This window comes from Arthrobacter sp. NPDC093125 (genome assembly GCF_044754225.1).
In the GTDB taxonomy this organism is placed as follows: domain Bacteria; phylum Actinomycetota; class Actinomycetes; order Actinomycetales; family Micrococcaceae; genus Arthrobacter.
In genome coordinates this window covers 57,672-115,342 of sequence record NZ_JBIVOQ010000011.1, presented here as the reverse complement: position 1 = coordinate 115,342, position 57,671 = coordinate 57,672, and the positions used below count along the sequence as shown (strand labels likewise).

Here is a 57,671-nt window from a genome sequence, read left to right as displayed (position 1 = left end):
TCTTCGATGATTACCCGGAGAGCCAGGGTCTCCAGCTGCAGATGCAGATTCTTAGGGAGCTCGGCAGTGGGAAATAGGTACGCGACGGCAGTGGAAACCCGGACACCATCGTCCTCATTTAGGGATACCCACGAAATCCCCTCACGGTAGTCGCCCTTGGTGTTGTCGATGGTCTCGAGGCCAGCTTCATTGGCAGCGGCCAGGAATGCCTGGGAGAGTTCCGCCTCTTGGGTGACACCATGGACGCGCATGTCCTTGAACACCTGATCAAAGTACGGCGCAACCCCCTCGGCGTTCCAGCCATCCGCACCCAAGGCGCTCCACCTGTTCATATCTGCATCAGGTGCCCGCAGTGCCCACGCGTCATTGTGGGCGCTGCAACCTCCGAGCATCTTGGCTCGGCTCATGTGCATGCGCGAATTTCCGCGCTCTTGGGGCACGATCGGGTAGTCATAGTCATATTTGAGGTCTCCAACTAGTCCCAAGGACTCCTTGAGCAGGAGCACCTTCGGATCATCCTCATACGCGGGCCCGCCCTCGATCAGGCACACATTTACTGAAGGATCATCAGCAAGCCTCCGCGCGATAACGGCGCCGGCTGATCCGGCACCCACAATGATGTAATCAAAAACGGGGATGTTGGCGTTCAAAGGAATACTGCCTTCCAATACATAAGTGATCCCACGTCACATGGCGGGCTCACAACAAGTGGCCGGCCAGACGCAGCCAGGGTCAGGCCACTGGTTTCTTGAATACTGCCTGCTACCGGATCCGGCCCCTTCCGATCACCCTGCACCAATGCAGGGTGGTTGCTCAAAGTGCCGGTAGCGCACACTGGAACTTAACTTACTGGGACCGGACCTGATGGGGAATTACTTACCGGTAATTTCCAAGTGCTATTGGATAGAACGATATGGCCGGAAACACACTCCTCCAATCATGAACTGAACAAAAGAACCTTGGGAGCTTCAGAGGGATTCGGCCTGCCGGTCCGGGTGAAACGAAGGCCTCCCCGCCGCTACGGCCACTGCACAAGCACTCGTCCTGACTCGCCCAGCACCGAGCGGAGGGCTGCCAACAGTTCGTAGGCCTTCAGCAGCCCTCCAACCATCGCCGTGTGCCACCTTAAGGGAAACCCGAGTCAGAACGAGAGTCGTTCGTAGACCGGACTATTGGCGTCCGATTCGCGCGTACACCTGGGGCTTGGTCCGCTTATAGACAGCGGCAAGCAGAATACCTCCGAAGAATACGACGCCGAGGAAGACCATAAGCGCCGTAGAAAGTGCCTGCGATCCACCAGTCAGGGCGTTAAAGTTCGTGATGGCGAGGTAGGCGCAGATTCCGAGTCCGACTGCCGCCAGGCTGGGAGCAATCACGCGCGGGAAGAATGAGAAGCGCCGGCCGTTCCGATTTAGGTAGACGAGAATCGCGCCGTCACATATGAAGAGAATCACAATCAGCACCAGACTGGTCATGCCCAACATCGCCGCGTAGAACGCAACCGGATCCACGTTTGCAAGGATCGCCGCAATGTTGACCGCCAAGCACGCGAGGCTTGCCACAAGCGAAGCACGATAGGGCGACCCCTGCTTCGCGTGGACCATGCTCAGTTGCTTCGGCAAAATGCCATCGGCGCCGAGATTGAAGAGATAGCGGGAGACGATGTTGTGCCCCGCGAGAATCACGGCGAATGTGCTCGTGAACACCAGTACCGAAGAGATGTCGGATAGCAGTTTCCCGCCGAAGGCCAGGAAGGTCGCGTGCATTGTTCCAGTGGGATCCCCTGCGGCCTGCTCAATAACGTTATCCATTCCGGCCGCGTTGACAAATGCCCAAGAGGTGACTGCGTACATGATCGTGGCGGCGATAACGACCATGTACGTCGCAACTGGTACCGTCCGGGACGGGTTCCGAACCTCCGAGCGGAACAGCGCTGTGATCTCGAAACCCCCGAACATGCCGATAGCGAACAGCATCGCCATTGCCACGGAGCCGTTGACCCAGTTCTCTGGAATCAGCGGGTCGGCAGAGATGACGCCGGTGGCCCCGCCCTGCACAAACACGGCGATGTCGTAAATGACGATGACGAGTAACTCTAGCCCGAGGAACACTGTGAGAAGAGTCGCCGATAGTGAGAACTTCAAGAGACCCAGTACGGCTACGACGAGCCAAAGGATGATTCCCCAGACATACCAAGGTAGTTCGGGCAGTCCAAGGGTGTCATGGAACAACTGATTCGACACGACACCGCCGAAGGCGAACGTTCCGGAATAGGCTGCAAAGTAGCCGATGAGAGTCAGCAGTCCGGAGCCTAAGCCAAGCTTTTTTCCCAACCCTGCTGTGATGTACGCGTAGAACGCCCCCGGCGTCGGCAGGATCTTCGTCATCCGGGTGAACCCTAAGGCGAACAACCCGATTGTCACGCCGGCCACGATAAAGGCACCAGCCGCACCGATCCCGTTTCCGTATCCCACGACAATTGGAATGGCCGCAAACACGATCACAAGCGGAGCATTCCAGGCCATTACGGTGAAGAACAGGTGAAATAGGCCAAGATTGCCTCTAAGTTCCGGCTGAGCGCTTGTAGCCTCTTGCGTCATTGTGGCCATGAGGTCGTCCTCTCTGGTGGATGTCAATTTGGTCCTTGTGGGTTTGCAAGACGGTTCCAGCACAAGCCCTTCTTGATCCACACAATGCCAAGCTATGCAATCCGTGGCGTGCGTCACATAGGCACTTTTACGAAGCAAGGCTTCGACGCCCGTGAATCTCATAAACGTGCCGTCCCGCTTCCGGTGGCGGGCGAGGCAGCCGAACGGTCCCTGACCTTGCTCGGCGTCGCACCTGGGGAGACTTTGCTCGTTCATGGAGCAGCAGGATCGGTCGGGACCACCGTGGTCCAACTTGCCGCGTCTTGCGGTGTGCGTGTCATCGGCACACCGCCGGCCCTGAAAACCAGGACTATGTCGCCTCACTCGGCGCTGTCGCGACCTAATACGGAGACGGGCTGGTCGACCGCGTGCTAGGCGCTTACGCCCAGCGGCCATCAACCTGCCCGGTGGCACCGACCGGATCGGCACTCTTGCCGATTTCCGCGCTCATCAGCTCGGGATCGCTCTTGCCAACGGCGCCACGGAACGCTCGTCCGGGCGCGCCGGCGTAGAACGCCGCTATCGGAAAGGTCGTCACCACTATCAAGCTCGTGCTCACCCTCCCCTGATTGGCTTTCCGCCCCGTGATCATTTCGCCAACGAAGGAAAACTTATGCTGAACCCCCTGCGGACGCCAGCCCGTCGGCGGCACTTCTCTCCCCCATCGCCTTGTCATGGCCCCTATGACTCGCGGTCGCTCCACCCCTGAGGGGTGCCAACGGAGCTGAACGCCGAGGCTACGTTCGGATGCGCCATTAAACACCCCTGACCCAGCGACGTTCTATGGAGGTGGCGCTGTAGGCTACACCGACTACCCGACACACAGCGGCTGAATGGACTGACAAATGCCGACTCCAAACCCGCCCGTCCCCACAACCTTTGACCAGGGCATAGTCAGCTACGCAATCTTCCAACTTGCCCGCGCCCACCGGGGCTACGCATCCAGCCTGCTCCGACAGTTGGAGCTCCATCCAGGACAAGAATTGGTGCTCATGCACCTCTTCGACCGGGACGGCCAGACCAGTCCGAGCTGCTCGCCAGCGTCGGACTCGACCACTCAACCGTGTCCAAAACCCTGCGCCTGCTGCAGGACGCCGGCCCTTTTGTCCGCCAGCCCCCAGACCACGACCGCCGCGTGATGGTCGTCCATCTCGCGGAGAAGGGCCGACCATGCGAGAACCAATCGCTTCCATGTGGCAGACCTTGGAAGAGATCACAACACGAAACCTGTCAGCACAGCAGGCGGAGTCCGTGATGAACGCCGCTGACACCATCATTAAGGCAATCAACGCTTGACCAAACCGGCCGCATGGCAAGTGGGGCGATATAACCGAGCCCCTTCGCCCATCTGGAGAATGCGACCAATACGCGGGGTGAGTCATTGGGACTGCGCTCGCGTAGATGGGCGTTCGATGAGTTGTGTATCGAACTCGTATCGCTTCAGATCTGGTCGCTCAGCGGACAACGACTGAAGAAGCAGTTCGACAGCTGCCCGACCCATTTCAGCGTAGGGCTGCCTTGCGGTAGTAAGTTGCGGACTCACGAGCAGGGCGGCCCGTTCATCGTCGAAGCCAGCGACTGCGACGTCCTCGGGAACTCGCAAGCCCCGTGTCGCCAATTCGCGCATGGCTGGAGCCGCCAGTCCATCGAAGGCGCAGAAGATCGCATCGAAGGTCCGGCTCGTTTCCAAAAGCTGACCAAGCTCACGACAGCGTGGTGCGGTCTCGTCGTAAGCGGTTTCAACGATGAGGCTTTCATCTATCGCGATGCCCGCCCCGGCCAGGACATCACGGTAGGCCTGCTCGCGCTGACGAATGAAGAGCTCCTGACCACCCAAAGCGTCCGCTTCTCCAGCGGGCGTACGGAGGAAGACGACCCGGGATCGGCCCAGCGAAAGAAGGTGGCGGGTGATTTGGACAGCCCCTGAATAGTTGGCAGCGGATATGGATGGGAAATGAATATCCTGGCTTAAGTCGTCGATTGCGACGCCGGGAATACCGATGCTGTCACAGGCTTCCCGAACAGATTTCTGGTCGGGCACGCTGATAACAATGACACCTTCAGTAGGTATGTTTTCAAGGCCTTCGATTACCGCCGCCAGCCCGCCTGGCGCCCCCGCCACTGGATGGACGAGCATCTGGTAGCCGGCCTCGGAAGCCGTTTCGAAGGCGCTGCGTACTACCGGCTCCCACCAGCCCCAGGCGTCGTCGGGGACAATCGCGCTGATGACATGGAATCCTCCTCGCCGCAGAGCGCGTGCTGCGACAGAGGGGCGGTAACCAAGTTGCCGCGCGACCGCCTTAATGCGGTCGCGAGTAGCGGGGCTTACATCTTTATGGTCGCCCATTGCACGCGACACCGTCGCGATGCCGACACCTGCCTCGCGCGATATATCGGCCAGGGTAACCTTTTGCGCCATCGTTTCTCTTCTCCACCAACGCTCTCTTGACCAAGACATGATCGATGACCTAACTTTATCGGAAGCGTTACCGGAAACGTTACCGGTGCGCGCCACAATCTGTACTCAATGACGAGGAACCCTCATGTCCATAACCACGCCGGCCACAGTTGGCCGCACCCCGACACGAGTCGGTCCCATATTCATCGCGGTGTACGCCTTCGCTATGTTTGGCATCTGGATGGCGATCAATCTCCCGGCCTCCGTTACCCTGGCGCTGCGGATCTCCGAGATCGACCCCGCAGGGAAGACGACGAGTTATTCAATTGCTGCAGGTGTCGGCACACTCACCGCGGTGCTCGCGAACCCATTCTTCGGGCGGCTGAGTGACCGGACGCGCAGCCGGTTCGGGCGTCGCCGTCCATGGATCGTCGTCGGGCTTGTTGGAACCAGCCTTGGCGCAGCCGTGATCGCCTTCTCCAACACATTCCCGATGCTTCTACTCGGCTGGGTACTCATGCAAGCGTTCGTCAACGCGGCAATTGCAGCCACGCTCGCGATCGTTGCCGACCGTGTCCCCGACTCCCAGCAAGGTCTGGTTGGCTCACTTTCCGGTGCTGCGGCGTCGGCGTCGATGGTCATCGGCGTCTTCTTCATTCAGGCTTTCCCGACGAGCATCCTCGCGCAGATCGGTCTTCCCGTTGCGATGGCCCTCGTCTTTGCCAGCGCGTTGCTCGTCCTATTCAAAGATGACGCCCCGGCTGCGGAGCCGCTCCCGCCCTTCAGCGTTCGGCAATTTTTCGGATCGTTCTTCGTCAACCCCCGACAGGAGCGGGATTTTTCCTGGCTCATCCTGGCGTTGTTCCTCCTGTCCTGCGGGTTTGGGGTGGTCGCGACCTACACCGTGTATCTCCTCCAAGACCAAATCGGCGTGCCGGAGGCGGATCTGGCAAATGCCATCACGACGGCTTATGTCATTCCTGGTTTGGTTGCCTTTGTGATCGGTCCCATTGCTGGCTGGGTCGGCGACCGACTTGGCCGCCGGAAACCCCTTCTCCTCATGAGTGCCCTCTCAGGCGTCGCGGGAATGGTCGTGATCGCAACCTCCGCGTCGGTGGGTCAGTTCCTGATAGGCGTCACTCTTGTCACCGGGGTCTCGGCCGGCATCATGATGGGTACATACATCGCGTTCGGCATCGCCACTATGCGCGACAAGCTCGCATCGGCGCGAAACCTTGGCGTCGTCAACATCGCGCTCACCCTCCCGTTCTCCGTCGTCCCGTTCATCACCCCGGCCCTGCTCGCCGTCGGCGGCGGGACCGCGAACTATGTCGCGCTGGTCCTGTTCGGCGCCGTGCTGACTCTCCTCGGAGCATTACCGCTCCTCGGCATCCGTTCCACGCGCTGATAATGCCCAGCTTCAGCCCGCCAGTCCGCCGGCGACAACCGACGTACCCCTATAGAAGGAACCTAGTGAACGACTATCTTGACCCCTCACTGCCCATTGACCGCCGTGTTAACGACCTCCTGGGCCGTATGAGTGTCGCCGAAAAGGCTGCGCTCATGTTTCACCCGTCAACAGAGCCCGGCGGCGACGCCCTCACTCATACCCAGGCGGCGTCCGCTGCTGAACTCAACGTCGTCGAGCGTGGCATCACACACTTCAATGTGCTCGGTGGGGAGGACAGCGCCGCCGTCGCGGCATGGCACAACAGGTTGCAGGAACTCGCGGAGAGCACCCGGCTGGGCATCCCCGTCACGCTATCGTCCGACCCACGGCATGGGTTTCGAAGCAGTCCGTTCACAGGACAGGCCCTTGACAGCCTGTCCCGCTGGCCGGAGGCGACGGGTATTGCCGCGATCAGCGGGGTGGACGCCGCCAGGGAGTACGGGGACGTCATCCGGCAGGAGTTCCTGGCGATGGGCATTCGCGTCTACCTCGGCCCCATGGCGGATATCTTTAGTGAGCCGAGATGGTCACGCGGTTTTGGAACGTTCGGCGAGGACCCGGGAAGGGTCGCAGAGCTGACGGTGGCGTTCATCGAAGGGCTCCGCGGCGGCGCCGATCTCGGCCCCGAGGCAGTAGCGGCCGTCGTAAAACACTTCCCGGGCGGCGGGCCGCAATTGAACGGCGACGATGCGCACGACCCGCGATACCCCGAGCAGGTCTACCCCGGCGGGATGCAGTCGCTTCATATCCGCCCGTTCGAGCAGGCATTCGCGGCCGGGGCTACCCAGGTAATGACCTATTACGGCAAGCCTGTCGGCACTGACTGGGAGGAAGTCGGCTTCGGATTCAACGCTCCCGTCGTCCGCGACATCCTCCGACGTCGTTTGGCTTTCAAAGGCATTGTGGTAACGGACTGGAACCTGCTGGAAAGCGAGCAATTCGGTGATTTGACGTTCGGTCCTAACGGGTGGGGCCTTGAGGACCTCACCCCGGTGGAACGGGCCCGCATTGCCATCGACGTCGGCGTGGACCAGTTCGGCGGCGACCGCAACCCCGCGCTTATCGAGGAACTCGTCAACAGCGGCGTAATCCCCGAGTCACGCATCGACGAGTCCGCACGCCGCCTGCTGGGCGAGAAGTTCCGTCTCGGTTTGTTCGAGAACCGGCGGGTGGAGGTCGAACAAGCACGGAAGCTGTGCGGTTCGACGAGCTACTCCGAAAAGGGCATGGCAGCGCAGCGGGCGTCCCTCGTCCTTCTCTCCGACGGCGCGGCACCAATCCGCGACAACGCCCGTCTGTTCGTCGAGGGCATGGAAGACACCGATGTGTACGAGACGGTCACTGACCCGGCAACTGCCGACGCCATCCTTGTTCGCCTGGAAGCACCATTCGAGAAGGGCCGGGGGTCGGTCATCGGCGAGTACTTCCACGGCGGCACTCTCGCGTTTCCTCAGGACACCCTCGACCGCCTCGCCGCGTACGCAGCGCAGGCACCTTTATATATCTCGGTATTCCTGGAACGTCCCGCGATCGTCGGACCGTTGGTTGACCTCGGCGCAACCGTCATCGGCGAGTTCGGGGCAAGCGATCGCGTGGTTCTCGAGGCGTTCTGTGGTCGTACGCCGATTACGGGACGACTGCCCTTCGACATCCCCTCGTCTATGGAAGCTGTCGAGGCGTCGCGTGAGGACGTCCCATTCGACACCGTGCTCCCCCGATTCCGGGCTGGGTTCGGCCTCAGGCGCGACATCCGCATCGCTGATTCACAATTGCGTGTCTAATCCTGTGGGCCGGAACGTGGCTGCCGTGCGGATGGAAGGAGGAGAGCCCGGCGCGGCAACTTTTCACGTACGTTTGCCGGGTCTTAGGTAATTCCCTAGCTTCGGAGACAGTGCCCGTAAGTTCTCCATAACGAATGCGCACCTGCGAGTTTTATGTTTGTACAACCGGTCACCGCATGGTAAACGTACAGGAGCGCTTTATGACCGACAGGTTTGGATGCACGTTTCGTAACGAGGCATCGGTCCGTCCACAGCAACGCATAGCCCACCTCTCCGGCCATCATGCCCCAGTGAAGCTCTGATGGGCGTTCCAATGATCTCCGAAACCATGCAGGCCTACCGGCTCCGCAATACCGGACCTAGTGACGTCCTGAAACTGGAGACCGTCCCGACGCCAATCCCGGGCCCCTGCCAAGTCCTGGTCAAAGTTGCGGCTTCCGGCGTCTGCGGACAGGACGTAATGCATCGCTCCGGAAGCGTATATAAACCGAACGGGCGTATTTTGGGGCACGAAATAGCCGGCACTGTCGCTGCAATAGGCCCTGGGGTTACAACACTCTCACTTGGAATCCGGGTTGCATCGACCCAACGGCAGTCATGCCACCGCTGCAGGGAGTGTTTGGGCGGGAACGAAGTTCTGTGTGCCGATGGCAAGCTCCTCGGAGAAGGTCTCGACGGGGGTTACGCCCAGTATGCCGTCATTGACGAGCTAGGTCTGGCAAGGGTCCCGGACGATGTGGATGATGAGGCGGCCGCCATCGCAGCATGCGCAATCGGCACCGGGTACCACGCTTTAAGGTTGGCTGGTGTCTCTGCAGGACAGCGCGTTCTGGTCACTGGTGCCAGCGGCGGGGTAGGCATACACGCATTGCAGCTTGCACGCTCCATGGGTGCAGAGGTTATTGCCGTTACGTCAAATGCCCGAAAACGGGAACGCCTGGAGCCCTATGCCGACCACGTGGTACTTGCCAGCCGTGGGAAGTTTGACCATCAGGTACGCGCCCGGAACATCCAGCCAACTGTGATTATTGACCTGACTGCGCATTTCACCTTGGGCAATAGCCTCCGTGCTGTTGCCCGCGGGGGGACTGTGGTGATTGTGGGCAACTTGAGAAACGGAACGGTAGAAATACTGCCGGGCGCTTTCATCATGAGGGAGATTCGCCTCATCGGCTCGAAGGCGTGTACACGTTCAGAACTCCAGGATGTACTTCAACTTCTGAGCCGCGGACTGGTCCACCCCAAGATTCAGGCTGCAGTGCCACTGGCACAGGCTGCGAAGGCTCACGACATGGTGGAAAGCGGAACGGCTGAAGGGCGGGTAGTGCTGCTACCCCACGCTTGACGACCTTGGCGAGGATCCCTGAGGGGCACTGAACGCCTTAGACTGTCGGTACTTTTCTCAATGAGGACTTCTGTATTCATCGAATGGACAGTATGAGGAGCTTTAGGACTTTGCGAGCCTTGTCTGGCATAGCAGGCGAAGTACAGACAAAGGAGAACGCATTGTCGGCAACCAGCGCACGGGAGGTCTCGAGCAACGGAATTGTGTTCCGGAAACGTGCTCTCACGAAGCAGGATATACGCATCGTCCACCCGGAAGGTCTTGGCAGGGCGCTGAAGGGTGCCGTGGTCGGGAACATCATAGAGTGGTACGAGTTTGGCGTATTCGGCTTCCTCATTACTGTGATGGGGCCGGTGTTCCTTCCCCAAGCCGATCCTGTAGCCCAGTCTCTGTACCTCTTCGGTACCTTTGCAGTGACCTTTGTCGCCCGGCCCGTCGGTGGCATCTTCTTCGGCTGGCTCGGTGACCGGATAGGGCGCCGCAAGGTGCTCACGATCACCCTTCTACTCATGTCGCTCGCAACCCTCAGTACAGGGTTCCTTCCTGGATATGCGGTTATTGGCGTGTGGGCCCCGATCCTGCTTGTTCTGATCCGCTTGATTCAAGGGTTCTCGGCGAGCGGCGAGTACACGGGGGCTGCAACCTTCCTCAGCGAGTACTCACCGGACCGTCGGCGTGGGTTTTTCGTTGGGATTATGGCGTCCACAACTTACATTGGTTTTGCGCTCGGCGCCGGAGTCGTTGGTGTGCTGCAGCTGATCACCAGCCCGTCGTTTATGCAGGAATGGGGATGGAGGATTCCCTTCCTCGTAGCCTTGCCGATGACAGCTATCGCCCTCTACTTCCGCTACCGGGTGCGGGAATCGCCAGCATTCGCAGCTGTGCTGAAGGAGCGACAGGTTGCCGAGGCCCGCCGAGGCGAGGTCCAAAAGAACATGAACGTCGCGAAGGTCATCAGGACGCAGTGGCACGCAATCCTGCCCGTGATTGGAATCGCAGCGGCCGGTAACGTGATCGCCTATACAATGCTGTCGTTCGCGCCAACGTACCTGAACCAGACGCTGGGTTTTCAGGGGGCACAAGGCAACCTGGTGCTTTTCCCGCTCTACATCGCCGCCGCCTTGATTACTGCGGCCGGTGGTGCACTGTCCGACCGTATCGGTCGGAAAAGAATGCTATTCATCGGCGCGGGGATGGGGGTCATTCTTGCCATTCCGGCCTTCCTGATGATGGGTTCCGGATCCCTCCTGATCGCGGCGTTTGGTGCGCTGTTGGTGATGATCTCATCAGCGGTCTTCTCCCAGAGCTACGCCTCGACATTGCCTGAGCAATTCCCCACCGAAGCACGCGCCAGCGCTCTCGGACTTGCATACAATCTGGGTAACGCCGTTTTCGGCGGTACAGCTCCGCTCGTTGTGGGCGCCTTGGTGGCCGCCACCGGAAACAAGATTGCGCCGGCGTTTTACTTGGTCGGTGCCGCCTTGCTCGGCCTGTGGGCAACGTTCGGTCTGCGGGAGACAAGCGCGCGCCCGCTCAACGGTTCTTTGCCAAACGTCGATACTGAACGGGAAGCCGAGGAGTTGGTTGCAACCCAATCGGAAAACCGGCGACTCGACTTCAATCTCATCCCGCTTCCTTACCAGGCGTTCGCAGACACCGCCGACCAGGAGATCCCGCTTTCACCGAATGACCCGGAAGTTCAGAAGGCCGCGGCGGCCGCCCGTCTGCGGCTCGAAAATCAGCCAGCCCTGTAGGAGGCCAGACAGCATTCGAAGGGACCGTCCGCTCCCCCGGCTCCTCCCGCTCTAACCCGAGCGGGAGGAACCGGGGCTGTCATTGCCGGGAACCGTGTGTAACCATGAGCGCCTCTTCCCTAGGCGTTGCTTACACAACTGGGTTCGAACAGAGATCCTTCTCGTACAAATCCGCCCAGACCGAAACCACATAATATCCCTCGGATTTCTCGTACAGGCTTCGGTGCTCGGCGCCTTCCTGACCTATCCATAGGATGTCAGCGGATGCGGAAACTGCATCCACATACCCCGTCCGGACTATGCGGCCGTCTTTTTTTACGTGTACTCGCAGTCCAATCAGGTCTGACCAATCGGGTGAATTTCCCACGTTGCCCCCCTTTCTTAAGCAGGATTTATTCGAGAGCTTGTTCCAAGTCCGCGGCATGGTCAAAGTGTTATCCGGACAGGGCCATCCGGACAAAGATCATTCGGCACCCCCCTGATAGCACTCAGCGGTCGCTTAGGGCGAGGGCCATCTCCCTTTCCTGGTCCATAAAGGCAGACAAGCTGAGTCGTCGGCCAACACGGGCGCCCCAGCGACGGTGACGATGTTCAACTTCAATGGGATGCCTGAAAGCGGTAGAGATGTTCTCGGTCGTGATGGTTTCTGTGGCCGGACCTGCTGCGACCTCAACGCCGTCTGCAATCAGCAGGGCGTGACTGGTAGTTGTTGGCAGTTCTTCGAGGTGGTGCGTAACCAGAATGGATGCCATCTGCGGGTGCGTGCAGGTAAGAGCGTCAACGGTTTCGAGGAGTTGTTCGCGGGCAGCGACGTCCAATCCTGTGCAGGGCTCATCCAGCAGCAGCAGCTTGGGTGACGAGATGAGTGCTCGGGCTATCAGCGCCCGTCCCCGTTCCCCTTGGGACAGGTTCGGCCAGCGGTAGCCAGCCTTTTGGCCCAGGCCCACATCGTGGAGCAACGCGTCGGCACGCGTTGACTGCGTGTTGGTTGGAGCCCACCTTTGAGGCAGCTCGTTGCTGCCTGTCAATCCGGTCAGCACAACTTGGCGGATCGTGAGGGGCGCAAGAACTTGATGCCGCGGGTTCACGTGACCAATAGATCGGCGCAGGGCCTGCAGGTCCACCCGTCCCAGTTGTTCGCCCAAAACCCGCACCGTCCCGGAACTGGGGTGGGCAACCGCTCCGCAGAGTTTCATGAGGGTGCTCTTCCCAGCGCCGTTGGCGCCTAGCAGCGCCCAGTGCTCTCCCGCTTGTACGGACAGAGATATTCGGCTGATGATGTCCCTGTCACCCCGACGGAAAGTCACATCTTCCAGCTCGAGCACATTTTCCCGGTTCGGCTGGTCCTTCATTCCAAGATCTCCTCAAGCATTTTTTGGCGCTCCAGGCTCGCGAGGCGGGAGCGGGAGTAAATGCCACCATACTGGCGGATCTCCTGGCCCTGGCTTGTAAGTTCATGAAGAATTGATCCTCTCCGTTGTGAGTTTCACAGTTCTGCTGAGTTGCAGTTGGCACGAAGATGGTTTTGCAAACTAACCCGGTGGGATGCTAGCCGCGGTCCTCGAAAGGGTTGCCATGCCCGAACAAACATGATGTGAGGAGTCCTTCTTGACCACGACAGTAGTTCAGAAGAATCAAGGTGGCCTCGCTGCAACCTTTGCAGCAGGACCGGATGACGTAAATGTCTCCGAAGTGATCAATCCGGCGACCGGTGATGTTGTTGCCCGGTACCGCCGTGCCACCCGGGAGGACGTGAATGCTGCGGTCAAGCGGGCTGAGGAAGCGTTCAAAGTCTGGGGATCCACTACACCCATCGAACGTGCCGAGGTTCTGCTCAAGATCGCGGACGCCATCCAGGAAGAGGCCGAGGAATTTGCGCGGCTTGAAAGCGAAGATGTAGGCAAGCCGATCACCCATGCGCTGGGCGATATGCCCTGGATGTGGGACGTTATGCGCTTTTTCGCCGGAGCTGCTCGTGTTTCCTCGGTTCCAGCTACCGGTGAATACGCAAACGGAAGTACCTCTTGGGTACGTCGCGAGCCCTTGGGAGTCGTCGGCCTGATTACTCCCTGGAATTATCCACTCCTCATGGCGGTGTGGAAAATTGCCCCGGCCCTTGCAGCTGGCAATACAGTGCTGCTCAAGCCAGCAACGCTAACGCCGGCCACGACGATCAAGCTCGTCGAGGTTGCTAACCGCTTCCTGCCCGAGGGGGTTCTCAACCTCATTATCGGGGACCGGGAGAGTGGCACGGCCATGGTTGAGCATCCGAGCATCCGCAAGATTGCACTTACCGGAGCGACTTCCACAGGCAAATTCGTAGCCGCAGCTGCGGCGAAGACGGTGAAGCGCGTCAGCCTGGAGCTTGGAGGCAAGGCGCCCGTACTGGTTTTTGCGGACAGCCCGCTCCGCGAAACAGTAAGGGACCTCGTTGAGTTCGGCTACTCGAACAGCGGCCAGGACTGTACTGCGGCCTGCCGGATCATTGTTGAGGAGTCGGTTTACGACGAGTTTGTGGAGGCGTACTGCGAAGAGGTGAGGTCATTGATCGTCGGTGACCCATCTGACCCCGCGACCACGATGGGCCCCGTTATCTCGGAGCACCACATGAACCAGGTACTTGGTTTCATTGAACGTGCCCAGGAGGCAGGTGCTACGGTGCGTGTCGGTGGAAACCGCGTCGACAGGCCGGGCTGGTTTATCGAGCCCACAGTTCTGACGAATGTGAAGCAGACGGACGAGATTGTGCAGAACGAGGTTTTCGGACCCGTCGTGACCATCCAGGCTGCCAAAGACGATGACGAAATGCTCAAGTTCGCAAACGATGTGAACTTCGGTTTGTCAGCAAGCGTCTGGACCAGCAATCTCGCAAGGACGATGCGCTTCTCAAAGGAACTGCAGTTCGGCACCGTCTGGGTGAACACGCACATATTCACCGCATCTGAGATGCCCTTCGGTGGATACGGTGAGTCCGGCCTTGGCCGCGAACTCACAGCCCACGGCATCGACGAGTACTCCCAGCTGAAGCACGTCATGGTCAAACCTGACCTGACTGCTTAGACCTGTCCGCCACCAAGGGGCCCACTTTTCCTAGTGGGCCCCTTCGGCGTCTCTTTCGGCTTCATGAAAGACTAATAGGAAGGAAGAATTCCATGATGGATAGCACCGGTGCTCGTATGTCAGTGGCCGCAGAAGTTCCGGCTCCTTACGGACCTGGTTCAACCGCGCTGAACCGCCCAACGTCGGATGCTGCCGGAAAGCCCGTGGGACGGATCCGTACCCATCATCTGCAGCAGGCAAAGGATAACGGCGAGCGTTTCGCGATGCTGACGGCCTACGACCAATACATGGCAGAAATTTTCGACGAAGCAGGGATCGACGTGCTCCTCGTCGGCGATTCGGCCTCCAATAATGTATTTGGCAATGAAACGAGTCTGCCAATTACTGTGGACGAGCTCCTCCCGCTCTGCCGCGCCGTTGCCCGCTCCGCGAAGCGTGCCCTCGTCGTCGCCGACCTGCCATTCGGCAGCTACGAAGTGTCCCCGCAGCAGGCGGTAGCCACGGGCATCCGATTCCTTAAGGAAGGGCTGGCACATGCCGTAAAGATCGAAGGCGGCAGCTTCTACGCAAACTCCGTCAGGTCCATGGTCGGAGCCGGGATCCCCGTCATTGCCCACATCGGCTTCACACCGCAGAGCGAGCATGCCCTTGGTGGCTACCGCGTTCAGGGCAGGGGCGACGACGGGCAGCGGCTGATCGACGATGCAGTGGCTCTTACAGAGGCAGGCGCCTTCTGCATACTCATGGAGATGGTATCCTCTGCCACTGCAGCGGCTGTTGACGAGGCCATACCGGTTCCCACCATAGGCATCGGGGCCGGAAACTCAACGACTGGACAGGTACTCGTCTGGCAGGACATGGCGGGGTTGCGCAAGGGAAAGATGCCAAAATTCGTTAAGCAGTACGCGGACATGCGCTCCTCGCTTTCAGACATCGCCAAAGCTTACGGCCAGGAAGTACGAGCCGGTCAGTTCCCGGGCCCAGAACATTGCTTTTAGCCACCTGTGGATTTCCCTGCTGTGCTTGACATGTTCAAGGTACCTTGAGGAGAACTGATGCGTGATCTGGTTTTTTATGACCCTTTTGCACATTGTGGAGGCTCAGCCCCGGAAGGCAGCTACCTTTCCGAAGCGCAAACGCCGGGCATCACGCCTCTCAAAGGGAGCAGTTCCCGAAAATGGCGTCGGGGTCCTCAACGAAAGCAGAATGCGAAGAACCTCGTGCTGCAAGATCTTCAACTGTTGGCGTCCCAACGCGGCTCGGCCGAATCCAGAAACCTTGCCGTAGATCGGCTACGGGAGTGCCGACACCAAATATGGCGCAGCCGAATGAGAGAATCAGAACGGAGTACGTTGCAATAGCTGGCCCTGAATGTAGGAGATGATGTGTCGGGTTCCCTTCCGCTGCTCAAGGACCCGATAGCCGAGGCGCGGCGCCAGTGGCAGGATCACGGTTGGGGCGATGCCGCAGACGGCATGGCTGCGGTCACTGCTCTGATGCGGGCCCAGCAGATCCTGCTCGGCCGTATCGAAGCCGTACTTAAACCGCATGGGTTGTCGTTTGCACGTTATGAACTGCTGGCGCTGCTCAGCTTCACCAGGACCGGGTCGTTGCCTATGGCGAAGGCCAGTGCACGTTTGCAGGTTCACCCGACGAGCGTGACAAGCGCGGTGAACCGGTTGGAACGTGCAGGGCTGGTGCGCAGGGTTGCTCATCCAACGGACGGGAGAGCCACCTTGGTGCAGATTTCCTCTGAAGGCCGGGCTGTTGTTTTGGCAGCAACCAAGGACCTGAACGCGGCGGTGTTCACTAACACCGGATTTACTGGTGAAGAGGTTGACGTCCTGATTGAAACCCTTGGCCGCTTCCGGCGCCAGGCGGGCGACTTCGACGAAAATGCCCGCCGGGACGAGTACTGACGTCCCGGCGGGCAGCTCCAGCAGAGTACCGGAACGCTTCTAAAGATCGAGCAGCCGGGAATCGCGCCCCGTCCATTTGAATTCAGGCGTCTGCTTTGCGAGGAACGCCTCGATACCGATTTCCGGCTCGCCGCTGAGTGCCATCTCACGTTGCCATTCGGCGTTGGTCTCCCCCAAGCGGTAACCTCCGGCCGAAATGACGTCCACGATGTCCTTCATGGCCTGGATGGACAGCTGGGAACGGGACGCCATTCGTCCGGCGAATTCCGTGACTTCGGTCCAGAAGCTGGTCTGGGGTACCACTCTTGCCAGCAGGCCAAGGGCCATTGCTTCGGCGGCCGGGATGAAGTCTCCGCTGAAGAGGAGGTATTTCGCCGTCGCTGGCCCGGCCAGCCTTACCAGCCGTTCAATGCCGGACAGCGGGTATACGATGCCGACCTTTGCCGGTGTGATGCCGAATGTTGACCGGTCGGAGGCGATCCGGATGTCGCAGGCACCGGCGATTTGCCAGCCGCCGCCGATGCAGTAGCCATCGATGGCGGCGATGGTGGGTTTGTGGAAGCTGGCCAGGGCGTTTTCGCCGGCGGTGACATGGCCGCCGTCGTGCCGGCCGGTACCGGGATCATGCAGGATGTCTTTGAGATCACTGATGTCTGCCCCGGCGGAGAAGTTCTCACCCGCCCCGCGCACCACCACCACCTTGACCGATGCATCGGCTGCCAGACGGTCCAGTAGTGGCTCGAACTGCTGCCACATGTCCTTCGTCATCGCATTGCGCCGACGCGCGTTGTCCAGCACGATCGTGGCAACCGGACCGTCATATTCGACCTGGAGCGAACCGATCACAGTTTCCTCCCTTGCGGTTTTCATAGCGGCACGTCCTCTGGAACAAAAGCTTCTCTCACCACACCGGACTGAAGGAGCCCGGCGATCTGCTCCTCGCTAAGCTGTAGCCCCTCCAACACCCGTCGGGTGTCCCCGCCTAACGCAGGTGGGGCTTTGCGGATAGGCGTGCCTACGCCGTTGATGGACAGCGGTCCGCGCAACAGCGGCAGGGGTGACCCGTCATCTCGTGTGACGTGCCGGACCATGTCCAAGGCCTGGACTTGCGGGTCCTGGAAAACTTCCCGGTAGTTATAGATGGGCCCGGTGGGGATTCCAGCGGCCCGGAACAGTTGCACCCATTCAGATCCCGGGCGGGCTGCGAGCAGTCCTTCGAGGCGGGCTGTCAGGGCGTCCCGATGTAGAGTGCGGTCGCGGCCGGTGACATACTCCGGCTCATCGGCCAGGCCGGGATCACCCACCAGTTCGCACAGCTGGCGCCATTGCTTGTCGTTACCGACGGCGATGATCACCGGAATGTCGGCGGTCTTGAAAACGCCGTACGGTGAAAGCACCGGGTGATTGTTGCCCTGCGGCACGGGCACTTCGCCGGTGCTGAGGTAGCGCTGCCCCTGGAAGGACGAGATGGCCAGCGCGGATTCCAGGAGCGACGTCGAAACTTCCATCCCTGCCCCGTTGCGTTCCCTGCCGGCCAGGGCTGAGGCGATGCCGAACGCGATGAACACGCCGGCGTACATGTCGATCACAGGCACCCCAACGCGGTACACGGTCTCCGAGTCCGCGCCCGTGATGGACATAAGGCCGGACATGCCCTGGGCCACCTGGTCCAGCCCCGCCGCCTGGCTGAGCGGACCGGTCGTGCCGAAGCCGCTCACGGAGGCGATAATCAGCCCGGGCTTTTCGGCGCGCAGCCCCGCCGGATCCAGTCCCATCTCGCTGAGGACACCCGGTCGGAAATTCTCCACGAGGACGTCGGCCTCCAGCGCCAGCTGACGTAACAGTCCCTGTCCCTCGGGGCTGTAGAAATCCAGGGCCAGGGATGATTTCCCCCGGTTAGTGGAGTCGAAATAGAGGCTGTGGTCATTCTCGAAGGGCGGCCAGGACCTGGTCGAGTCACCGCCCTTGATGCTCTCGACCTTGATAACTGCCGCGCCCATGTCAGTCAAGAGTGCCGTGGCGAAGGGACCGGCAAGCGCGCGGCTGAGATCCAGGACCGTGATGCCGGCCAGGGGGGCGGCTGCCGCTGTTGATTCAGTCATGGTTCAGCCCCGCAGCTTGACGTTGATTTGCTTGGTCTGGGTAAAGCCCGCCAGCATGCCCTCGAGGGACACCTCCCGGCCGATCCCGCTCTGCTTGTACCCGCCGTAGGACTGTCCCACTGCCTGGCCGCCGCCTTGGTTGATCTGGACCCAGCCTGCTTCCAAGCGGTGGGCGGTGTTGAGGGCGTTGTCCAGATTGTGGCTCCACACGTACGCGGCAAGTCCGAAGTGGGTGTCGTTGGCCATGCGGATGACGTCGTCAACGTCCTTCCAGCGGATGGCCGTCAGGACCGGGCCGAAGATTTCCTCCTGGGCGAGCCGGAATTCGTTCTTCGCGCCCCCGAAGACGGTGGGCAGGTGATAGTAGCCCTCGGTCAGAGGGCCTTCGGAGGGCACGTTGCCGCCCAGCAGCACGTCCAGATCCTTGTTGGCGCGCCCTTCCTCCAGGTATTGGCTGATCTGGGTGAACTGGCTGTTGTTGATGATGGCACCCATGTCGGTGGCCTCGTCCAGAGGGTCGCCGACCTTCAGGGCACCGAGCTTGGCCACCAGCCGACCGAGGACCTCGTCGTAGACGTCCTCGTGCAGGAACAGCCGGGAGCCTGCTGTGCAGCTTTGACCCTGGCGGGTGAACCGTGAGGCGGCGAGCAGACCGTCTATCAATTCGTCATCAACCGCATCAGGGAAGACGATGGAGGGGTTCTTGCCGCCCAGCTCCAGCGAAACGTGGGCCAGCCGCTCCCCGGCCGTGCGTGCGACACCACGCCCAACCTCAGTGGATCCGGTGAATGAAACCTTGTCCACTCCCGGGTGCCGTGCCAGCGCTGAACCGATGACACTGCCGCGCCCGGTAAGTGCGTTGACGACGCCGGCGGGCAGGTGCCGGTTGCAGATCTCCGCGAGCAGCAGGATGGTCAGCGGAGCGTCGTCGGCGGCCTTCAGGATCACCGTGTTGCCCGCGGCCAGCGCGGCGGGTACCTTGAAGCCGGCGATCATCAGCGGCGAATTCCACGGCAGGATACAGGCGACTACACCGAGGGGTTCCAGCCGGCTGTACTGCAGCTGGTTGTCGCCGGCGGGCAGCGTGGCACCCTTGACTTCCCCCGAAATTCCGGCGAAGTAGCGGAACAGGGAGACCAGGGTCGCCACCTCGGGACGGGCCTGGGTGCGTAGCGCATTGCCGGTGTCCAGGGCGGTCAGCCGGGCGAAGTCCTCGGACCGGGCCTCGATATCGTCGGCGATCCGGGACAGCGCACGGGCACGCTCGCTGAAGTGCAGTGAGCGCCACCCCGGAAAGGCCCTGCGCGATGCGGCGACGGCCCGCTCAACGTCCTGGGCACCGGCCGAGGGCACCTGGGCAATCACGGTGTCCCGGCGCGCGGGATTCTTGACCTCGCGCCACTCCCCCGTGGCAGCCTCGGTCCGCTCGCCGTCAATCCACATCAAGTGATCTCTGTCCCCCACGATAAACTCGATCGTGGGTGCAACGCTTACCTCAGTCATACTTCCTCGCATTCAAGAATTTTTTGCGGCCTCATGGAGTCCAAGTTGGCTTACGGGTGAAGACGGTGGAGCTAACGGTGACTGAAATGCGGGGAACGTTTCTCGATGAAGGCCTGCATCCCCTCTTTCTGGTCCTCGATCGCGAAGCAAGAATGGTTGAGCCGGCGTTCCAAGCGGACTCCTTCGGCCAGGGATGTCTCGAAAACGGCGTTGACGGCTTCCTTCGCGAGCATTGCTACGGGCTTGGACATGCCGGCGATAGTTTCGGCGGTGGCCAGGGCCTCGTCCATCAGGTTTGCCGCAGGAATTACCCTGGCTATGAGGCCGGCTCGTTCGGCTTCCTCGGCCCCCATGGTCCGTCCGGTGAGCACCATGTCCATGGCCTTGGCTTTGCCGATCGCGCGGGTCAGGCGCTGGGATCCGCCCATACCGGGAATGAGTCCCAGCTTGATCTCGGGCTGGCCGAACTTGGCGTTATCGGCGGCGATGATGATGTCGCAGATCATGGCGAGCTCGCAGCCGCCGCCGAGGGCGTGTCCTGCAACCGCCGCGATCATCGGTGTGCGGACCCGGGCAAGCTGGTCCCAAGCCGCGAACCAGTCCGCCAGGTACATGTCCATGTATGACTTGGAGGCCATCTCCTTGATGTCGGCGCCGGCAGCGAAGGCCCGCCCGGAGCCGGTGATGATAATGGCCCCAATACCCGGATCCTGGTCGAATTCCTTGGCTGCGGCCAAGACCTCTTTGCCGAGGGCATCGTTCAGCGCGTTCAGGGCTTCCGGACGGTTCAGGGTGATGATGCCGACGCGGCCCTGCTGTTTGACAAGGATGTTCTGATAATCGTTCATGCCATTTCCTTCGTCTTGGAATTCGCCCGGATTTCGTTGATGATGGCGGAGAAGTCCTGCTGCCCGCCTTCCCCTTCGGCGAAGCGGCGGTAGATCTCTTCGGCCATCGCGCCGAACCGGGCATCGACTCCGGTGGACTCCATGGCATGGGCCGCGAGGCCCAGGTCCTTGGCCATGAGAGCGCTGGCGAAGCCCGGCTGGTAGTCCCGGTTGGCGGGGCTGGCGGGCACCGGTCCGGGCACGGGGCAGTTGGTGGTCAGCGCCCAGCATTGGCCGGTGGCATTGGCGGCGACATCGAAGAGTGCCTGGTTGGACAGGCCGAGCCGTTCGCCGAGCACGAAGGCCTCGGACACCGCGATCATGGAGACGCCCAGGATCATGTTGTTGCAGGCCTTGGCGGCCTGCCCCGCTCCCGGTCCGCCGCAATGGACCGTGCGTTTGCCCATTGCTTTCAGGACGGGTTCTGCGTTGGCGAAGTCCCCCTCGTTGCCGCCGACCATGAAGGTCAGCGTTCCTGCTTCCGCCCCGACGACTCCACCGGAGACCGGGGCGTCCAGGCCGTGGTGACCCGCCTCCTCAATGAGTTCATGGGCGGTCCGCGCGTCCTCGACGGAAATTGTCGAGCAGTCCAGGAACAGGGCGTTTGGTCTGGCGGCAGCGAGGAGCCCGCCCTCGCCCTGGTAGACCGCGAGGACGTGCCTGCCGGCAGGCAGCATGGTGATGACGACGTCGGCGTCCTGGGCGGCCGCTGCCGCCGAAGCCGCCACGGTAACTCCGTTGTCCGTGGCATATTTCAGGGCTGCGGGCGCAAGGTCAAAACCCCTCACCGTGTAACCTGCCTTGGCGAGGTTGACGGCCATGGGCCCACCCATGTTGCCCAGTCCGATGAAGGCTATCTGTTTGGTCATGAAATTCTTCTCCTAGCTTGGCGGCATGAAGCCTGTGTCGTGACAAGTTGGGCTATTTGTTGAGATGGTGCATCGCTTCCGCGACGAGCCCGAGTTCTGCGGCACCCAGGTCGGCGAAGTACGTTTCGACCGCCTCGGTCGAGACTTCAGCCAGCGACGGCGGCGACCAGCCTGGGTTGCGGTCCTTGTCGATGACTTGCGCCCGGATACCTTCGCGGAAATCGCTGCCCGCCAGGCAACGAAGGGAAACCCGGTATTCCTGGTCCAAAGCCTCTTCGAGGAGGGGCATCTGGCGTGCCCGACGGAGCGACTCGAGCGTTACTTTCACTGCCGTTGGTGATTTGGCCAGGATGAGTTCTGCCGCCTGGCGGGCAGCCGGCGCAGAGGACTGTTGAAGGGCATCGATAATCGCCTCAACGTCGTCGAACGCGTAGCATTCATCAATCCACTCCCGCTCCGAAACCAGCGCCGACGGGGGGATCCAGTCCGGTACAAACGCCTGCACCGCCTGGCGGGCATCCGTATTGCCCAAGGCCTGTGCCAGCGCGGGCAGCGTGCCACTGCTCAAGAAGAAGTCCGCCAGCCCCAAGGCGATGGCGTCAGGCCCGGTGATGGTGGCCGCGGTCAGCGCCACGTGCGTGCCCAGCTCGCCCGGGGCACGGGAGAGAAGGTAGGTGCCGCCTACGTCGGGAACGAGACCAATAGCGGTCTCCGGCATACCGATCTTCGTGCGCTCGGTCACGACGCGGACAGATCCGTGGGCAGAAACGCCGACTCCGCCGCCGAGCACCACTCCATCCATCATTGCCACAAAGGGCTTCGAATACCCCGCAATCCGGGCGTTCAGAGGGTACTCGTCCCTCCAGAAGCGGGCTGTCTCCTGCCCGCCGTCCAGAATGTCACGGTAGATAGCTACGATGTCCCCGCCGGCACACAGACCCCGCTCGCCGGCGCCTGACAGCAGAACAGTCGAGACGTCGTCGTCCTCCTCCCATTCCGCCAGCGTCGACGCGATGGTGTTGACCATGCCGTGGGTCAGCGCGTTCATGGCACGGGGCCGGTTCAGGATGATGTGGCCCAGACGGCCGTCGCGCCTGATGAGGATCTCGTTGTCCTGTACTGCTTCGTTTTGCATTGTCTACCCCTCCGCGAGCATCCGGCCGACGATGAGACGCATGATCTCGTTGCTGCCTTCCAGGATTTGATGAACCCGCAGGTCGCGCATGATTCTTTCGAGGCCATACTCGGAGAGGTATCCATAACCCCCGTGGAGCTGGATGGCGGTGTTGGCGACGTTGAATCCAGCGTCCGTGGCAACCCGCTTGGCCATAGCGCAGAGTTTCACAGCGTCGTCGGAACCCCGGTCCAGCGCATCGGCGGCACGCCGGAGCAGGGACCGGGCACTCTCAAGCTCCGTTTCCATGTCGGCCAGTTGGAAGAGCAGCGCCTGCTGATTGATCAGCGGGCCCCCGAAGGCCGAACGCTGCTTGAGATAGGCAACGGTTTTGTCCAGGGCAGCCTGGCCACCGCCCAGCGAGCAGGCGCCCATGTTGATGCGGCCGCCGTTAAGCCCCTTCATCGCAATTCCAAAGCCACTGCCTTCCTCACCCAGCCGGTTGGCGACCGGGACACGAACGTCCTCGAAGATGACTTGGCGGGTGGGCTGCGCGTTCCAGCCCATCTTCTTCTCGTTGGCCCCGAAGGACAGCCCGGGGGTGTCCGCGGGGACCACGATCGCGGTGATGCCCCGAGCGCCGGTGTCGGCCGTCCGGGCCATAACGATGTAAAAGCTGGACGCTCCCGCACCGGAAATAAACTGCTTGACCCCATTGAGCACGTACTCATCGCCGTCGCGGACGGCTTTGGTGCTGAGCGCGGCCGCGTCCGAGCCGGCACCTGGCTCGGTGAGGCAGTAGCTGCCCAGCGCCTCCATCGAGGCCAACTGCGGCACCCACTGAGCGCGTTGCTGATCGTTGCCGAACGTATCGATCATCCAGACCACCATGTTGTGGATGGAGATGTAGGCGGCGATCGTCGTGTCGCCCTTGGCCAATTCCTCAAAGATCAGCACCGCGTCACTGCGGGTGAGTCCGGAGCCGCCGAACTGCTCTTGCACGTAGATGCCGCCCATTCCCAGTGCGCCGGCCTCCCGGAGTACGTCCACGGGGAAATGCTTCGTTTCGTCCCACTTGGCCGCGTTGGGCGCCAAGGCTTCGCCCGCGAAGTCCCGCACCATCTCGACCATCGCTTGCTGGTCCTCATTAAGTTCAAACATCTTTCGCCCTTCCGAGCCGGTTGGTAATTGTGTGGAGGCGCCCGAGGACGCATGTTGTGCTGCGAGGCGGCCTTGCCGCTAGCGTGAAACCTTGCCGGTCAGGGAGGCGATGGGGCGCAGGAACAGCGGGCGGGCCAGGAACCAGGCGGCAATCATGACCGCCAGTGAAGCGGCGAAGATCCAGAACCCGGCCCAGCCGCCGTCGTCGCGCGAAGCGTACATATGGTTGAGGTTGCGCAGGGCCCCGGTGGCGAAGACAAGGGCCACGTGGACGATGATGAACCCGACGAAGTAGAGCATCACCGGGAAATGGATAGCGCGGGCAAGCTCAATCGGATAGGCCCTGTTAAGCGTGGTCGCGGTCTTGGGCCAGGCGCCTGACATGCGCAGCCCGGTGACCAAGGCCAGCGGAGCGGCGATAAAAACGATCGTGAAGTACGCCAGCACCTGCAGAGCGTTGTAGTTAACCCAGCCGTTCTCGGTGGGCCAACTCAGTGACGCGTATTGCAGTGCGGCAGACAAGGCATTTGGAAGAATGTCCCAGCTGGTGGGTACGATGCGCATCCATTGCCCCGTGGTTAGGAGCAGCACCATGAAGACGATGCCGTTAAGTACCCAGAGCGCGTCCATGGTCAGGTGGAACCACAGGTCCAAGCTGATTTTCGAAGGCGGGTTCTTTGTCCGGATCAGTCCTTTGTTGTTCCTGGTCCAGTTCGCCTTAGGCCGGGTGGTAGTCCTGACCTGCCAGCCCGAGCGGATGATCAACAGGATGAAAAAGGCATTGAGAAAGTGCTGCCATCCGAGCCACGCCGGTAGACCTGTCGGAGCCCCAGCGGGCAACTCCGAATGTCCGGGGTAGTCGGCCAGGAAGGACTGAATCGATGGCAAGGTACGCATCCACTGGGCAACGAGCACCAACGCCAGTAGCGCCACCACCGCGAACACGATCGCTGCGACCAGCTTGGTCCGGTTGTTGCTGGACACCTTGGCTGGCTTCTTCGTCGTCGTCATGTCCCTGTTCCTTTCCGGGGATCTCCCGCCCCGGCCTCTTCCGGGCCGAGGCGGGGAAGCGCTAGTTGGTGCGGGCTTTGAGTGCGTCGATCAGCTGGGGCACAACGGTGAAGACGTCGCCGACAATGCCGAAGTCGGCGACGTCGAAGATGGGAGCGTCCTCGTCCTTGTTGATAGCCACGATGGTCTTGGCTGTCTGCATGCCGGCCAGGTGCTGGATCGCCCCGGAGATACCCAACGCCACATAAAGCTGTGGGGACACCGTAATGCCCGTCTGCCCGACCTGCGCGCTTTGCGGGATGTAGCCTGCATCAACTGCTGCACGGGAGGCACCGACGGCACCGCCGAGCGCGTCTGCAAGCTGCTCGACCAGCACGAAGTTCTCCTTCGAGCCCAGGCCGCGGCCCCCGGACACGATGGTCGACGCGCCCCGAAGCGGCGGGCGTCCCGAGTCGGCGACAGCCGGGTGGATCTGTTCGATGACGGCCGCGTTGCCGACCTCGACGTCCAGAGACACCGTGGTCACTTCCGGCGTGGCGGCCGGTGCACGCTCGTCCAGGGCGCCTTGTCGCAAGGTGATAACCGCCGGCCCCGTGGAGACAGCGCCCTGAACATGGTAGGCCCCGCCAAACACGGAGTGGGAGGCTGCGGGAGTGCCGTCGGCGGAAAAGGCGACATCGACGACGTCGGCCAGCAGCCCTGCGCCGACGCGAACGGCGAAGCGGGCCGCAGCATCCCTGCTCTCCACTGAGTTCGCGGCAATCACCGCTACCGGCGAGAACGCCTGGGCGGCGCTCGTGAGGGCCGCGACTTGGGGGGCGGCGAGCACCGTGCCGGTCTGGGTGCTTTCGGCGACATACACGTGGTGCGCGCCGAGTTCACCAAGCTGGGCGGTGATGCCGGCGCTGAGACCCGGCTTCACAGCCAGCACGGCAACCGGCGTGCCGAGTTTGGCGGCGGCCGCGATGACGGATGTTGCGCTGCCGGCGATGTCCCCGGCGGGCGATGTTTCGATAAGTGCCAGTACGTTTGACATGTAGGTTCCTCGCTCAGATCAGGCGGCCGGCGGCCAGGAAGTCGGCAAGCTCAACACCGGCGGTGCCGTCGTCGTAGACCTTCTTTCCGGCGGTGCGCGCCGGGCTTTCGGACGTCGCCAGCACTGAGGTTGCCGGGGCGGCGACGTCCAGACCCAGGTCGCCGAGGGACAACTTCACCAGCGGCTTGCGCTTGGCCGTCATAATTCCCTTGAAGTTGGGGAAGCGGGCCTCGGCGACCCGTTCAGTCACGGAAATCAGGGCCGGCAGGGATGCACGCACGTCCAAAGCCCCGTTCTCGATGCCCACTTCGCCGGCGACGGATGCCTCCTCAACTTTCACCGAGTTCAGCGAGGGCAGCAACGGCAGACCCAGATGTTCGGCAATCATGGCCGGCACCACGCCGCCGCGGCCGTCTGTGGACTCGTTACCCGCCAGCAACAGGTCAAAACCGGCCTGCTTAGCCGCAGCAGCCAACACCACCGCTGTCCGTGCGATGTCGGCGCCCTCCAGCCCGTCATCGACCACATGCAGCGCCGAGTCAGCACCCATGGACAGGGCCTTGCGCAGCGCCTGGTTGGCATCGGCAGGGCCCATCGTCAGCACCACAACCTCGGTCTTTTTATCCGCGTCTTTGCAGCGCAGCGCAACCTCAAGGGCGCGCTCGTTGATCTCGTCCGCCACACAATCCGTTGCGTCACGATCCAGGCGCCCGCTGACCGGATCGAGCCTGCGCTCCTCCGCGGTATCGGGCACCTGCTTCACCAGCACGATGATTTTCATTGAACCGCTCCTCCTCCTGTTGCGAACACGTTGGACCTCCAAACGCAAATGTCATTGGCCGCCCAAGTATTTACTAGGTCTTCCAAGTAAATACTCGTGGTTCCAAGTAAATCACAGGACATATCCGGAGAGGTGCTACAGGCGGAGCAATCTTCCGTCCGGTGTTTCGTCTAAAGTCGGTGACTCCATGGTTCTTTTCCGGGCATAGTGGAAAAGGGCTGTAGACCGCCCGCCCGTGGGCCTCTACTGGGAAGGTACGTTCCTGCCTGCCATTCCGAACTCATACCTATAGAGGAACTCCACAATGAGTCTTACCCACTTCGCACATCGCCCGCAGGGATCTCCTCGAACTGAGGACGTCGCATTGCTGCGCGACCTTCGGGAATGGGGAGGCCCCGGTTCTGTAGTGGAGTCGGAACTCGAACGTCGTGCTACCGCGCACGACGCTTCCCACTATCTTCTCCAACCCCGGGCCGTCGTCCGTCCCAGTTCCGTGGCGGACATGGGTGAGCTCTTCCGGGTCCTGGATCGCCATGGCGTCGGGCTCACGTTCCGCTCTGGCGGCACCTCACTGTCGGGACAGTCGGTTTCGGACCAAGTCCTGGTCGACACCCGTCGAAATTTCCGGAGCGTGGAAGTTCTGGACGGGGGTCACCGTGTTCGTGTCCAGCCTGGGGCGACCGTGCGACAAGTCAATCAGCGGCTTGCTCAGCACGGGCGAAAGTTGGGTCCGGATCCGGCGAGCGAGTCAGCCTGCACGATTGGCGGGGTCGTGGCGAACAACTCTTCGGGGATGCATTGTGGTACGGAGTTCAACACGTACCAGACTCTGGAGTCGATGACCTTCGTGACGCCCTCAGGGACAGTGGTGAACACAGCCGATATGGGGGCGGACAGCATTTTGCGTGAGCGTGAGCCGGAATTGCACGCGGGTTTAATCAGGCTGCGTCGTCGCGTGTTGGAGAATGCGGACTCCGTGCGGACCCTCCGCCATCAGTTCTCAATGAAGAACACTATGGGTTATGGGCTCAATGCTTTCCTCGATTTTGACGAACCGGTGCGCATTTTGGAGCACCTTCTGATCGGTTCCGAGGGCACACTCGGTTTCGTGGCGGAGGCAGTGTTTCGCACCGTCGAGGTCATGCCCAAGGTAGCTACCGGTTTGCTCGTCTTCCCGGATTTGATGAGTGCCACGAGCATTGTGCCGGACCTGGTGGACGTGCGTTCTGCCACCGTGGAACTGCTAGATGCGACATCCCTGCGTATGGCTCAGCGTACCGGTCAAGCCCCCGCGAGCATGGCGGAGATTAATGTGCGGGAGCACGCTGCGTTGCTCGTGGAGTATCAGGGACGCGACGATCAGGAACTCCGGGACCGGACCGCAGGGGCCGAACGTCTCTTCGCACGCCTGCATCTCAGTACCCCCGCAACACTAACGGACGTGCCGCGCGAGCGCGCGGCACTGTGGAAGGTCCGGAAAGGTCTGTACGCCACAGTGGCCGGGAACCGGCCCACTGGGTCCAATGCGCTATTGGAGGACATCGTCGTTCCTGTCGCCGTCCTGGGCGAAACGTGCCAGGAGCTCACCCGGCTCTTCGACAGCCACGCGTACGAGGACTCCGTGATCTTCGGTCACGCAAAGGACGGCAACGTCCACTTCATGCTTAATGAAAACTTCGAGGACCCAATGTCGCTGAAGCGGTATGAGCAGTTTACCGAGGAGATGGTTCAGCTCATTCTGGAGAACGGAGGGTCGTTGAAAGCCGAGCACGGTACGGGGCGGATCATGGCTCCGTACGTTCAGCGCCAGTACGGCGACGAGTTGTACGAGGTCATGTGCCAACTTAAGGCCCTTGTTGATCCGCGGAACGCGTTCAACCCTGGGGTGGTGCTCAGCAATGATCCGCGCTCCTACCTGGATCATCTCAAGACCGCGCCTGCCGTGGAAGCAGAGGTTGACCGGTGTGTGGAGTGCGGTTATTGCGAACCGGTATGTCCTTCCAAAGACCTCACCCTCACACCGAGACAGCGCATCGTCGGGCGCCGGGAGATCGCGGCCGCGGAAGCCAGTGGTGACGGAGAACTGGCGCGGCGACTGCGCGAGGAGTATGAGTATGAGGGCTTGCAGACCTGCGCCGTGGACGGCATGTGCGCCACAGCATGCCCGGTGAACATCAACACCGGAGATCTGGTTCGCCGCTTGCGTGAGGAGAACCATTCTGTTGTTGCCGACCGTGTCTGGGGGGCTGCCTCCTCGGCATGGGGAACGACGACACGCGTGGCCGGTCTGGGGCTCAGCCTGGCGGATGCCTTACCGCCAGCATTACCACGCGCCGTAACCAAGGTCGGCCGGGCCTTATTCGGCTCCGACCATGTCCCTCAGTACCAGGACCTGCTGCCTGGCGGTGGCCGTCCTCGGCCCTCACACCAGGACGAAGCTGCCACGGCTGTTTTCTTCCCTGCGTGCGTCTCAGGGATGTTCGGCACCCCCGATGGCACCGGCCTTTCCGTCTCTGAAGCGGTCCTTGCACTCTGCGAACGAGCCGGCGTGGCCATCACCATCCCCGAGGGGATCAACTCCGCATGCTGCGGGACGCCTTGGAAGTCCAAGGGCTTACCCTCGGGATACCGAACAATGGCACGTCGGACGCTCAGCCTGCTGTGGGAAGCGACGGATCATGGTCGGCTCCCGGTCGTCTGCGACGCATCGTCATGCACGGAAGGATTAGGGGCCATGCGTGACCTCGCCAAGGGGTCACCGGAGTACAGCAGGGTCCGGTTCGTGGATGCGGTGGAATTCGTCGCTGACAACCTCCTACCCCACCTGACCGTGTCCAAGCCGTTGAACTCCTTGGCTGTGCATCCCACGTGCTCCTCAATTCATCTGGGCATCACGGGTGCGTTAGAGAAAGTGGCGCAGGCAGTCGCCACTGAAGTCGTTCTTCCCAAAGAATGGGGCTGTTGCGCTTACGCAGGAGACCGGGGCATGCTGCATCCCGAGCTGACAGCCTCTGCCACCGCGGCAGAGGCGACCGAGATCAAATCTGGCCAGTACGACGCTTACGCCTCCCTCAACCGCACCTGCGAACAGGGCATGACAGAAGCCACGGGGCAGCCCTACTGGCACGTTCTGCAGCACTTGGAAAAGGTAACCCGTACTAACTGAATCATGCCGAACTCCGGACATTGAGAAAAATACTATGCTGCTGAACCTCGCCCGGGAGTTCCTGCTCCGCCCGAACCCTACGCCTCGGGGGTGGGACGCACCGCATGCAGTACGAATCGTACTTGCCGCTCTCAGCATCGGCCTGCTCCCCCTTGGCACCAACTTAATGACGCCTCTTTTTCCCGTGTTCCAGGAACGAATGCTGTTGGGCAACGGCGCTGTCACGGCAGCCTTTGTTGCCTATGTTTTGCCGGTCGTCATTGGATTGCCCCTCCTCGGTCATTGGTCTGAGTACATGGGCCGGCGGGTGGTGCTGGTCGCAAGCCTGGCGATTGGCATCCTCGCCGCCACGGTTCTTCTTTTTGCCTCGGGCCTCCCCGGGCTGCTGGGCGGCCGGGCGCTTCACGGGCTGGCCGTCGCTTTGTCCTTCGGTGCCGGGGCAGCGGCACTGAGGGACCTATTGCCGGGTGAGCCCAGTCTCTGCGCGCGCATCATCTTGCTTGCGTCAGTGGGAGGAGGCGCCGCCGGTCCCCTCGTTGGCGGGTGGTTATCCGAACTCGGTGATCCGGTTGGAGCGCCGTTTTCTGTGTATCTCGCGGCCATGGTGGCGGTAGTTGTCCTGCTGGCCGCGGTGCGGGCATTCCCCCCAACCCTGGCTCCCCCACCGCGTGGTTTCTTGGGAAGCTTGCGACCTCCTCGCTTATCCCTTCCTCGGCCTATCCTCAAGATATTCTCTCTCACCTCGGGTATGGGCTTTTTGTCCTTTGCCGTGTATGGCTTCTTTCTCTCCGTCGCCCCGGCCTTCTATGCCCCAATGCTGGGCGGGTCGAGAATCATGGGCGGGCTTTCGGGAGCGCTGGTACTAGCTGGCTCCGCCTGCGCCCAGCTGTTACCCGTCCGGGGACGGCACAAAGCAACGATGAGTCTGGTGGTGATGGTGATTGGTCTTGTACTGATCGTCGTGGCCCAACTTCAGCAGCTCACAGGGTTGTTGTTGATTGCTGCTACCCTCGTAGGGCTAAGCCAGGGAGTAGGCTTCCGGACGCTCTTCGCCGCCCTCAACTCGGAGTTGCCCAGCGAGACCGCGGCCCAGACTGTCAGTCTGGTGTACGTCATCACTTATCTCGGCAGTGCCATCCCGGTTCTCTGTCTTGGGTTGGCTATGGATTTCTGGGGCGCGACCGCCGCCGTCAACGCCTTCCTGATGGGCGCTGCCGGGGCTGCGCTGATCTTCGCAGCTTTATGCATGTTCATAGACCATCAACGCCAGTGCCGTACCGCGAACGGCCCGTAAGTCCCCCTTCGTCCACAAGGCTGTACAACCTGGATCGGCGCAGCCGGGTGGGCCAATGCCGGCAGAGGTTCTACCCGTCTGCAGCGCCCGTTAGAGAACAGATTCAATATCTGCGCCAGCGTCGAGAAGGGGGTCCGAAAGGAACACCCCTCGTAGTTGCCGGGGCAACAGAGCGCTATTGTGGGATAGCAATTATGCTCCAGAGACCCTGCGACTCCTCTGGCCTTGCCCTGAGGACCAAGCTCCGCACTCGCTGGTTCCCATTACAATCTCCCGCCTGCCGATCAACGCACCCGACTGCGAATAGACCCGAGTCAGCCACGACACCACCTACTGTCAGACCTCCGGAGGTTCAAGCGCGAGGTCCAGAAGGTCCTCCTCATCGTTCGGACACACCGCAAGCAGCACACAAGAACACCAACTAGTCCCTTCCAAGACGCGCTGGTCAACACCCGAGAACGCCCCGCCGAGATCAAAGACCTCGCCGGGGCGTCCGTGAAGGGATCAACGACCAGGGCCGACGACCAGTCAGAGAAGGACTATCAATCCCATAGGTAATCGTCCCTAAATCTGCATCGACTTTTCATAATCGCCTATAAGCAACCGCGCCGGGTGTCCATGCGCGGATCCAAATGAACATTCACACGCCTACGGCTGAGATTGGGTTCCCATGCTGCCGCCGTAGGGACCTTGTTGGCCGAGGCCTGCTGGCGAACGGTGCACGCTCAAGAATTGTGACTGGCCTGCGACGTAGCGGTGACTGCAGAACCGCGGTCAATGTCCGCAGCGCGGAGATTCTTGCGCAACAGGAGAACTGCGATCACGGCTACGAGCTCAAATCCTCCGACAACCCACATGGCGGCACGTGAGTCGCCCGTAGCGTCGAGCAGCCACCCGGTCAGGTAAGGGGCGACGAGGCCGGATGAGGCACCCAAAGTGTTGACCAGCGCGATGCCGGCCGCTGCCCCCGCACCTGAAAGGAAAATGGAGGGCAGGTACCAGAAGACGGGCAGCGCGCAGAAGATGCCAATGGCAGTGACGGAAATGACGGCCATCGTGGCAAAGGGCGAGTTCGTGTATAGAGCCATCGGGATGCTAACAGCCGCAAGGAGCGCAGGCAGAGCGACATGCCAGAACCGCTCCCCGGTACGGTCCGAGTGCCGACTCCAAAACACCATGGCAATCGCACCACAGGCAAAGGGAACGGCGACAATCAGGCTCGTCTCAAGGATGGAGAATTTGGTGTTGAACGTCGCGGCGAGTCCGCCAACGATTGTTGGGAGGAAGAAACTCAGTGCGAAGAGGCCATAGGCGATGCCGAAGTAAACAATGCCCAGAGTCCATACCCGAGGATCGCGGAGAGTGCGGCCAACGGAGGTGTGTCCTACCTGTGATGCTGTTTGGTGCTCTGACTCTACGGTTGCAGCGAGCCACTGGCGTTCGGCGGCAGTGAGCCATTTCGCGTGCCGAGGGTGGTCCGTCAAGTAGAACCACGCAGCGATGCCCAGCAGTACCGTTGGGATACCTTGGATCAGAAATAACATCTGCCATCCGGCCAAACCGAAGACGCCGTCCAAATATTGGAGGATCGCGCCGGATACCGGAGCCCCCAAGGCGGAGGAGATGGGCAGTGCAAGCATGAACATGCCTATAAGCCGCACCCGCACGGCGCGCGGAAACCAGAATGTGAGGTACAGCATGATGCCGGGAAAAAATCCGGCCTCAGCAATGCCTAGCAGGATCCTTGTGATGTATAGCGCAGTTGGCGTGTTAACGAATGCCATAGCTGCGGTGACAAGGCCCCAGCTGACCACAATCCGGGCGATCCAGCGACGGGCACCGAACCTGTGCAATGCCAGGTTGCTGGGAACTTCCAGGAAGACGTAACCGATAAAGAAGAGCCCGCTCGCCAGGCCATACATCGTCTCGGTGAGCCCTAGGTCCTCACTCATCGTGAGCTTGGCGAAGGAGATATTGGTTCGGTCGAGGTAGTTGAAGAAATAGGCAACTGCGAGGAAGGGAATGAGCCGCATGGCGACTTTGCGCATGACCTGCGCTTGGATGACCGGCCGGTCCTTCCCTTGGTGGATCTGATCAGTTCCGAAACTCATGAAGACAGCCTCCTTGCTGTTTGAAGAGAGGAACCGTGAAGAACGGCACCCCGGAGCAGCCCGCCGACAGTGAGCTGTCTGTTACACCAGCTTGGGCGAATTGTGCTCTGGGTCACTACTACTCAACGTTGAGACCTTGGCGCAGATTTTCCTCTCTCTGTCGAACCTGCCTTGAAGGACCGACGAAGCTGACCCCAGCAAGGAAACCCCACTCCTTGCTTTCGGAAGGCATCGGTTAGAGCCGATAAGGTAGCACAGCGCGGTGACACCAACACGGTAGGGTTCACCGCGAAGGGGACGCCCTTATCAGGTCAAGCATGGTCAGCCCGGCGTGAAGGCTGAGCCGTGTACGGCCGTCGCTCAGATCCAGTCCAGTCATCTCGGCAATGCGTCCCAGACGGTAGTAGAGGGTCGTGCGGTGGATGTGCAGCGCTTCGGAAGCCGCCGGCCCATTGCAGGCGTGGTCGAGATAGGCACGCAAAGTCTCGGTCAGATCCCCACCAGGATCGACGGCGAGAAGCCGCCGGACTTCTTCAGGCAATGCCTCGTCATTTACGTCCTCGTCGGGTATTTGTAGCAGTAGGGCGTAGGGTCCCAAATCAGCCCAGACTGTTAGCGGGGAACTTAGTCCATTTGCCGCTGCCCGCCGCGCCAGATGGGCATGCCTGGCAGTTTTGTGAGCCTGCTCAAGACCCGGGACGGAGGGGCCGATTCCGGCCACGCAGGCGAATCTCCCCGAAGACAAGTCCTTCAACTGATCGAGCATTTTTTGAACATGAACGCGGATGGCGGTCTCGCCGGAAGACCTGTCGTTGCCAAGAAGCAGTAGACCCGTCCCAGGGGCCACAGCGTGAAGCTCGGGAACGCGGCCCTGCCTGGAACCCATGGTCAAGACAGTGCGCAGCGCTGCATCGGCGTGCGACTTGGTGGCACTGTCCAAGGTTCCCTGCAGCCCGAACTCCACGGCAGTGACGTTCTCGAAACGTTCGGAGACGGGGCTTGCAGCAAGCTCTTCCAGAGCGCGCCGACGCAATGTTGCCTCCCGGCCGAGCAGGTCACGGACGGTCTCCTCCTGGACGCCGGAGTCGGATTCCTTTTGTCCTTCAACTGCCATCAGCGCCGCAATATCCGTTGCCGAATGGTTGATTTTTGACAACTCCGAAGTGGTCAGAGATCCCTCAGCGTCCATCACCATGAGCTGACCCAGCAGCTCGCCGCGCCACCTAATGGGCACGCATACGCGCGCCTTCATCCCGATCTCTTCGTTGGCCGGAATGACACCCGCCGTGGTCCACGTCGAAACGCCTTGCGCGAGTACGTGACCGATGGCCTTTGTACCAGCATCTCTTTTGAGAATTGCTTGAACCCGAGCCTGGTCCTCATCACCAAAGTGAACACTGGAATACAGCATATGAACTCCGGGGTCATTGATCACCACGGACCGTTGGAGCTGTTCCGCCAGTTGGTCCACAGCTGATTGGATCGCGTTCTCCATCACCGTTCGATTCTACAGACAGAGGAACACCGTGAGCATCTTCTCGTCGGCGGGCGGTGCCACGTTGTCTAGATCTTTGTCATCGTGAAGGGGAAGAAACAGCCCACTAATGCGGGCTTCCCTCCCAGTTCTGTTGCCGGGTCCCTGATCCATCGGATCAGGGGGTTCGGAACAAACTTTGAAACGAAGAGGTTTCGATGGTCACGTCACCCCACATCATTGGATGGGCACATACCCCATTCGGCCGCCAACCGCATGAGGACGTTGAGGCTCTCATCGCGGACGTCAGCGGCGCCGCCATCGAAGACGCAGGGCTTGAGCCAGGCGATATTGATGCAATTTTTGTCGGTGTATTCAACAACGGGTTTTCCGCACAAGGATTTGAGGCTGCACTGGTCGGCGCTGCCCTGCCAGCGCTGGCGTCAGTGCCGGCCACCCACGTGGAAAATGCCTGCGCTACCGGTTCTGCCGCAATCTTTGGGGCTCTAGACCGCATCGACGCCGGCCGGGCCCGGGCAGTCCTCGTCGTGGGCGCGGAAAAGATGACTTCGACCGCCAACGCCGAGGTCAACGATATTCTGCTCAGCGGCTCCCACCGCAGAACGGAAGGCTCTGCCGGCAGTTTCGCTGGTGTTTTCGCCGGACTGGCTGACCGTTACGCGGACCGGTACGGGGACCCGCATGACGCCATGGCCATGATCGCGGCAAAGAACCATCGCAATGGAGTCGACAACCCATGGGCCCACTTGCGCAAAGACCTTGGTTTTGAATTTTGCGCTACCGAATCCGAGCGAAACCCCAGGGTGGCCGGGCTACTGCTGCGCACCGACTGCTCGATGGTTTCTGACGGTGCGGCAGCTCTGGTCGTCACCGGGGCCGATATGGCCAGGACAGCGCGCCGCTCAGTTGCCGTCCGCGGCCGCGTGCACGTCAATGACCACTTCTCCATCGCTGCCCGCCCCGACCCCCTCGCCTTGGCTGGTGCGGCGACCGCGTTCCGTGGCGCCCTCAAGGAAGCCTCCGTCACCTTGGAAGACTTGGACCTCCTTGAGACGCACGACTGCTTCACCATCGCAGAGCTTCTGCAGTACGAAGCGTTTGGGATTGCCGAACCAGGCAAGGCCGCCCAGGTCCTGGCAAGCGGCGCTACCCACCGGGACGGAAGGCTGCCGGTTAATGTCTCCGGCGGCCTGAAGTCCAAGGGTCACCCGCTGGGAGCGACGGGCGTCTCGCAGCATGTGATGGCAGCGATGCAGCTTGTAGGCGAAGCCGGAGCCATGCAACTGCCCAAAGCCAATCGGGCGGCAGTGTTCAACATGGGCGGCACCGCAGTGGCAAACTACGCAACGGTTCTGGAGAGTGTCCGGTGAGCACCGTCAACGTCGAAATGACTAACCACCCCATCGGAAGCGCGTCAAGTGGCCCTGCCCACAGGGCAGTGAACCTGGCTCACGCTCTGACCCAAACGGCCCGGCGAATCCCGGACGCTGACGCCCTCATTCATGGGCAAACCCGCTGGAGCTGGCGCGACCTGAACGACAGGGTCACCGCCCTTGCCGCCCATATGATCGAAAGGGGGGTTAAGCCCGGACAGTGCGTACTGCTGGATGCACCGAACCACCCGGAATTCGTACAGGCAATGTACGCTACCTGGCGCATCGGTGCAGTGCTGGCCCCAGTTAACACCCGTCTGCACGATAATGACATCGTTTCAATCGCCCGGGTTTGCCAGCCGGTGTTAATGATCGCCCATTCATCCACGGCTTCCCACGTCAACGCCGTCAAGGCAGCTGTGAGCCCGGAACTGGAAACTCTGTGGCTGGATGATTCTCCCGGTCTCGACACAGTCAGCGCCTACACTTGCCCATCCAGTCCCATCCCGGACCAAAGTGTGTGGGCAGGTGACGCAGCCTGGTACTTCTTCACTTCCGGAACGAGCGGTCCACCTAAAGCCGCTGTGCTGACCCACGACCAGCTCGGGTATGTCGTTACCAATCACCTAGCAGATTTGATGCCCACCACAACGGAGACTGATCGTTCTCTCGTTGTGGCCCCGCTGTCACACGGCGCAGGCGTTCATCTCCTACCGCAGGTGGCACGAGGAGCAGCAACGGTCATCCCGGTCTCATTCAGCCTCAAACCTGCAGAGGTGTGGAAACTGGTCGAGACCGAGCGTGTTGCCAACATGTTCACAGTCCCGACCATCCTGAAACGTCTGGTCGATGACGAGTCGATCAGCCGCTATGACCACTCTTCACTTCGCTACGTCATCTACGCCGGGGCGCCCATGCCCAGCCGGGACCAGCAGGAGGCCCGCGCCGCCCTCGGCGAGGTTCTCGTGCAGTACTACGGCTTGGCCGAGGCCACAGGTAACATTACGGTCCTTCCCCCTCACCACCACGGTCATGCGTCACCTCCCGGCATCGAGTTCAGCACCTGCGGCTTCCCTCGGACCGGGATGCAGGTGAGCATCCAGGATGAGCAGGGCAATGAACTCGAGCCTCTCGAGCACGGAGAGATCTGCGTCGCCGGGCCTGCTGTTTTTCCCGGATATCTGAATAACCCGAAGGCTAATGAGGTCGCGTTCCGCGACGGCTGGCTCCGTACCGGAGATATCGGAACATTCGATAATGAGGGCTTCCTCTACATAACGGGCCGCTCCTCCGACATGTTCATTTCGGGCGGTTCCAATATCCACCCCCGCGACATAGAGGAGAAGATCCTTACGCATCCGGCCGTGCAGGAGACGCTTGTCCTGGGAATGCCTGACCCAACGTGGGGCGAGGTTGGAGTGGCCGTATGCGTGCTGCACCCGGGCAGTTCCATGACCGAAGAAGAGATGCGCCAGTACCTCTCCGAGCGCATGGCGCGATACAAGATACCCCGCCACATCGCTTTTTGGGATGAGCTGCCGCGCTCCGGAAACGGCAAAATCGTGCGCCGCACCGTACGGCAGCTCTTCCTCGAACTTGGCTGGGACCCCCAACTCGGACCCTCCGGTGGACAGAACAAGGGAGACACCCCTTGACTCTCACCCGCCGAATCCAGCCTCTCAAGCACCCTGGAGTCGTCGCTGCGGAGCGCCGGACCTCCATAGTGACCCGCAGCATCGCGCGCAGGGTGGCCCTGCCCGCCGGGGCAAAACTCCTTGATGCCATGGCAGACGCGCTAGAGACTTTGGGAGCCACGTCCGGACAGGTCGAACTCCTCGACGGTTCCCTGTCCAGGGTCAGCTACTGTTTTCCCGCTCTATGTGAGGACGGATCGACCGCAGTCACCTACAGCTCGACGCATGAGGCCGCGGTCCCGGCGCGGTTGATCACAGGGTCTGCAACCGTTGGATTCCGTGATGGAAAGCGCCTTGCCCACTGCCACGCCACCTGGTTCGACGCCAACGGCGATGTCCGTGGCGGTCACCTCTGGTGGGAAACGGTCATCGGACCCGGCCCCGTCCAGGCCATTGTTCACGCTTTGGACGAAGCGGAGCTGATCTGTGACATCGACCCCGAGAGCAGGCTCCCGGTCTTCACGCCTCATCCCTGCCCCTCCCGCAAGCTGGAAAAGGCAAACTCCGTTCGTGCAGTGATATCCCGCTTGGCTCCTGGCGTTGAAGTGGCCGCCGCCGTCCGGGAAATCATGCGTGAACAGGGTTTCCAGCAAGCTTCAATAGCCGGCAGCGTGGGCAGTTTGGTCGGCGCTGCCTTTCATCGCCGGGACAACACCGTCGCCGTGGTCGATGGTCCCGCTACAGAAGTCACCTTCACTGGCGAGTTCGATTTGCGCGATCCCAATGCCCCTGTCGCTTGGTTCAGCGGCATGGCCATCGACCGCTTCGGTGCCGTCCATACCGGAGAGCTAGTCGAGGAAGAAACCATCGTGGCCTGTGCCATGGAACTGCTCGTGGAAGAAGTTATCCAATGAACGTACGTGAACTCGACGGGAAGGTCGTCCTCGTTTTCGGTGCCGGCTCCAGTGGCGCCGGCATGAGTAATGGTGAAGCGGCCGCTATGGCTTACGCCGCGGCTGGCGCAGCGGTTGCAGCTATAGACCTCAACACCTCCGAGGCGGACCGCGTCGCCAAGGAGATTGTTGCCGCAGGCGGGACGGGCATCAGCATCACCGCTGACGTGACAAACGAAGCCGACGTAGCCCGCGCCGTCTCCGCTGTCGTGCAAGAGCTCGGGATCCCCGGAGTTCTTCACAACAATGTCGGTGTCCCAAGAATGGGATCGGTCGTTGAGACTGATCTCGACGCTTGGAACGCTTCCATCCGTCTCAACCTGACCAGTGCCTACCTGACCTGCCGACACACCATTCCGCACATGTTGCAGGCCGGCCAAGGCGTCATCACCAACATTTCGTCAGTCGCCAGTATCCGCGACACTGGCTACCTGTACCCGGCCTACAGCTCCGCGAAGGCGGCTGTGAACCAGCTGACTACCTCCCTTGCGCTTTCCTACGCCAAGCAGGGCATTAGGGCAAACGCAATCTTGCCGGGACTTATCGACACGCCGCTGGTGAGCAGCAAGATCACGGATGACCCCGAAGCCTTGGCAGCCCGACACGAAATGAGTCCCACGGGTCGGATGGGAAGTCCCCAGGACATCGCAAACGCTGCCGTATTTCTGGCCTCCGACAAGGCGTCCTACATCAACGGCGTCTGCCTTCCCGTCGACGGCGGCCTGGCGGCGCGCTGTGTCTGATCGCCCTTCAACAGCATGGATAGCACCCAACGCCACTGTCGTAGGTGACGTCACCATAGGGTCGGAATCGAGCATCTGGTACGGCGCAGTCGTCCGGGCAGATGCGGCACCAATCCACATCGGCACCCGAACGAATGTCCAGGACAACTGTGTCCTCCATGCCGACCCCGGGTTCCCGCTTACCATCGGCAATAACACGACCCTTGGCCATGTCGCCATATGCCACGGCGCCACAATCGGCGACGGAGTACTGGTAGGGATGGGGGCAGTTGTCATGAATGGGGCAAGAATCGGCGACGGAAGTCTCATTGCAGCGGGTGCTGTAGTTCTCGAAAGCACCCATATCCCACCGCGCTCGCTTGTTGCCGGGGTTCCAGCCAAAGTCATTCGACCTGTAACCGATGCCGAGGCCGCTGCACTACTCGACAACGCCCGAAACTATGCGGCACTCGCACAACAGCATAAGGCAAACGAGTTCGCGCATCTTAAAGAGCCCGTCTCCAGCCAGCAGGAAGTTGCTGGCCCCTCCCTCTCCAGTTCCTCCATTTAACTAACGCAAGGGCTTTTCGATGAGCACGACTTCTGACCTAAAGCCCGGTGGCTCGACAACTTCACGCATTGCGGTGATAACGGGAGGCGCCAGCGGCATCGGCGAGAGTGTGGTGCGTCGCCTGGCCGTGCGGCAACACTTCACTGCCGTCATCGCCGACCTTGACAAGGCCGGTGCAGACCGGCTTGCCGACGAATTGCAGTGCTCAGGCTACTCTGCCGAAGGCATGTCCGTCGACATATCGTCCAAGGACTCCATTGCTGAGTTTTACCAAGAACTGAAAGCAAGATATGGGCGCTGCGATGTCCTGGTGAACAATGCAGGTATGGCAAAGCTCGCTCCTTTTGCCGAACTGTCCCTTGAAACGTGGAACCGTACCTTGGCCGTGAACGTAACTGGTGCAATGCTCATGACTCAGGAGGCTCTTCCTCTTATGGGACAGAACGGCTGGGGTCGCGTTGTTAACCTGAGTTCTATCAGCGGGCTTAGGGCAAGTGCCGGACGAATGGCATATGGAACATCGAAGGCAGCAATCACGGGCCTGACACGACAAATGGCTATCGAATTGGCCCCGCTGGGTATAACTGTGAACGCTGTGGCGCCGGGTCCTGTTGAAACTCTATTGGCCCAAACAACGCACTCCCAGAAGACCCGAGAAGCCTATAACCGACTTGTGCCCTTGGGCCGATACGCGAGGCCCGACGAAGTTGCTGCCGCCGTCGATTTCCTGTGCTCGGATGACGCTTCGTTCATTACTGGCCACACCATCCCTGTCGACGGCGGGTACATGGCGGCGGGAATTCTCGAAACGTAAGAAGTAACTGAACGTGCTCGGAGGGCAGAACCCCGCGTGGCGTCTTCCGAGCCTGGTAGCCGGTTCCATGAGGCAATCACCGCCGCCTTTGACGTGCACGTAGCCCTGTGCCATTCTCGGCTGGCCGGTGCCGGGACGACGTTTCACCTGCACCGCAGCCTTGCCCACATCAAAGCCACCGCAGCATCCGTATAGAAGGAGAACCATGGTGAAGGAACACCACGTCCGTGTGTACAAGAGTGAAGAGACCCTGCCTCGGGAGGAGCAGCTGGCGCACAAGATCGCCGTGGTCGCCGCCGACCCGGTGGATGTCACTGCGGAGGTGACGGAGATGGTGATCAACCGCATCATCGATAACGCCTCTGTCGCGATCGCGTCGCTGAACCGGGCACCGATCGTGGCCGCCCGCGCCCAGGCCCTCACCCACGGCCCGTCGACCGGCGGCAAGGGCGCCAAGGTCTTCGGCATCGGCGAACGCGTCTCGCCGGAATGGGCGGCCTGGGCCAACGGCGTGGCCGTGCGGGAACTGGATTACCACGACACCTTCCTCGCCGCCGACTACTCCCACCCGGGCGACAACATCCCGCCGATCCTCGCCGTCGCCCAGCACGTCGGATCCACCGGCGCTGACCTGGTCCGCGGCATCGCCACCGGCTATGAGATCCAGGTGAACCTGGTGAAGGCGATCTGCCTGCACAAGCACAAGATCGACCACGTCGCCCACCTCGGCCCGTCCGCCGCGGCCGGCATCGGAACTTTGCTGGGTCTGAACGTCGAGACCATCTTCCAGTCCGTGGGTCAAGCGCTACACACCACCACCGCGACTCGGCAGTCCCGAAAAGGTGAAATCTCCACCTGGAAGGCCCACGCCCCCGCATTTGCCGGCAAAATGGCCGTCGAGGCCGCGGACCGGTCCATGCGCGGCCAGACCTCCCCCGTGCCGATCTACGAAGGCGAGGACGGCGTCATCGCCTGGATGCTGGACGGTCCTGACGCGTCCTACCTGGTTCCGCTGCCCACCCCCGGTGAGGCCAAGCGCGCCATCCTGGACACCTACACCAAAGAGCACTCCGCGGAGTACCAGGCCCAGGCCTGGATCGACCTGGCCCGGAAACTGAACAAGGAACACCCGGAAGCCACCGACCCGGCCAACGTGCAGTCCGTGCTGATCAAGACCAGCCACCACACCCACTACGTCATCGGCTCCGGCGCCAACGACCCGCAGAAGTACAGCCCCACCGCGTCCCGGGAGACCCTGGACCACTCCATCCCGTACATCTTCACCGTCGCGCTGCAGGACGGCGCCTGGCACCACGTGGACTCCTACGCCCCCGAGCGCGCCGGCCGGCCCGACACCGTGGAGCTGTGGCAGAAGGTCACCACCGTGGAGGACCCGGAATGGACCCGCCGCTACCACTCCCTCGACATCTCCGAGAAGGCCTTCGGCGGCTCCGTGGAAATCACCCTCTCCGACGGCACCGTGATCCGGGACCAGATCGCGGTCGCGGACGCGCACCCGCTCGGCGCCCGGCCGTTCACCCGTGAGCAGTACGTGAACAAGTTCCGCACCCTGGCCGCCGGGCTCGTGGAGGAGGACGAAATCGCACGGTTCCTCGCCGCCGTCGAACGACTCCCCGAACTGGGCCCCGGGGAACTGGACCAGCTGAACATCACCGCCGCCCCCGGCGTCATCGACCTCGGCGCGGCACCGAAGGGACTGTTCTAATGCTGTACTCAAAGGTGACTCCCGAGCAGAAACGCGTCCGGTTCCGCGAACTCCTCGCGGCCGGGACCATCGTGCAGTTCCCGGGCGCGTTCAACCCGCTCTCCGCACGGCTGATCCAGGAAAAGGGCTTCGAGGGCGTCTACATCTCGGGCGCGGTCCTGGCCAACGACCTTGGCCTGCCGGACATCGGCCTGACCACCCTCACCGAGGTGGCCACCCGGGCCGGGCAGATCGCCCGCATGACCGACCTGCCCTCCATCGTGGACGCCGACACCGGCTTCGGCGAACCCATGAACGTCGCCCGCACCGTCCAGGAGATCGAGAACGCGGGCCTGGCCGGCCTGCACATCGAGGACCAGTTCAACCCCAAACGCTGCGGCCACCTCGACGGCAAGAACGTCGTGGACCTGGACACCGCCACCAAACGCATCCGCGCCGCCGCCGACGCCCGCCGCGACCCGAACTTCCTCATCATGGCCCGCACCGACATCCGCGCCACCGACGGACTGCAGGCCGCCAAAGACCGCGCCAAAGCCCTCGTGGACGCCGGCGCCGACGCGATCTTCCCCGAAGCCATGCGTGACCTCGCCGAATTCCAGGCCATCCGCGACGCCGTTACAGTGCCCATCCTGGCCAACATGACCGAATTCGGCAAAAGCGAGCTCTTTTCCACACGACAGCTGCAGGCCGTGGGCGTCAACATGGTGATTTATCCGGTCACCCTGCTCCGTAGTGCCATGGGTGCCGCCGAACGCGTTCTGGACACCTTGCGTCTAGAAGGATGCCAGGAGAGCCAAGTGGAGGCCATGCTGACCAGGGCAAGGCTTTATGACTTGGTGGACTACGAAGCCTACAACCGCTTCGATACAGGGGTCTTCGACTTTCAGATCCCCGGACGAAGTTAGTTCTGCGCACATCTACAAGACAAGGACGTCACATGAGCACGCCAACGATTGAAGTCCGCAAGGGACTCGCCGGAGTCGTAGTGGACTACACCTCCGTCTCCAAGGTCAACCCTGACACCAACTCACTGCTCTACCGCGGCTACCCCGTACAGGAACTCGCGGCGCATAGCAGCTTCGAAGAAGTCGCCTATCTATTGTGGAACGGAGAGCTGCCCACCCAGGACCAGCTGGCAGAATTCACTGCCAGGGAACGGGCGGGCCGCGCCCTGGAACCCAGTGTGAAGGCAGTTATAGATTCCCTTCCCGCGTCGACACACCCCATGGACGTTTGCCGCACGGCAGCGTCAGTGCTCGGAGCCCGGCATCCGTTGGCAGAAGACTCGTCGGCGGCGGCAAACCTTATCAAAGCAAACGATCTTTTTGCCGCGTTTCCTGCCGTGGTGGCCTACGATCAGCGCCGTCGCCGCGGCCAGGACATAGTGGAGCCCCGTGAGGATCTGGGCTATTCGGCGAACTTTCTCTGGATGACATTTGGGGAAGAGCCGGCAGCGGAGGTCGTCGAGGCGTTTGATGTGTCGATGATCCTTTACGCCGAGCACTCCTTCAATGCCTCCACGTTCACGGCGCGAGTGGTCACCTCATCGCTTTCAGATCTGCATTCGGCAGTCACTGCCGCAGTTGGGGCGCTCAAGGGGCCGCTGCATGGCGGCGCCAACGAAGCCGTCATGCACACCTTCGACGAGATCGGCATCCGCAGCGATGAGTCTCAGGAGGAGGCAGCTACCCGTGCAAAGGCCTGGATGGAACATGCGCTGGCCAACAAGAAGAAGATCATGGGTTTCGGGCACCGCGTCTACAAGAACGGCGACTCCCGCGTCCCCACAATGAAGGCTGCTCTGGACAAGATGATCGCCCACTACCGCCGTCCCGAGCTTCTGGGACTCTACAACGTCCTTGAGCAGGCGATGGACGAAGCCAAGGGAATCAAGCCGAACCTCGATTACCCCGCCGGGCCCACTTACCACCTCATGGGTTTCGACACCCAGATGTTCACCCCCATCTTCGTCGCAAGCCGCATCACCGGCTGGACAGCTCACATCATGGAGCAGGCAGCATCCAATTCCCTGATTCGCCCGTTGAGCGCGTACGACGGCGTCGAGCAGCGGTCCCTCTAGCCGGCAGAACCACGCCTACCCTAGCGGCGGTGAGGCACGAGGAAGGTCACCTCGGGGATCGATTCCTCGCCAAGGCTCGGCGCCTCACCGCTTCGTCAATAACAATCCGTCAACACCGAAACTGACAGGACCTCTGTGGATCTTCACTTGCAGCCGGACTGGCAACGCGCCTTAGGACAGTGTGTGGAATTACGACGTCACGGTGAGATCGTTCGCACGGGGACGGTCGAAGAAGTTACGCCGGACAAACTCCATACTTTGGATCTCAGCGGCGGCTGGGCCACACCGCGGAAGTTGTATGAGAAGGCTGAAGGATATCATGTCTTCGCCCGCTACCCTTGGGATCCAGCACCTGTCCCGGACTACAAACAGCAAGACGTTGATGAGAGTTGATGAGAGCAACACCGAATGAGCATCCCACAACAAGTTGCCGGGTAGGCAGCCAGGGTCAGGCCCACGGGCCAACATGCTGGTACCTGCCAGACCACTTCAACGCGCTGGCGCAGTTACAACAACATCACTACGAAGGACTTTTGCGATGACGAGAATGCTGATTATTGGACCTCCCGGTTCCGGAAAAGGAACGCAGGCGGAGCGGATTTCAGAGCGCCTCGGCGTTGTGGCTATCTCCACCGGCGACATCTTCCGCGCCAACGTAAAGGGTGAAACGCGCCTTGGCATCGAAGCCAAGAAGTACATGGACAACGGGGACTTCGTTCCGGACAGCGTGACCAACAAGATGGTCCGTGACCGGCTCAGCGAGGACGACGTCGAAAACGGCTTCCTGTTGGACGGCTACCCCCGCACCACCGCGCAGGTGGACTACCTTGACGAGATCCTCGCCAAGGGCGAAGAGAAGCTCGACGTCGTCCTGCAGCTCACTGCCCACGACGAGGAACTGGTCCACCGCCTGCTGGGCCGGGCCAAGGAAACGGGCCGGAGCGACGACAACGAAGCCGTCATCCGCCACCGCCTTGACCTGTACCACGAGCAGACCGAAGCTGTGGTGGCCAAGTATGCCGAGCGCGGCATCCTCGCCCAGGTGGACGGCATCGGCGCCATCGATGACGTGACGGACCGCGTCATTCGGGCCCTGGAATTGCGTCAGGCAGCCTAAGCCGAGGAGCTTTTCGACACTTCGCCTCCATCTCTGGCTGACCAGACCACCGGGCTAATTACCGAATGAGACCATACGGCACCGACCCTCAGCCATTTCTTACGGCGAAACGGCAAAGTAACCAGTGAAATGAAGGATGCCCGCTGATCATCGGTAGCCTCCATCAATCGTGCCTGAAGGCGCGCCAGGCGCTTAGTGCTGGGCAATAAACTCCAGGAGTTGAGTGTTGAATTCCTGATACTCGTTCAGATAAGGATCGTGGCCACTCTGCTCAAATACGCTCAGGCGACCGTTTGGGACAGTGTCGGCAAACCAGCGCATGCCATCTAGCTCGTAGAAGGGCGTATGCCTTCCGGTGATAACCAATGTCGGGACGGGAATCCTTGGCACGACGTCACGCCAGTCGGCGACGAGGTGGTCGATGAGCAGACGGCGCGCCTTGTCGAACGGGAAGGTCGCCCATGACGGCTCGATTGAATCAATCAGTTCCTTCACGTAGTCGGGCACAGCCGGCTCACGACCATTGTCGAACCATTCAAACCGGAAGTGAGCCGCGTCGAAGACGTTCTGCTCGGTGATCCCGCGGATCCCCCACTGCCATTCCTCGTCGTTGACGATCTTCGGAGATTGGTCCACGGCGACGAACGCAGTGATCCGATCCCAGGGATCAACGGCGAGAGAGAAATAAGCCAGACTGACCGATACCCCCATGGAGTGACCCACCAGGACAACGTCGTGGAGATCCAAGGCGGTCAACAGCTCGCCGAGGTCCAGAGCGAGGCGGCTCATCCTCTGTCCGTGCTCCGGGGAGTCGGAGCGCCCGTGGCACCTGTGGTCGTATCTGATGACACGGTATCCAGCCTGCACCAGAGCATCGCGCTGCCACACGAAGTGTGCGCCTTGCGCTTGGAAGCCGGAGGAGAAAACAACCGGGCGTCCTTCGCCCTCGTCATCGTAGCGGAGGGTCACTCCATCGGAGGTCTCCAAGGCCAGGTTCGTACCGCCCATGCGCAATTTCCTTTTCCATATTCACAGCGATCTGGGTCGCCTTCGATCAGATCACTTGCTGTCAACCGTTGCAGCGGCTTACTACGGTAACCCAATACAAACCGCGGCTACCGGGGTGCGTGCCGGCCTGCCGCGGTTCGCTTTGGGTAGCCTGGTTAAGGCGTCACGACGATCTTGCCGACGTGGGTCCTTTTGAGCAGCCGTGCCTGTGCTTGGGCCAGGTCCTGCAGGGCGTAGGTTTCCTCGAGCAACGGTTTGAGTTCTCCGTCCTGGATGAGTCCGACCAAGCGTGCAAACGTGGAAGCCGTGGGGTTCGTGATGCCGTACATTTCGAGGTCCTTGTAGATGAGATCCCTGAGGTCGATGCGGGTGGTAGGGCCGGCGATGGCACCGGCGGTGGTGTATCGGCCTGCCCTGCTCAGCAGCTTCATGAGTACGCCGAACATGTCGCCGCCAACGACGTCGGCGGCGACATGCGCGCCCCGCTCGCCGATGAGGTGTTCCACTTCCGCCTGCACGTCCTGGCTCTCGCGGGCGACGAATTCGTCTGCCCCGAGGGCGCGAAGCCGCTCCTCTTTTGCTGCGCCGGCAATGGCCACCACGCGTGCTCCACGGATACGTGCAAGTTGGATCAGCGCTGTACCGACGCCTCCTGCGGCACCGGTAATGACAATGGTTTCTCCTGCCGAAAGGCCAGCCCGCTGAAGCATTTCTTCGGCCGTGTCGTAGGAACAGGGGAAGGTGGCCAACTCGGCGTCAGAAAGCGGCGAGTCGATGGCGTGTGCATTGAGTGCCGGCACCGCCACGTACTCCGCAAATCCGCCGTCGCGTTCGCTGCCGAGGTACTCGAGCAGTTGGGCGCGCTCGGGCAATCGTGCATCCCGGACGGAGGGATCGACGATGACCCGTTCACCGACGCGTGCCGGATCCACTCCAGGGCCAACGCCGGCGATTCGCCCGACAACCGCAGCACCCTGAACCCTGGGAAACGCGACCGTGGAGCTGTTCCAGGATGAAGCTGCGCCATCACTACGGCCTTTCAGGCCGAGGTCCTCGGACACACTGGTTTCGACCACCTGGTCATACCAGCCGGTGCGCGTATTGATATCGGTGTTGTTAATGCCGCAAGCACCGACCTTAATCAGCACCTCGCCAGGCAGTGGAGTGGGGGCGGGATAATCCGTGCGGAAAACCAGCTTGTCAACACCACCATGCCCGGTGAGGACCATTGCCCTCATAACGGCAGCAGACTCACTGGTGTCGGATGCAGGACTCGCCGTTGACGTTACTTTCATGTTGGGATTCACTTTCCTCCGGGCACTCAGGCCCAGCTCCGTTCTTGAGCGGCTGCATCTACTAGGACATGCCGCGGAATTGTATGGGTTTGTTGGAGATGCGTGGACTGTTCAACTCTCACGAGTCCGGCAGCCCGAGCAGTTCTCTCCGCTGTCGTATGAGAATGCTGCCGAAGTGTCGGTCCGCGCTCCGCTACTGACTGACCATAATCATTGACAGCATTAGCGCATGCCGGAAACGGGAGAATCCCCAAAAGACCTTCCAAAAATGTGGTTGATTTCCAAGGCCTTTGTAGTCAGGAGCGGATGCCGATCGATTCTCGATTGTGCTTCACGCCCAGCTGGTCCAGACGTCGCGGTTGTCCTGCATCCAATCCTTGACGGCCTGTTGGGGTGAAAGCCCGCCATCGATCACCTTTGCCTGCATTTCCTGCAGCTGATCGTTGTTCAGATCGTAGTTCTTGAGGATCTTCCACAGCGCCGGGTGGTCCTTCTCGATAACGGAAGAAGCCCACTGATAGATGACAGTGTCAGGCCACTGGCACGCGTACGTCTTGCCCCAGCATTCTGCCGAATGCTTTGGGAACTCAACACGGGTCAGGTCGTACTTCTGCGTCATGTAGTTCGGACGCCACATCAAACCGAGCCACGGCTTGCCCTGTTCGTAGGCCCGCGTCAGGTCCGCGTACAAAGCAGCTTCCGAACCGGCGAACACCATCTCGTAATTGAGGTTAAGGTTTTCGATGCGCTGCGGATCACCATAGGCAAACGCCCAGGACTCCGCGCCTGACATGTACTGGCCCTTATCCCCCGTCTTCGCCGTCGCAAAGGCGGAAGCACAATCATTCAGGGCTTCGCAGTTCGGCAGCCCGGGGCACGCGGGTTTGATGCCGCGCTTTTCATCTCCCTTGATGACATAAGTCGGCACGTACCACCCTTCCTCGCCGGGATAATCGGTGGTGCCCACTTCTACAACGCCCCCTTCGCCCTTGACGTACTTATCCCACAGTTCAGGTGTCTGCCACCTCCAGTACGCCATTCCTACAATCGGCTGACCTTTAGAGGCCGCTGCCATGGTTTCGGTCACGGCGCCCTGGAGCACTTCAGCCTCCCCACCCAGCTCGTTCACCACAGCGGTCATCAAGTTCGCCTGAATGTCCTTTTCGAGATCTCCGGATGTTGTGAACTGGACTTTGCCTTCCTCCTTCAGCGCCGATGCGATTGCCGAATCCACTGCTTGCGAGCCAGGGCCGCCGGTGGCTTCCTGGGGGGGTGCAGCCGCCAATGAGTCCAATCGTGCAGAGCCCGGCAGCGACGGCCACCGGCCATCGCTTGTTCGCCAAAAATGAAATCTTGGTCACGTTGCCTCCTAGGCATTTGATTTGGCTGGCGAGCTGAAAGTCGCCTAACCCACCACCAGTGAAGATCTATGACATGCATCACGCCACTGGGGATATTCCACTGACTCGGCGTCCATTTGAGGGACTCACCAGAAATGGGTTTCTTGCGCTGAGTGGTGGATCAATGACGCGAGGCTCACCGTTAAGATCCTCATTTGGCGGGGGTCAAGTGAAACGGTCAGCGTGTCAGAGCAGTCTCATAAGGCAAGTGAAACACCCACTATCAACTTGCCTCTCAAGGTGACCGTGGGGGCAGCGACTCTCAATCAGGAGCACCTTTTCATGGGTGTCATATGACAGCAGCCGCCCCCAAGGGATGCCCCCACGACACGTCCGGGAGAGACTGCGCCACGTCCTGCGCGGGATCCCGTAGCTTCCTGCCGGAAAGGTCACAAGTCGCGCTTCCCGAAATTGCTCGGGTCCACCGGTTGTTTGGCTTTCGGCAGCTTCTCCACGACAAGTAAATACGAGTCCGTCACAACATCTTCGACGAGCGCCCGGTCAATCGACCCGCCCGGAGACAGGGTAATCCAGTGCTCCTTGTTCATGTGGTACCCGGGCGTGATGTCCTCGTACTCATCCCGCAATGCCTGCCCGTCCGAGGGCGTGGCCTTCAATACGACGATCGGATCCCCGGTGACGGGTGTGAGGAGCATAAACACCCTGTTCCGTACCTTGAACACCTCCCAGTCCGGCCCGAATGGGTGCGTCAACTCCGCACCGGGGAGTTCCTCCGCGCGGGCCGCGGCGAACTCCTGCAGCTTCTTCCCATCCACACTTGCCTCCTCAAAACCGCAGGCGGGTTCATAGCGTTGCGGCCATTCATTCCGGTTCCCTGAAATCCTCGGCAGTTTGTCGTCTGCCACTCGGCACAAGCGCCCTCGACATTGAAACGCCCGCCCTGGCCGGCCCCAGGAGCCAGCCTTCCCACCCGTCTTGTGCGCGCGGGTGGGAAGGGACAGCTCACGTGTAATGGGTTACTTCAATATGAGTAGAACTGGATCAGTACGCCATGACGTACGACGCAAGAACTGCTTTGAGGCGGCGATCAGGGCGAGGCGAACAATCAGAGGCCAAGGGCGATCCTCAGAATCACGCCGATGATCTGAGAATCACCTGCCAACGTGGATTATGAGGAGCCCGGAACTGAAAGTGCCCGCACAGCCAAGGAATCATCTATGGCTCCCATGAAGCCACCTGAAGGCGATTCGACCAGCACAGGGCGCCCAGTGTCGATGAGCTTTTGCATAACAACTGCGAGAAGCTCGTCCCCATCCACGGTTGCAGTACGGAACTCCAATGAACCCAGAGTTCGTCTGGATCCGTCAAGTTTGAGGAGATCCTGCGCCGTGACGACGAATGGCGCACGCGCATCGGGACGGACGAGGGCTGATCGGCCTCCATTCTGCGCAAGGGTGGTAAGGGCCGCGTCCACTGACAGTTCGGCGGGGAGTTCACGGACAGCTTGTGCGATGGTCGCAGCACGAACGACCCTGGCACGCGGAGCCTCCACTGCAAAGCGGCGGACATAGTCATCAGCGGGGTTCAGTACAATTTCCTCCGGAGTCCCCACCTGAACTAGAACCCCGTCGCGCATGATCGCAATGCGATCACCTACCTTGAGAGCCTCAGTTAGATCATGCGTAATGAATACGGAGGTCTGGCTGCCGCCACGAGCAAGCCGCATCAGTTCGTCTTGCAGGTCGGTACGGATTAGTGGATCGAGTGCGCTGAACGGCTCATCCAGCAGCAGGAGCCGGGGGTTTTGGACAAGGGCGCGGGCGAGGCCGACACGCTGACGCATACCGCCACTGAGCTCACTGGGGTACTTATTTTCTGTTCCGGAAAGTCCAACCAACTCAACCATTCGGTGCGCCCGTTCCTCCCGCTCTCGGCGCGGAACCCCTGAGATTTCCAGACCGTACGCGACGTTCTGAAGGACTCGGCGATGAGGGAGCAGTCCGAAGTGCTGGAACACCATGGCCCAGTCGCGTCTCCGCTGCTCCGACAGCTGCGAGTTTGACAGCGTCAGAACATTATTACCGTCGATCTCGACGCGGCCTGCCGTTGGCTCAATGAGCCTGGTGAGACAGCGAATGAGTGTAGATTTTCCACTGCCCGAAAGTCCCATGACAACGAATGTCTCGCACGGACGGACCTGGAATGAAACTCCGCGCACCGCAGTCATGTGACCCGGAACATGGGTCGAGCCGTCACGGTATTCCTGCAGCGCTTTTTTTGGATTCGGACCGTAGATCTTCCAAAGGTCATCCACTTCAATTGTGGAGCCGGCGATGGAAGCATCGCCTTCAGGGATGCGTGTCTGCTCAGTGGGAAGGTACAGTCGCCCTTGCGGGGACAGAAGTTGTTTCGTCATTTGGCTTCCTAGCTACTTTGGTCATTGATGCGTGCTGAGCGGATGCAACGAACTGTGCGCATCCGTTAAAGAGACGGTCCAGAACCACGCCGAGCAAGAACATTGCAAGACCCGCCTCCATTCCAGTGCCCAACAACGCGCGGTTGACTGCCGTCAGGATGTTGGCGCCCAGACCCGGTGCCCCGATCATGGCACTTACTACTGCCATCGCAAGAGCCAAGAGCAATGCCTGGTTGAGACCGACCATCATCGTCTGGAGTCCCATGGGAATACGGATTTGGCGGAGGATTTGGCCGGGCGTCGCTCCGAAGATTTGCGCTGCCTCGATCACTTCGGCGTCGGCTCCTCGGAGGCCCGCGTTGGTAAACCTAATCATCGGGGGAACTGCAGCGATGAACGTGGCCAGTACTGCGGCTACCTCGCCTACTCCGAGGAGCATGACAGCGGGGATAACCAGTAGATATATCGGCAAGGTCTGCATAACATCCAGCACAGGCCTCATGATTGCCGCTGCTGTGTTGTTCATAGCCATCAACACGCCGAGGGGAAACCCGATCAGTATCACGAGGACCAATGCCACGGTAACGACTGTCATGGTCAGTACCGTCGCTTCCCACATACCTAGGCAACCTATGAATGCGACACCAAGCCCTAGGACCAAACCTTGGACCCTACCAACGGTCAGTATGCCAACTGCCGCTGTGACTCCGACAACCAGTGCCCACGGTGTGGCGGCGAAGAAGCTACCGAGCAGATTAAGACCGTATGTTTGAATCAGCCCACTAACCGTGTCCAGGAACGGCCCCCAGGTGGTCGTTGCCCAGAGCACAGCTACCTCCACCGGTTCCCGAAGTCGCAGTGGAACTCCCCAGGGGGGATCCGAGAAGTACTGCCACCGACCACGAAGGACCTGGGAGGCAAGCACGGTCAGCAGGAAGAGCGCCAGGCAGATCTGTGCGGATCCGTAGGGGGCACGGAAGAACCCACGTACCCGTTGGGGCCAGCTTAAGGATCGATCGCCGTGTAGGTGTGATTTGAAGCTCCGCGTGCCCTCACGGGGAGAGGTGGCCCGATCAATGATGACCGCGACCAGCACCAAGGCAATGCCGGCCTGCAAGGCGTCACCAAATGCGAGACGGTTCAGCCCGCTCCAAATCGGAGCCCCAAGGCCTGCGGCGCCGACCATTGCTGCCATCGTCGCCATGGCGATGGCATACATGATCATCTGGTTGCTGCCTGCTCGGATACTGGGTTCAGCCATCGGAAGCTTCACGCCGAACAGGATTTGACGCCCTGTCGTCCCGAGGGACGTTGCCGCTTCGAGCACTTCAGGTGAGACATTGCGGAGCCCGACGCTTGTCATTCTGGCCAGTGGTGGCAGTGCCCAGATCACCGTCACAACCAGCGCTGCCGCGTTTCCCATACCGAAGAGGAAGACGACAGGAACAAGATAGGCGAAAGCCGGGAACGCCTGCATTGCATCGAGCAGCAATCGCACGATCGCGTTACTTCGAGGACCGAATGAACCTACCAGACCGACGAGAATGCCCAACACAAATGCCGCTGCAACAGCAACAAGCATGAACGCAATCGTTTCTACTGTGTAATCCCAGAACCCGCTCAGGACAACCCATGCGAACAGAAGTGCGGTAAGTCCCGCAAGCTTGACCCCCCGAAAATGGGCAACCGAGAGCACTAAAGCTGACGCGAGGATAACTGGCGATATCGAACTCAGTGTGGCTAGAAGCCCCTCGAACGTTTGTTCCAGGATGGTTGCGAATGGCTCGTAGGCCCAGGGGGCACTTTCTGCAAAAGAAGTGAATCCTACCTCGAAGGCATTCCCGGCCTGAATACGCAGCGCCTCAGGGAAGCTCTGGGGTCCCCAGAGGACGGCGGCAACCACGGCAATGCCCACCAGGGCGAGAAGTGCGTACTTCGACAAGAGATTGTCGCCTTTCGCAGGACTAATCCGGATTGACACCATCGCCTCCTTTCTCGTAACTATCGGATTCTTGGCGGAATTGGGTCATCAGGGTTGGATGGATATCCCGTCGACTGCTAGGGAGATTCATCGTCAACAAGCTGTTCGGGCGGGTGCCGATCGATTCTCGGTTGTGTTTCACGCCCAGCTGGTCCAGACGTCGCGGTTGTCTTTCATCCATTCCTTGACGGCCTCTTGGGGTGAGAGACCGCCATCGATCACCTTTGCCTGCAGTTCTTGGAGCTGATCGTTGTTCAGATCGTAATTCTTGAGGATCTTCCACAGCGCCGGGTGGTCCTTCTCGATAACGGAAGAAGCCCACTGGTAGATGACAGTTTCAGGCCACTGGCACGCGTACGTCTTGCCCCAGCATTCTGCCGAATGCTTTGGGAACTCAACGCGGGTCAGGTCGTACTTCTGCGTCATGTAGTTCGGACGCCACATCAAACCGAGCCACGGCTTGCCCTGTTCGTAGGCCCGCGTCAGGTCCGCGTACAAAGCAGCTTCCGAACCGGCGAACACCATCTCGTAATTGAGGTTAAGGTTTTTGATGCGCTGCGGATCACCATAGGCAAACGCCCAGGACTCCGCGCCTGACATGTACTGGCCCTTATCCCCCGTCTTCGCCGTCGCAAAGACGGAAGCGCAATCATTCAGGGCTTCCCAGTTCGGCAGCCCGGGGCACGCGGGTTTGATGCCGCGCTTTTCATCTCCCTTGATGACATAAGTCGGCACGTACCACCCTTCCTCGCCGGGATAGTCGGTGGTGCCGATCTCGACCACGCCCCCTCCGCCGGCATACTTCTCCCACAGTTCGGGTGTCTGCCACTTCCAGTACGCCATTCCTACAATCGGCTGACCTTTAGAGGCCGCCGCCATGGTTTCGGTCACGGCTCCCTGGAGCACTTCAGCTTTGCCGCCCAGTTCATTCACAACGGCGGTCATCAAATTCGCCTGGATATCCTGTTCGAGATCTCCCACCGTTGTGAACTGGACTTTGCCTTCCTCCTTCAGCGCAGCTGCGATTGCCGAATCCACTGCTTGCGAGCCAGAGCCCGCGGCTTCCGGGGGTGTGCAGCCGCTGATGAGCCCGATCGTGCAGAGCCCGGCAGCGACGGCCATCGGCCATCGCTTGTTCGCCAAAAACGAAATCTTGGTCACTTTGCCTCCTAGGCATTTATTTGGAAGGCGATCTGGATCACCTAACTCTCCACCAGTGAAGAACTATGACGCGCATCACGCCACTGGGAATATTCCAGTGATTCGAAGTCCACTTGTTGGAGTCACCAAAGGGGTGCCGTGCACTGGGCGGCGGACCGATGAGTGGGCAGCGCCCCGCTGGCCTCATCGCCTATTCAGACACCGCCTTCGGGCGATCGCGGGGACGGGCTCGGCAGCGCCACAAAGAGCGGGCGAGGCGTCGAAATCTGTGGCGACTCGAGGCCACGTGATGTCGGAACGCCCTGGTAAGAATAAGGACGCACCATGGTAAGTATGCGGTGGTATAGCGCCGCTGGAGGATAGAGGCCCTGAGAAAGGGCAATCAAACGTCCCGTCCGATAGATGCGCGTCCGGGCGGCGGCGCCGGAGTTGATTTCAGAGGAGGGCATCCGAGCCACACGCGCCCAAGGTGGCCGCCCGATATCGAACCCCCTGCAACACGGGTCCTCTAAAACCGCCACCATCCCCCACGGCCGGTGTCGTGAGTCTGGAGCATAGGCTGTGCCTTATTCAGTCGCCAAGATCCTTGCCAGAGCTTCGTAAACTTCCCAAGTGCCGGATGGGGCCTATTCGTAGGAAGTTTGATTCTTATCCAGAGCATTGCGGGCCCCAGAATCCGCATCGTGGGCTCGTGGTATTGCCTCAGCGACAGGAGAAGAGCATTGAAGTTTGGAACCTATGACTACATCATCGTCGGTGGAGGGTCTGCGGGATGTGTCTTAGCGAATCGATTGTCTGCTGATGATCGAACCCGCGTCTTGGTGCTTGAGGCAGGACGCCGCCACTCACGTTTTGACTACCCAGTACGGGTGCCCGCAGCCTTTCTCTTCTTGATGGGCCATCCTTTCTATGACTGGCGTTTCAAGTCTGAGCCTGAGCCCATGCTTGGCGGTCGGAGGATTGATCAGTACCGAGGAAAGCTCATGGGCGGCTCCAGTTCGATCAACGGGATGTTCTTCCAGCGGGCCAACCCGCTCAGTTATGAGAAATGGGCTGCGGAATCGGGCAGCGACGAATGGGACTACGCGCACGTGCTGCCCTACTTCAAGCGACTTGAGAGGTTCACGGGTTCAGATCCTGATCAAAAGTATCGCGGCTACGCAGGACCCATACCTGTCTACCAGCATGCTGTAAAAAACCCCCTCTTCGATGCCCTTTTCGGTGCGGCTAGGGAAGCCGGCTACGAAATTCTCGACAACGTCAACGGCTACCGGCAGGAAGGGTTCGCACCCTTCGACTCCAACATCGAGAACGGCGAGCGTTATGACGCTGCGCGAACGTACTTTGCGCCGATCCGGGACCGGAAGAATCTCGACGTCGTCACAGGTGCCCAGGCGACGCGCATCGTATTCGAAGGAAATCGAGCAGTCGGTGTGGAATATGGTTCGCGGCGGGGCGGTCGCAATGTGGTCAGAGGAACTGAGGTCATTCTTTGTGGTGGCGCATTCAATTCCCCTCAGCTGCTGCAGCTATCAGGAGTTGGTAACGCAGATGAACTGAGCAAGCTCGGCATCGATGTGGTGGAGAATCTGCCAGGCGTGGGTGAGAACCTACAGGACCATCTTGAAGCATTCGTGATGCACGCCTGCACACAACCCGTATCAAACGCTGGCATCCTACGGAAACGAACTTACCCCAGCACCGGGCTGAAATGGCTCACCGGACGCAGTGGCCCCGCGTCAACCAATCACTTCGAAGCAGGCGGATTCATACGCTCACAGGCAGAGGACCCTATGCCTAACCTCATGCTCACCATGCTGTCCCTCGGTGTGCGGAACGATGGGACGCCAGCCCCCACACCTCACGCATACCAGATCAACCTGGGCCCCCAGCAGCCAGAATCAAGGGGACACGTCAAACTTCGATCCAACGACCCATTCCAAGATCCCGTACTTACCTTCAACTACCTCTCAACTGAACGGGATCGACAGGATTGGATCGATGGAGTTCGCCTTACCAGGGAACTCATGAACCAGCCGGCGTTTGCTCCATTCAACGGTGGCGAACTCTCCCCGGGACCCGATGTAAGGACAGACAAAGAGATTCTCGACTGGGTGGCTCAGGATGCCGAAACAACCTACCATCCCTGCGGGACGGCCAAGATGGGCACGGATGAGGAGTCTGTCGTAGATCCGACGACACTGCGAGTGCATGGAACTGAGGGCCTCCGCGTTGTTGATGCATCCGTAATGCCGTCAATTCCGAACGCCAATCTCTATGCCCCTGTGATGATGATTGCCGAGAAAGCAGCCGACCTCATCCTAGGAAAGGACACCTTGGCTCCGGAGGAGGTTGACTTCTACCGACCGATCCCGGTCCCCTAATACGAGGAACACAGCGCAGGGAGCGCGAGCTGCCGGTGCCTCTTTCCCCAGAGGATGAGGCACCGGCTTCAGCTTAAGGATCTTTTGATCGGCACCTTCCCAAACGAGCGGGGGTAGTGCCGGGCGCGTACATTGCCTCCACGTTCAGAAACCAAAACGGGAAGCTCAAGCAGACCCGGAGGACCGTTCG

Annotated in this window: 45 protein-coding genes (1 of these 45 only partly in view); 21 read left to right on the top strand and 24 right to left on the bottom strand. The window is 60.8% G+C overall.

What is annotated here, in order from left to right:
* The 3 genes from ACIP9X_RS17360 to ACIP9X_RS17350 form a co-directional block, all read right to left on the bottom strand.
* Positions 1 to 650, bottom strand: the beginning of a protein-coding gene (locus tag ACIP9X_RS17360) for a GMC family oxidoreductase (protein WP_400480998.1). The gene continues 856 nt to the left of window position 1, outside the view; only the first 650 of its 1,506 coding nucleotides appear in the window; it begins with the start codon at positions 648 to 650; the stop codon falls past the left edge of the window.
* A gap of 519 nt (positions 651 to 1,169) precedes the next feature.
* On the bottom strand, positions 1,170 to 2,609 hold the full coding sequence (locus ACIP9X_RS17355) for an APC family permease (protein WP_400480997.1): 1,440 nt from the start codon (positions 2,607 to 2,609) through the stop codon (positions 1,170 to 1,172).
* A 418-nt stretch (positions 2,610 to 3,027) separates the two neighbouring features.
* The gene (locus ACIP9X_RS17350) at positions 3,028 to 3,186 is read right to left on the bottom strand and encodes a hypothetical protein (RefSeq protein WP_400480996.1); all 159 of its coding nucleotides are present in this window, start codon (positions 3,184 to 3,186) and stop codon (positions 3,028 to 3,030) included.
* Between the two features lie 632 nt (positions 3,187 to 3,818).
* Between ACIP9X_RS17350 and ACIP9X_RS17345 the strand changes: the two genes are divergently transcribed.
* Positions 3,819 to 3,944: a hypothetical protein gene (locus ACIP9X_RS17345; protein ID WP_400480995.1), complete on the top strand. Its 126-nt coding sequence runs from the start codon at positions 3,819 to 3,821 to the stop codon at positions 3,942 to 3,944.
* Between the two features lie 82 nt (positions 3,945 to 4,026).
* Here ACIP9X_RS17345 and ACIP9X_RS17340 read toward each other — a convergent pair whose 3' ends face one another.
* Entirely contained in the window at positions 4,027 to 5,067 is a 1,041-nt protein-coding gene (locus ACIP9X_RS17340) for a LacI family DNA-binding transcriptional regulator (RefSeq protein WP_400480994.1), read from the bottom strand.
* A gap of 124 nt (positions 5,068 to 5,191) precedes the next feature.
* Between ACIP9X_RS17340 and ACIP9X_RS17335 the strand changes: the two genes are divergently transcribed.
* The 4 genes from ACIP9X_RS17335 to ACIP9X_RS17320 all read left to right on the top strand — a co-directional run bounded on the left by ACIP9X_RS17335 (position 5,192) and on the right by ACIP9X_RS17320 (position 11,376).
* Positions 5,192 to 6,454, top strand: coding sequence for an MFS transporter (locus ACIP9X_RS17335; RefSeq protein WP_400480993.1), 1,263 nt, complete (start codon positions 5,192 to 5,194; stop codon positions 6,452 to 6,454).
* Between the two features lie 65 nt (positions 6,455 to 6,519).
* The gene (locus ACIP9X_RS17330) at positions 6,520 to 8,277 is read left to right on the top strand and encodes a glycoside hydrolase family 3 protein (protein ID WP_400480992.1); all 1,758 of its coding nucleotides are present in this window, start codon (positions 6,520 to 6,522) and stop codon (positions 8,275 to 8,277) included.
* A 313-nt stretch (positions 8,278 to 8,590) separates the two neighbouring features.
* Positions 8,591 to 9,622: an alcohol dehydrogenase catalytic domain-containing protein gene (locus ACIP9X_RS17325; protein WP_400480991.1), complete on the top strand. Its 1,032-nt coding sequence runs from the start codon at positions 8,591 to 8,593 to the stop codon at positions 9,620 to 9,622.
* A 161-nt stretch (positions 9,623 to 9,783) separates the two neighbouring features.
* On the top strand, positions 9,784 to 11,376 hold the full coding sequence (locus ACIP9X_RS17320) for an MFS transporter (protein ID WP_400480990.1): 1,593 nt from the start codon (positions 9,784 to 9,786) through the stop codon (positions 11,374 to 11,376).
* A 488-nt stretch (positions 11,377 to 11,864) separates the two neighbouring features.
* Here the strand turns inward: ACIP9X_RS17320 and ACIP9X_RS17315 are convergent, their stop codons facing one another.
* Positions 11,865 to 12,728 carry an ABC transporter ATP-binding protein gene (locus ACIP9X_RS17315; RefSeq protein ID WP_400480989.1) on the bottom strand — a complete coding sequence of 288 codons (864 nt, stop codon included), beginning with the start codon at positions 12,726 to 12,728 and terminating at the stop codon, positions 11,865 to 11,867.
* A 256-nt stretch (positions 12,729 to 12,984) separates the two neighbouring features.
* Here ACIP9X_RS17315 and ACIP9X_RS17310 point away from each other — a divergent pair, with 256 nt between their 5' ends.
* The 3 genes from ACIP9X_RS17310 to ACIP9X_RS17300 all read left to right on the top strand — a co-directional run bounded on the left by ACIP9X_RS17310 (position 12,985) and on the right by ACIP9X_RS17300 (position 16,355).
* Positions 12,985 to 14,436 (top strand): aminobutyraldehyde dehydrogenase, encoded by a 1,452-nt coding sequence (locus ACIP9X_RS17310; RefSeq protein ID WP_400480988.1) that lies wholly within the window; start codon positions 12,985 to 12,987, stop codon positions 14,434 to 14,436.
* Between the two features lie 92 nt (positions 14,437 to 14,528).
* On the top strand, positions 14,529 to 15,434 hold the full coding sequence (panB, locus tag ACIP9X_RS17305) for a 3-methyl-2-oxobutanoate hydroxymethyltransferase (RefSeq protein ID WP_400480987.1): 906 nt from the start codon (positions 14,529 to 14,531) through the stop codon (positions 15,432 to 15,434).
* Between the two features lie 387 nt (positions 15,435 to 15,821).
* Complete coding sequence (locus ACIP9X_RS17300; protein WP_400480986.1) at positions 15,822 to 16,355, top strand: MarR family winged helix-turn-helix transcriptional regulator; 534 nt, start codon at positions 15,822 to 15,824, stop codon at positions 16,353 to 16,355.
* 39 nt (positions 16,356 to 16,394) lie between these two features.
* Here the strand turns inward: ACIP9X_RS17300 and ACIP9X_RS17295 are convergent, their stop codons facing one another.
* The 10 genes from ACIP9X_RS17295 to ACIP9X_RS17250 form a co-directional block, all read right to left on the bottom strand.
* Positions 16,395 to 17,225, bottom strand: coding sequence for an enoyl-CoA hydratase/isomerase family protein (locus tag ACIP9X_RS17295; RefSeq protein WP_400480985.1), 831 nt, complete (start codon positions 17,223 to 17,225; stop codon positions 16,395 to 16,397).
* On the bottom strand, positions 17,222 to 18,457 hold the full coding sequence (locus ACIP9X_RS17290) for a CaiB/BaiF CoA transferase family protein (RefSeq protein ID WP_400480984.1): 1,236 nt from the start codon (positions 18,455 to 18,457) through the stop codon (positions 17,222 to 17,224). The genes ACIP9X_RS17295 and ACIP9X_RS17290 overlap by 4 nt, the downstream gene beginning before the upstream one ends.
* A 3-nt stretch (positions 18,458 to 18,460) precedes the next feature.
* Positions 18,461 to 19,960: an aldehyde dehydrogenase family protein gene (locus tag ACIP9X_RS17285; RefSeq protein WP_400480983.1), complete on the bottom strand. Its 1,500-nt coding sequence runs from the start codon at positions 19,958 to 19,960 to the stop codon at positions 18,461 to 18,463.
* 71 nt (positions 19,961 to 20,031) lie between these two features.
* Positions 20,032 to 20,808, bottom strand: a complete 777-nt coding sequence (locus tag ACIP9X_RS17280; RefSeq protein WP_400480982.1) for an enoyl-CoA hydratase — start codon at positions 20,806 to 20,808, stop codon at positions 20,032 to 20,034.
* Positions 20,805 to 21,716: a 3-hydroxyisobutyrate dehydrogenase gene (mmsB, locus tag ACIP9X_RS17275; protein WP_400480981.1), complete on the bottom strand. Its 912-nt coding sequence runs from the start codon at positions 21,714 to 21,716 to the stop codon at positions 20,805 to 20,807. Before mmsB ends, ACIP9X_RS17280 begins: the two co-directional genes overlap by 4 nt.
* A 52-nt stretch (positions 21,717 to 21,768) precedes the next feature.
* Positions 21,769 to 22,851, bottom strand: coding sequence for an enoyl-CoA hydratase/isomerase family protein (locus tag ACIP9X_RS17270; protein WP_400480980.1), 1,083 nt, complete (start codon positions 22,849 to 22,851; stop codon positions 21,769 to 21,771).
* A 3-nt stretch (positions 22,852 to 22,854) separates the two neighbouring features.
* The gene (locus ACIP9X_RS17265; protein WP_400480979.1) at positions 22,855 to 23,991 is read right to left on the bottom strand and encodes an acyl-CoA dehydrogenase family protein; all 1,137 of its coding nucleotides are present in this window, start codon (positions 23,989 to 23,991) and stop codon (positions 22,855 to 22,857) included.
* A gap of 78 nt (positions 23,992 to 24,069) precedes the next feature.
* Positions 24,070 to 25,002 (bottom strand): cytochrome b/b6 domain-containing protein, encoded by a 933-nt coding sequence (locus tag ACIP9X_RS17260; protein WP_400480978.1) that lies wholly within the window; start codon positions 25,000 to 25,002, stop codon positions 24,070 to 24,072.
* Between the two features lie 61 nt (positions 25,003 to 25,063).
* Positions 25,064 to 26,038 carry an electron transfer flavoprotein subunit alpha/FixB family protein gene (locus tag ACIP9X_RS17255; RefSeq protein ID WP_400480977.1) on the bottom strand — a complete coding sequence of 325 codons (975 nt, stop codon included), beginning with the start codon at positions 26,036 to 26,038 and terminating at the stop codon, positions 25,064 to 25,066.
* 13 nt (positions 26,039 to 26,051) lie between these two features.
* Entirely contained in the window at positions 26,052 to 26,819 is a 768-nt protein-coding gene (locus ACIP9X_RS17250; protein ID WP_400480976.1) for an electron transfer flavoprotein subunit beta/FixA family protein, read from the bottom strand.
* Between the two features lie 304 nt (positions 26,820 to 27,123).
* On the opposite strand from ACIP9X_RS17250, the gene ACIP9X_RS17245 reads away from it, so the two are divergent.
* A complete protein-coding gene (locus ACIP9X_RS17245) occupies positions 27,124 to 29,985 on the top strand; it encodes an FAD-binding and (Fe-S)-binding domain-containing protein (RefSeq protein WP_400480975.1) in 2,862 nt (953 codons plus the stop codon).
* 34 nt (positions 29,986 to 30,019) lie between these two features.
* Positions 30,020 to 31,279 (top strand): MFS transporter, encoded by a 1,260-nt coding sequence (locus tag ACIP9X_RS17240; RefSeq protein WP_400480974.1) that lies wholly within the window; start codon positions 30,020 to 30,022, stop codon positions 31,277 to 31,279.
* Between the two features lie 725 nt (positions 31,280 to 32,004).
* On the opposite strand, the gene ACIP9X_RS17235 is transcribed toward ACIP9X_RS17240, so the two are convergent.
* Both ACIP9X_RS17235 and ACIP9X_RS17230 read right to left on the bottom strand, forming a co-directional pair.
* Entirely contained in the window at positions 32,005 to 33,390 is a 1,386-nt protein-coding gene (locus tag ACIP9X_RS17235; RefSeq protein ID WP_400480973.1) for an MFS transporter, read from the bottom strand.
* Positions 33,391 to 33,673: 283 nt separating this feature from the next.
* Positions 33,674 to 34,885, bottom strand: coding sequence for a PucR family transcriptional regulator (locus ACIP9X_RS17230; RefSeq protein ID WP_400481003.1), 1,212 nt, complete (start codon positions 34,883 to 34,885; stop codon positions 33,674 to 33,676).
* 197 nt (positions 34,886 to 35,082) lie between these two features.
* On the opposite strand from ACIP9X_RS17230, the gene ACIP9X_RS17225 reads away from it, so the two are divergent.
* The 10 genes from ACIP9X_RS17225 (at position 35,083) to ACIP9X_RS17180 (ending at position 45,875) form a co-directional block, all read left to right on the top strand.
* Positions 35,083 to 36,255, top strand: a complete 1,173-nt coding sequence (locus ACIP9X_RS17225; protein WP_400480972.1) for a thiolase domain-containing protein — start codon at positions 35,083 to 35,085, stop codon at positions 36,253 to 36,255.
* Between the two features lie 17 nt (positions 36,256 to 36,272).
* Entirely contained in the window at positions 36,273 to 37,913 is a 1,641-nt protein-coding gene (locus ACIP9X_RS17220; protein WP_400481002.1) for an AMP-binding protein, read from the top strand.
* Complete coding sequence (locus ACIP9X_RS17215) at positions 37,910 to 38,806, top strand: PCC domain-containing protein (protein ID WP_400480971.1); 897 nt, start codon at positions 37,910 to 37,912, stop codon at positions 38,804 to 38,806. Before ACIP9X_RS17220 ends, ACIP9X_RS17215 begins: the two co-directional genes overlap by 4 nt.
* Complete coding sequence (locus ACIP9X_RS17210) at positions 38,803 to 39,588, top strand: SDR family NAD(P)-dependent oxidoreductase (RefSeq protein WP_400480970.1); 786 nt, start codon at positions 38,803 to 38,805, stop codon at positions 39,586 to 39,588. The genes ACIP9X_RS17215 and ACIP9X_RS17210 overlap by 4 nt, the downstream gene beginning before the upstream one ends.
* On the top strand, positions 39,581 to 40,138 hold the full coding sequence (locus ACIP9X_RS17205) for a gamma carbonic anhydrase family protein (protein WP_400480969.1): 558 nt from the start codon (positions 39,581 to 39,583) through the stop codon (positions 40,136 to 40,138). Before ACIP9X_RS17210 ends, ACIP9X_RS17205 begins: the two co-directional genes overlap by 8 nt.
* 19 nt (positions 40,139 to 40,157) lie before the next feature.
* Positions 40,158 to 40,952, top strand: a complete 795-nt coding sequence (locus tag ACIP9X_RS17200; RefSeq protein WP_400480968.1) for an SDR family NAD(P)-dependent oxidoreductase — start codon at positions 40,158 to 40,160, stop codon at positions 40,950 to 40,952.
* Positions 40,953 to 41,157: 205 nt separating this feature from the next.
* Positions 41,158 to 42,678, top strand: coding sequence for an MmgE/PrpD family protein (locus tag ACIP9X_RS17195; RefSeq protein WP_400480967.1), 1,521 nt, complete (start codon positions 41,158 to 41,160; stop codon positions 42,676 to 42,678).
* Entirely contained in the window at positions 42,678 to 43,583 is a 906-nt protein-coding gene (gene prpB, locus ACIP9X_RS17190) for a methylisocitrate lyase (RefSeq protein WP_400480966.1), read from the top strand. Before ACIP9X_RS17195 ends, prpB begins: the two co-directional genes overlap by 1 nt.
* Before the next feature lie 32 nt (positions 43,584 to 43,615).
* Positions 43,616 to 44,758, top strand: a complete 1,143-nt coding sequence (locus ACIP9X_RS17185) for a bifunctional 2-methylcitrate synthase/citrate synthase (RefSeq protein WP_400480965.1) — start codon at positions 43,616 to 43,618, stop codon at positions 44,756 to 44,758.
* Between the two features lie 547 nt (positions 44,759 to 45,305).
* A complete protein-coding gene (locus ACIP9X_RS17180; protein ID WP_400481001.1) occupies positions 45,306 to 45,875 on the top strand; it encodes an adenylate kinase in 570 nt (189 codons plus the stop codon).
* 192 nt (positions 45,876 to 46,067) lie between these two features.
* Here the strand turns inward: ACIP9X_RS17180 and ACIP9X_RS17175 are convergent, their stop codons facing one another.
* The 7 genes from ACIP9X_RS17175 to ACIP9X_RS17145 all read right to left on the bottom strand — a co-directional run bounded on the left by ACIP9X_RS17175 (position 46,068) and on the right by ACIP9X_RS17145 (position 55,097).
* Complete coding sequence (locus ACIP9X_RS17175) at positions 46,068 to 46,883, bottom strand: alpha/beta fold hydrolase (protein ID WP_400480964.1); 816 nt, start codon at positions 46,881 to 46,883, stop codon at positions 46,068 to 46,070.
* Positions 46,884 to 47,038: 155 nt separating this feature from the next.
* Positions 47,039 to 48,178, bottom strand: coding sequence for an alcohol dehydrogenase family protein (locus ACIP9X_RS17170; protein WP_400480963.1), 1,140 nt, complete (start codon positions 48,176 to 48,178; stop codon positions 47,039 to 47,041).
* A 331-nt stretch (positions 48,179 to 48,509) separates the two neighbouring features.
* The gene (locus ACIP9X_RS17165; protein ID WP_400480962.1) at positions 48,510 to 49,412 is read right to left on the bottom strand and encodes a glycine betaine ABC transporter substrate-binding protein; all 903 of its coding nucleotides are present in this window, start codon (positions 49,410 to 49,412) and stop codon (positions 48,510 to 48,512) included.
* A 555-nt stretch (positions 49,413 to 49,967) separates the two neighbouring features.
* A complete protein-coding gene (locus tag ACIP9X_RS17160) occupies positions 49,968 to 50,354 on the bottom strand; it encodes an MmcQ/YjbR family DNA-binding protein (RefSeq protein ID WP_400480961.1) in 387 nt (128 codons plus the stop codon).
* A gap of 353 nt (positions 50,355 to 50,707) precedes the next feature.
* Positions 50,708 to 51,955 carry a glycine betaine/L-proline ABC transporter ATP-binding protein gene (locus ACIP9X_RS17155; RefSeq protein WP_400480960.1) on the bottom strand — a complete coding sequence of 416 codons (1,248 nt, stop codon included), beginning with the start codon at positions 51,953 to 51,955 and terminating at the stop codon, positions 50,708 to 50,710.
* The gene (locus tag ACIP9X_RS17150; protein ID WP_400480959.1) at positions 51,906 to 53,897 is read right to left on the bottom strand and encodes an ABC transporter permease; all 1,992 of its coding nucleotides are present in this window, start codon (positions 53,895 to 53,897) and stop codon (positions 51,906 to 51,908) included. Before ACIP9X_RS17150 ends, ACIP9X_RS17155 begins: the two co-directional genes overlap by 50 nt.
* Before the next feature lie 177 nt (positions 53,898 to 54,074).
* On the bottom strand, positions 54,075 to 55,097 hold the full coding sequence (locus tag ACIP9X_RS17145; RefSeq protein ID WP_400480958.1) for a glycine betaine ABC transporter substrate-binding protein: 1,023 nt from the start codon (positions 55,095 to 55,097) through the stop codon (positions 54,075 to 54,077).
* A 683-nt stretch (positions 55,098 to 55,780) separates the two neighbouring features.
* On the opposite strand from ACIP9X_RS17145, the gene ACIP9X_RS17140 reads away from it, so the two are divergent.
* Positions 55,781 to 57,481, top strand: a complete 1,701-nt coding sequence (locus ACIP9X_RS17140; RefSeq protein ID WP_400481000.1) for a choline dehydrogenase — start codon at positions 55,781 to 55,783, stop codon at positions 57,479 to 57,481.
* Positions 57,482 to 57,671: the final 190 nt, after the last annotated feature.

What these genes read in the sequence shown, in the direction of transcription:
- ACIP9X_RS17235 (WP_400480973.1), bottom strand. Translation starts at nt 33,390, where the DNA reads ATGAGTTTCGGAACTGATCAGATCCACCAAGGGAAGGACCGGCCGGTC.
- ACIP9X_RS17230 (WP_400481003.1), bottom strand. Translation starts at nt 34,885, where the DNA reads ATGGAGAACGCGATCCAATCAGCTGTGGACCAACTGGCGGAACAGCTC.
- ACIP9X_RS17175 (WP_400480964.1), bottom strand. Translation starts at nt 46,883, where the DNA reads ATGGGCGGTACGAACCTGGCCTTGGAGACCTCCGATGGAGTGACCCTC.
- prpB (WP_400480966.1), top strand. Translation starts at nt 42,678, where the DNA reads ATGCTGTACTCAAAGGTGACTCCCGAGCAGAAACGCGTCCGGTTCCGC.
- ACIP9X_RS17295 (WP_400480985.1), bottom strand. Translation starts at nt 17,225, where the DNA reads ATGAAAACCGCAAGGGAGGAAACTGTGATCGGTTCGCTCCAGGTCGAA.
- ACIP9X_RS17265 (WP_400480979.1), bottom strand. Translation starts at nt 23,991, where the DNA reads ATGTTTGAACTTAATGAGGACCAGCAAGCGATGGTCGAGATGGTGCGG.
- ACIP9X_RS17335 (WP_400480993.1), top strand. Translation starts at nt 5,192, where the DNA reads ATGTCCATAACCACGCCGGCCACAGTTGGCCGCACCCCGACACGAGTC.
- mmsB (WP_400480981.1), bottom strand. Translation starts at nt 21,716, where the DNA reads ATGACCAAACAGATAGCCTTCATCGGACTGGGCAACATGGGTGGGCCC.
- ACIP9X_RS17290 (WP_400480984.1), bottom strand. Translation starts at nt 18,457, where the DNA reads ATGACTGAATCAACAGCGGCAGCCGCCCCCCTGGCCGGCATCACGGTC.
- ACIP9X_RS17285 (WP_400480983.1), bottom strand. Translation starts at nt 19,960, where the DNA reads ATGACTGAGGTAAGCGTTGCACCCACGATCGAGTTTATCGTGGGGGAC.
- ACIP9X_RS17255 (WP_400480977.1), bottom strand. Translation starts at nt 26,038, where the DNA reads ATGTCAAACGTACTGGCACTTATCGAAACATCGCCCGCCGGGGACATC.
- ACIP9X_RS17195 (WP_400480967.1), top strand. Translation starts at nt 41,158, where the DNA reads ATGGTGAAGGAACACCACGTCCGTGTGTACAAGAGTGAAGAGACCCTG.
- ACIP9X_RS17170 (WP_400480963.1), bottom strand. Translation starts at nt 48,178, where the DNA reads ATGAAAGTAACGTCAACGGCGAGTCCTGCATCCGACACCAGTGAGTCT.
- ACIP9X_RS17225 (WP_400480972.1), top strand. Translation starts at nt 35,083, where the DNA reads ATGGTCACGTCACCCCACATCATTGGATGGGCACATACCCCATTCGGC.
- ACIP9X_RS17245 (WP_400480975.1), top strand. Translation starts at nt 27,124, where the DNA reads ATGAGTCTTACCCACTTCGCACATCGCCCGCAGGGATCTCCTCGAACT.
- ACIP9X_RS17180 (WP_400481001.1), top strand. Translation starts at nt 45,306, where the DNA reads ATGCTGATTATTGGACCTCCCGGTTCCGGAAAAGGAACGCAGGCGGAG.
- panB (WP_400480987.1), top strand. Translation starts at nt 14,529, where the DNA reads ATGATGGATAGCACCGGTGCTCGTATGTCAGTGGCCGCAGAAGTTCCG.
- ACIP9X_RS17340 (WP_400480994.1), bottom strand. Translation starts at nt 5,067, where the DNA reads ATGGCGCAAAAGGTTACCCTGGCCGATATATCGCGCGAGGCAGGTGTC.
- ACIP9X_RS17220 (WP_400481002.1), top strand. Translation starts at nt 36,273, where the DNA reads ATGACTAACCACCCCATCGGAAGCGCGTCAAGTGGCCCTGCCCACAGG.
- ACIP9X_RS17315 (WP_400480989.1), bottom strand. Translation starts at nt 12,728, where the DNA reads ATGAAGGACCAGCCGAACCGGGAAAATGTGCTCGAGCTGGAAGATGTG.
- ACIP9X_RS17325 (WP_400480991.1), top strand. Translation starts at nt 8,591, where the DNA reads ATGATCTCCGAAACCATGCAGGCCTACCGGCTCCGCAATACCGGACCT.
- ACIP9X_RS17280 (WP_400480982.1), bottom strand. Translation starts at nt 20,808, where the DNA reads ATGAACGATTATCAGAACATCCTTGTCAAACAGCAGGGCCGCGTCGGC.
- ACIP9X_RS17240 (WP_400480974.1), top strand. Translation starts at nt 30,020, where the DNA reads ATGCTGCTGAACCTCGCCCGGGAGTTCCTGCTCCGCCCGAACCCTACG.
- ACIP9X_RS17270 (WP_400480980.1), bottom strand. Translation starts at nt 22,851, where the DNA reads ATGCAAAACGAAGCAGTACAGGACAACGAGATCCTCATCAGGCGCGAC.
- ACIP9X_RS17260 (WP_400480978.1), bottom strand. Translation starts at nt 25,002, where the DNA reads ATGACGACGACGAAGAAGCCAGCCAAGGTGTCCAGCAACAACCGGACC.
- ACIP9X_RS17185 (WP_400480965.1), top strand. Translation starts at nt 43,616, where the DNA reads ATGAGCACGCCAACGATTGAAGTCCGCAAGGGACTCGCCGGAGTCGTA.
- ACIP9X_RS17250 (WP_400480976.1), bottom strand. Translation starts at nt 26,819, where the DNA reads ATGAAAATCATCGTGCTGGTGAAGCAGGTGCCCGATACCGCGGAGGAG.
- ACIP9X_RS17345 (WP_400480995.1), top strand. Translation starts at nt 3,819, where the DNA reads ATGCGAGAACCAATCGCTTCCATGTGGCAGACCTTGGAAGAGATCACA.
- ACIP9X_RS17210 (WP_400480970.1), top strand. Translation starts at nt 38,803, where the DNA reads ATGAACGTACGTGAACTCGACGGGAAGGTCGTCCTCGTTTTCGGTGCC.
- ACIP9X_RS17200 (WP_400480968.1), top strand. Translation starts at nt 40,158, where the DNA reads ATGAGCACGACTTCTGACCTAAAGCCCGGTGGCTCGACAACTTCACGC.
- ACIP9X_RS17155 (WP_400480960.1), bottom strand. Translation starts at nt 51,955, where the DNA reads ATGACGAAACAACTTCTGTCCCCGCAAGGGCGACTGTACCTTCCCACT.
- ACIP9X_RS17355 (WP_400480997.1), bottom strand. Translation starts at nt 2,609, where the DNA reads ATGGCCACAATGACGCAAGAGGCTACAAGCGCTCAGCCGGAACTTAGA.